51 protein-coding genes and 2 pseudogenes (1 of these 53 cut by a window edge) are annotated in these 57,054 nt (G+C 75.9%); 15 read left to right on the top strand and 38 right to left on the bottom strand.

Going from position 1 to position 57,054, the window contains the following annotated elements; genetic code table 11:
- Positions 1-57, bottom strand: partial view of an RNase adapter RapZ gene (gene rapZ, locus WJX68_RS02320; protein ID WP_340285868.1) — the beginning only. The gene continues 837 nt to the left of window position 1, outside the view; 57 of the gene's 894 nt are visible here — the first part of the coding sequence; it begins with the start codon at positions 55-57; its stop codon lies beyond the left edge, outside the window.
- The gene (gene uvrC, locus WJX68_RS02315; protein ID WP_340285867.1) at positions 54-2,027 is read right to left on the bottom strand and encodes an excinuclease ABC subunit UvrC; all 1,974 of its coding nucleotides are present in this window, start codon (positions 2,025-2,027) and stop codon (positions 54-56) included. The genes rapZ and uvrC overlap by 4 nt, the downstream gene beginning before the upstream one ends.
- Before the next feature lie 192 nt (positions 2,028-2,219).
- Between uvrC and WJX68_RS02310 the strand changes: the two genes are divergently transcribed.
- Complete coding sequence (locus WJX68_RS02310) at positions 2,220-3,023, top strand: DUF2786 domain-containing protein (RefSeq protein ID WP_340285866.1); 804 nt, start codon at positions 2,220-2,222, stop codon at positions 3,021-3,023.
- A gap of 13 nt (positions 3,024-3,036) precedes the next feature.
- Here WJX68_RS02310 and WJX68_RS02305 read toward each other — a convergent pair whose 3' ends face one another.
- From WJX68_RS02305 to metK, 11 genes and pseudogenes are all read right to left on the bottom strand, one after another.
- Positions 3,037-3,465 carry a PH domain-containing protein gene (locus WJX68_RS02305; RefSeq protein ID WP_422785637.1) on the bottom strand — a complete coding sequence of 143 codons (429 nt, stop codon included), beginning with the start codon at positions 3,463-3,465 and terminating at the stop codon, positions 3,037-3,039.
- Positions 3,466-3,572: 107 nt separating this feature from the next.
- Positions 3,573-4,064: a 6,7-dimethyl-8-ribityllumazine synthase gene (gene ribH, locus WJX68_RS02300; protein ID WP_340285864.1), complete on the bottom strand. Its 492-nt coding sequence runs from the start codon at positions 4,062-4,064 to the stop codon at positions 3,573-3,575.
- 104 nt (positions 4,065-4,168) lie between these two features.
- Positions 4,169-5,446: a bifunctional 3,4-dihydroxy-2-butanone-4-phosphate synthase/GTP cyclohydrolase II gene (locus WJX68_RS02295; RefSeq protein ID WP_340285885.1), complete on the bottom strand. Its 1,278-nt coding sequence runs from the start codon at positions 5,444-5,446 to the stop codon at positions 4,169-4,171.
- Between the two features lie 68 nt (positions 5,447-5,514).
- Positions 5,515-6,147, bottom strand: coding sequence for a riboflavin synthase (locus tag WJX68_RS02290; RefSeq protein WP_340285863.1), 633 nt, complete (start codon positions 6,145-6,147; stop codon positions 5,515-5,517).
- Positions 6,148-6,160: 13 nt separating this feature from the next.
- Complete coding sequence (gene ribD / locus WJX68_RS02285; protein WP_340285862.1) at positions 6,161-7,213, bottom strand: bifunctional diaminohydroxyphosphoribosylaminopyrimidine deaminase/5-amino-6-(5-phosphoribosylamino)uracil reductase RibD; 1,053 nt, start codon at positions 7,211-7,213, stop codon at positions 6,161-6,163.
- A gap of 23 nt (positions 7,214-7,236) precedes the next feature.
- Positions 7,237-7,926: a ribulose-phosphate 3-epimerase gene (rpe, locus tag WJX68_RS02280; protein WP_340285884.1), complete on the bottom strand. Its 690-nt coding sequence runs from the start codon at positions 7,924-7,926 to the stop codon at positions 7,237-7,239.
- A gap of 83 nt (positions 7,927-8,009) precedes the next feature.
- Positions 8,010-9,461, bottom strand: a pseudogene (locus WJX68_RS02275) (RsmB/NOP family class I SAM-dependent RNA methyltransferase); the annotation flags it as partial.
- Positions 9,462-10,160: 699 nt separating this feature from the next.
- On the bottom strand, positions 10,161-11,093 hold the full coding sequence (gene fmt / locus WJX68_RS02270) for a methionyl-tRNA formyltransferase (protein WP_340285861.1): 933 nt from the start codon (positions 11,091-11,093) through the stop codon (positions 10,161-10,163).
- Positions 11,090-11,638 carry a peptide deformylase gene (gene def, locus WJX68_RS02265; RefSeq protein WP_340285860.1) on the bottom strand — a complete coding sequence of 183 codons (549 nt, stop codon included), beginning with the start codon at positions 11,636-11,638 and terminating at the stop codon, positions 11,090-11,092. Before def ends, fmt begins: the two co-directional genes overlap by 4 nt.
- Before the next feature lie 78 nt (positions 11,639-11,716).
- Positions 11,717-13,807, bottom strand: a complete 2,091-nt coding sequence (locus WJX68_RS02260; protein ID WP_340285859.1) for a primosomal protein N' — start codon at positions 13,805-13,807, stop codon at positions 11,717-11,719.
- A gap of 94 nt (positions 13,808-13,901) precedes the next feature.
- On the bottom strand, positions 13,902-15,104 hold the full coding sequence (metK, locus tag WJX68_RS02255; protein WP_422785631.1) for a methionine adenosyltransferase: 1,203 nt from the start codon (positions 15,102-15,104) through the stop codon (positions 13,902-13,904).
- Positions 15,105-15,446: 342 nt separating this feature from the next.
- Between metK and WJX68_RS02250 the strand changes: the two genes are divergently transcribed.
- The gene (locus WJX68_RS02250; protein WP_340285857.1) at positions 15,447-15,971 is read left to right on the top strand and encodes an SH3 domain-containing protein; all 525 of its coding nucleotides are present in this window, start codon (positions 15,447-15,449) and stop codon (positions 15,969-15,971) included.
- Between the two features lie 78 nt (positions 15,972-16,049).
- On the opposite strand, the gene coaBC is transcribed toward WJX68_RS02250, so the two are convergent.
- From coaBC to pyrR, 10 genes and pseudogenes are all read right to left on the bottom strand, one after another.
- A complete protein-coding gene (coaBC, locus tag WJX68_RS02245; protein WP_340285856.1) occupies positions 16,050-17,267 on the bottom strand; it encodes a bifunctional phosphopantothenoylcysteine decarboxylase/phosphopantothenate--cysteine ligase CoaBC in 1,218 nt (405 codons plus the stop codon).
- Positions 17,268-17,277: 10 nt separating this feature from the next.
- Positions 17,278-17,547 (bottom strand): DNA-directed RNA polymerase subunit omega, encoded by a 270-nt coding sequence (gene rpoZ, locus WJX68_RS02240; RefSeq protein WP_340285855.1) that lies wholly within the window; start codon positions 17,545-17,547, stop codon positions 17,278-17,280.
- Positions 17,548-17,585: 38 nt separating this feature from the next.
- Positions 17,586-18,197 carry a guanylate kinase gene (gene gmk / locus WJX68_RS02235; RefSeq protein ID WP_479692286.1) on the bottom strand — a complete coding sequence of 204 codons (612 nt, stop codon included), beginning with the start codon at positions 18,195-18,197 and terminating at the stop codon, positions 17,586-17,588.
- A gap of 16 nt (positions 18,198-18,213) precedes the next feature.
- A complete protein-coding gene (gene mihF / locus WJX68_RS02230; RefSeq protein WP_340285854.1) occupies positions 18,214-18,528 on the bottom strand; it encodes an integration host factor, actinobacterial type in 315 nt (104 codons plus the stop codon).
- A 505-nt stretch (positions 18,529-19,033) separates the two neighbouring features.
- Complete coding sequence (gene pyrF, locus WJX68_RS02225; RefSeq protein ID WP_340285853.1) at positions 19,034-19,867, bottom strand: orotidine-5'-phosphate decarboxylase; 834 nt, start codon at positions 19,865-19,867, stop codon at positions 19,034-19,036.
- Positions 19,864-23,160, bottom strand: a complete 3,297-nt coding sequence (gene carB / locus WJX68_RS02220) for a carbamoyl-phosphate synthase large subunit (RefSeq protein WP_340285852.1) — start codon at positions 23,158-23,160, stop codon at positions 19,864-19,866. The genes pyrF and carB overlap by 4 nt, the downstream gene beginning before the upstream one ends.
- Before the next feature lie 719 nt (positions 23,161-23,879).
- Positions 23,880-24,974, bottom strand: a pseudogene (gene carA, locus WJX68_RS02215) (glutamine-hydrolyzing carbamoyl-phosphate synthase small subunit); the annotation flags it as partial.
- Positions 24,971-26,260, bottom strand: a complete 1,290-nt coding sequence (locus WJX68_RS02210; RefSeq protein WP_340285851.1) for a dihydroorotase — start codon at positions 26,258-26,260, stop codon at positions 24,971-24,973. The pseudogene carA and the gene WJX68_RS02210, both read right to left, overlap by 4 nt.
- The gene (locus WJX68_RS02205; protein WP_340285850.1) at positions 26,257-27,201 is read right to left on the bottom strand and encodes an aspartate carbamoyltransferase catalytic subunit; all 945 of its coding nucleotides are present in this window, start codon (positions 27,199-27,201) and stop codon (positions 26,257-26,259) included. Before WJX68_RS02205 ends, WJX68_RS02210 begins: the two co-directional genes overlap by 4 nt.
- Positions 27,198-27,788, bottom strand: a complete 591-nt coding sequence (gene pyrR, locus WJX68_RS02200; protein WP_340285849.1) for a bifunctional pyr operon transcriptional regulator/uracil phosphoribosyltransferase PyrR — start codon at positions 27,786-27,788, stop codon at positions 27,198-27,200. Before pyrR ends, WJX68_RS02205 begins: the two co-directional genes overlap by 4 nt.
- Before the next feature lie 581 nt (positions 27,789-28,369).
- On the opposite strand from pyrR, the gene bldD reads away from it, so the two are divergent.
- Entirely contained in the window at positions 28,370-28,861 is a 492-nt protein-coding gene (bldD, locus tag WJX68_RS02195; RefSeq protein ID WP_020625790.1) for a transcriptional regulator BldD, read from the top strand.
- A 205-nt stretch (positions 28,862-29,066) separates the two neighbouring features.
- Here bldD and nusB read toward each other — a convergent pair whose 3' ends face one another.
- Entirely contained in the window at positions 29,067-29,486 is a 420-nt protein-coding gene (gene nusB / locus WJX68_RS02190) for a transcription antitermination factor NusB (RefSeq protein WP_340285844.1), read from the bottom strand.
- 1 nt (position 29,487) lies between these two features.
- Positions 29,488-30,048 (bottom strand): elongation factor P, encoded by a 561-nt coding sequence (gene efp / locus WJX68_RS02185; protein ID WP_340285843.1) that lies wholly within the window; start codon positions 30,046-30,048, stop codon positions 29,488-29,490.
- Positions 30,049-30,185: 137 nt separating this feature from the next.
- On the opposite strand from efp, the gene WJX68_RS02180 reads away from it, so the two are divergent.
- Genes WJX68_RS02180 through WJX68_RS02165 form a run of 4 tightly spaced genes read left to right on the top strand, consistent with a single transcriptional unit; the run spans position 30,186 to position 35,094 of the window.
- Entirely contained in the window at positions 30,186-30,851 is a 666-nt protein-coding gene (locus WJX68_RS02180) for a response regulator (protein WP_340285841.1), read from the top strand.
- Positions 30,838-32,937 carry a sensor histidine kinase gene (locus WJX68_RS02175; RefSeq protein WP_340285840.1) on the top strand — a complete coding sequence of 700 codons (2,100 nt, stop codon included), beginning with the start codon at positions 30,838-30,840 and terminating at the stop codon, positions 32,935-32,937. The genes WJX68_RS02180 and WJX68_RS02175 overlap by 14 nt, the downstream gene beginning before the upstream one ends.
- A gap of 46 nt (positions 32,938-32,983) precedes the next feature.
- Positions 32,984-33,883, top strand: coding sequence for an ABC transporter ATP-binding protein (locus tag WJX68_RS02170; RefSeq protein WP_340285839.1), 900 nt, complete (start codon positions 32,984-32,986; stop codon positions 33,881-33,883).
- Positions 33,880-35,094: an ABC transporter permease gene (locus WJX68_RS02165; RefSeq protein WP_340285838.1), complete on the top strand. Its 1,215-nt coding sequence runs from the start codon at positions 33,880-33,882 to the stop codon at positions 35,092-35,094. Before WJX68_RS02170 ends, WJX68_RS02165 begins: the two co-directional genes overlap by 4 nt.
- Positions 35,095-35,097: 3 nt before the next feature.
- Here WJX68_RS02165 and WJX68_RS02160 read toward each other — a convergent pair whose 3' ends face one another.
- A complete protein-coding gene (locus WJX68_RS02160) occupies positions 35,098-36,177 on the bottom strand; it encodes a M24 family metallopeptidase (protein ID WP_340285837.1) in 1,080 nt (359 codons plus the stop codon).
- Between the two features lie 30 nt (positions 36,178-36,207).
- Here WJX68_RS02160 and WJX68_RS02155 point away from each other — a divergent pair, with 30 nt between their 5' ends.
- Positions 36,208-36,924: an MBL fold metallo-hydrolase gene (locus WJX68_RS02155; RefSeq protein ID WP_340285836.1), complete on the top strand. Its 717-nt coding sequence runs from the start codon at positions 36,208-36,210 to the stop codon at positions 36,922-36,924.
- On the top strand, positions 36,921-37,466 hold the full coding sequence (locus tag WJX68_RS02150) for a hypothetical protein (protein WP_340285835.1): 546 nt from the start codon (positions 36,921-36,923) through the stop codon (positions 37,464-37,466). Before WJX68_RS02155 ends, WJX68_RS02150 begins: the two co-directional genes overlap by 4 nt.
- Here the strand turns inward: WJX68_RS02150 and WJX68_RS02145 are convergent.
- Positions 37,422-38,372 (bottom strand): YihY/virulence factor BrkB family protein, encoded by a 951-nt coding sequence (locus WJX68_RS02145; RefSeq protein ID WP_340285834.1) that lies wholly within the window; start codon positions 38,370-38,372, stop codon positions 37,422-37,424. The two genes, WJX68_RS02150 and WJX68_RS02145, sit on opposite strands and share 45 nt — an antisense overlap.
- Before the next feature lie 180 nt (positions 38,373-38,552).
- Between WJX68_RS02145 and WJX68_RS02140 the strand changes: the two genes are divergently transcribed.
- Positions 38,553-39,134 carry an HdeD family acid-resistance protein gene (locus tag WJX68_RS02140; RefSeq protein WP_340285833.1) on the top strand — a complete coding sequence of 194 codons (582 nt, stop codon included), beginning with the start codon at positions 38,553-38,555 and terminating at the stop codon, positions 39,132-39,134.
- 5 nt (positions 39,135-39,139) lie between these two features.
- Here WJX68_RS02140 and aroB read toward each other — a convergent pair whose 3' ends face one another.
- The 4 genes from aroB to WJX68_RS02120 all read right to left on the bottom strand — a co-directional run bounded on the left by aroB (position 39,140) and on the right by WJX68_RS02120 (position 42,906).
- Positions 39,140-40,261: a 3-dehydroquinate synthase gene (aroB, locus tag WJX68_RS02135; protein WP_340285832.1), complete on the bottom strand. Its 1,122-nt coding sequence runs from the start codon at positions 40,259-40,261 to the stop codon at positions 39,140-39,142.
- Entirely contained in the window at positions 40,258-40,926 is a 669-nt protein-coding gene (locus WJX68_RS02130) for a shikimate kinase (RefSeq protein WP_340285831.1), read from the bottom strand. Before WJX68_RS02130 ends, aroB begins: the two co-directional genes overlap by 4 nt.
- Positions 40,923-42,125, bottom strand: a complete 1,203-nt coding sequence (gene aroC, locus WJX68_RS02125) for a chorismate synthase (protein WP_340285830.1) — start codon at positions 42,123-42,125, stop codon at positions 40,923-40,925. Before aroC ends, WJX68_RS02130 begins: the two co-directional genes overlap by 4 nt.
- Positions 42,126-42,189: 64 nt before the next feature.
- The gene (locus WJX68_RS02120) at positions 42,190-42,906 is read right to left on the bottom strand and encodes a prepilin peptidase (protein WP_340285828.1); all 717 of its coding nucleotides are present in this window, start codon (positions 42,904-42,906) and stop codon (positions 42,190-42,192) included.
- 133 nt (positions 42,907-43,039) lie between these two features.
- Between WJX68_RS02120 and WJX68_RS02115 the strand changes: the two genes are divergently transcribed.
- Complete coding sequence (locus tag WJX68_RS02115; protein WP_340285827.1) at positions 43,040-43,912, top strand: spermidine synthase; 873 nt, start codon at positions 43,040-43,042, stop codon at positions 43,910-43,912.
- Positions 43,913-43,926: 14 nt separating this feature from the next.
- On the opposite strand, the gene WJX68_RS02110 is transcribed toward WJX68_RS02115, so the two are convergent.
- The 5 genes from WJX68_RS02110 to shbA form a co-directional block, all read right to left on the bottom strand.
- Positions 43,927-44,979: a 2,3-butanediol dehydrogenase gene (locus WJX68_RS02110; protein ID WP_340285826.1), complete on the bottom strand. Its 1,053-nt coding sequence runs from the start codon at positions 44,977-44,979 to the stop codon at positions 43,927-43,929.
- A 113-nt stretch (positions 44,980-45,092) separates the two neighbouring features.
- Entirely contained in the window at positions 45,093-46,223 is a 1,131-nt protein-coding gene (locus tag WJX68_RS02105) for an endolytic transglycosylase MltG (RefSeq protein ID WP_340285825.1), read from the bottom strand.
- 117 nt (positions 46,224-46,340) lie between these two features.
- Positions 46,341-46,775 carry a Holliday junction resolvase RuvX gene (gene ruvX, locus WJX68_RS02100; RefSeq protein WP_340285823.1) on the bottom strand — a complete coding sequence of 145 codons (435 nt, stop codon included), beginning with the start codon at positions 46,773-46,775 and terminating at the stop codon, positions 46,341-46,343.
- On the bottom strand, positions 46,772-49,432 hold the full coding sequence (gene alaS / locus WJX68_RS02095) for an alanine--tRNA ligase (RefSeq protein WP_340285821.1): 2,661 nt from the start codon (positions 49,430-49,432) through the stop codon (positions 46,772-46,774). The genes ruvX and alaS overlap by 4 nt, the downstream gene beginning before the upstream one ends.
- A 277-nt stretch (positions 49,433-49,709) precedes the next feature.
- Positions 49,710-50,513 (bottom strand): RNA polymerase sigma factor ShbA, encoded by an 804-nt coding sequence (gene shbA, locus WJX68_RS02090; protein WP_340285820.1) that lies wholly within the window; start codon positions 50,511-50,513, stop codon positions 49,710-49,712.
- A 373-nt stretch (positions 50,514-50,886) separates the two neighbouring features.
- Here shbA and WJX68_RS02085 point away from each other — a divergent pair, with 373 nt between their 5' ends.
- The gene (locus tag WJX68_RS02085) at positions 50,887-51,936 is read left to right on the top strand and encodes a S1 family peptidase (RefSeq protein WP_340285819.1); all 1,050 of its coding nucleotides are present in this window, start codon (positions 50,887-50,889) and stop codon (positions 51,934-51,936) included.
- 22 nt (positions 51,937-51,958) lie between these two features.
- Here the strand turns inward: WJX68_RS02085 and WJX68_RS02080 are convergent, their stop codons facing one another.
- Together WJX68_RS02080 and WJX68_RS02075 are read right to left on the bottom strand one after the other, a co-directional pair.
- On the bottom strand, positions 51,959-53,326 hold the full coding sequence (locus WJX68_RS02080; RefSeq protein ID WP_340285818.1) for a replication-associated recombination protein A: 1,368 nt from the start codon (positions 53,324-53,326) through the stop codon (positions 51,959-51,961).
- A gap of 43 nt (positions 53,327-53,369) precedes the next feature.
- Positions 53,370-54,908 (bottom strand): proline-rich domain-containing protein, encoded by a 1,539-nt coding sequence (locus tag WJX68_RS02075; protein ID WP_340285817.1) that lies wholly within the window; start codon positions 54,906-54,908, stop codon positions 53,370-53,372.
- Positions 54,909-55,088: 180 nt separating this feature from the next.
- Here WJX68_RS02075 and WJX68_RS02070 point away from each other — a divergent pair, with 180 nt between their 5' ends.
- The 3 genes from WJX68_RS02070 to WJX68_RS02060 all read left to right on the top strand — a co-directional run bounded on the left by WJX68_RS02070 (position 55,089) and on the right by WJX68_RS02060 (position 57,043).
- On the top strand, positions 55,089-55,313 hold the full coding sequence (locus WJX68_RS02070) for a hypothetical protein (protein WP_340285816.1): 225 nt from the start codon (positions 55,089-55,091) through the stop codon (positions 55,311-55,313).
- Between the two features lie 63 nt (positions 55,314-55,376).
- Positions 55,377-55,892, top strand: coding sequence for an Lrp/AsnC family transcriptional regulator (locus WJX68_RS02065; RefSeq protein WP_340285815.1), 516 nt, complete (start codon positions 55,377-55,379; stop codon positions 55,890-55,892).
- Complete coding sequence (locus WJX68_RS02060) at positions 55,889-57,043, top strand: aminotransferase class I/II-fold pyridoxal phosphate-dependent enzyme (RefSeq protein WP_340285814.1); 1,155 nt, start codon at positions 55,889-55,891, stop codon at positions 57,041-57,043. Before WJX68_RS02065 ends, WJX68_RS02060 begins: the two co-directional genes overlap by 4 nt.
- The last annotated feature ends 11 nt before the right edge of the window (positions 57,044-57,054 follow it).

Here is a 57,054-nt window from a genome sequence, read left to right as displayed (position 1 = left end):
GCCGCTGACCACCGCGACCTCGATGCCCGGTCCGGCGCCGGGTGCGTCCTCGCTCATGGCTTCTCCCCCTCGCTGTGCAGGGCCGCGACCACCGACTCGGCGGTACGACGGCCGAAGCCGGGCAGGCCGGCGATCTCCTCGACGTCGGCGGCGCGCAGCTTGCGCACCGACCCGAAGTGCTTGAGCAGCGTCTGCCTGCGGGCCGGGCCGAGGCCCGGGACCCCGTCGAGCGCGGACGCCGTCATGCCCTGGGAACGACGCTGGCGGTGGTAGGTGATGGCGAAGCGGTGCGCCTCGTCGCGGACCCGCTGCAGGAGGTACAGACCTTCACTCGTCCGGGACAGGATCACCGGGTCGGTGTCGTGGGGCAGCCACACCTCCTCCAGGCGCTTGGCGAGCCCGCAGACGGCGACGTCGGTGATCCCCAGCCCGGCCAGCTCCGCGGCGGCCGCGTCGACCTGCGGCTTGGCCCCGTCGACGACGAGCAGGTTCGGCGGGTAGGCGAACTTGCGGGGCCGCCCGGTCTCGGGGTCGATGCCGGTGCGCACGCCCTCCCCCGGCGCGACCTCGCCCGACCCGGTCGACGGCGCCGGGTCGTCGGCGGTCTCGGCGAGGTAGCGGCGGAACCGCCGCCGCACGACCTCGGCGATGGAGGCGACGTCGCCCTGCTCGGCGGCGTCGCGGATCTCGAAGCGGCGGTACTCGGACTTGCGGGGCAGGCCGTCCTCGAACACCACCAGCGACGCGACGACGTTCGTGCCCTGGACGTGGCTGATGTCGATGCACTCGATGCGCAGCGGGGCCTGGTCGAGCTCCAGGTTCTCCTGGATCTCCTGCAGGGCGGCCGAGCGGGCGGTGAGGTCGCCGGCCCGGCGCAGCTTGTGCTGGGCGAAGGCCTCCTTGGCGTTGCGCGCGACGGTCTCGGCGAGGTTGCGCTTGTCGCCGCGCTGCGGCACCCGCAGCGAGACCCGCGACCCGCGCAGGCCGGTCAGCCAGCGCTCCAGCGCGGGCGCCTCGGCGGGCAGGACGGGGACCAGGATCTCCTTCGGGACCGGCTGGGCCGCGTCGTCGGCGGCACCGGCCAGTGCGTGCTGCTCGCCGTAGAACTGGGAGACGAACCGCTCGACGAGCTGCTCGGTGTCGGTGGGCTCGACCTTGTCGATGACCCACCCCCGCTGGCCGCGGACCCGGCCGCCGCGGACGTGGAAGACCTGGACGGCGGCCTCCAGCTCGTCCTCGGCGAAGGCGACGACGTCGGCGTCGGTCCCGTCGCCGAGCACGACGGCCTGCTTCTCCAGTGCCCGGCGCAGCGCGCCGAGGTCGTCGCGCAGCCGGGCGGCGCGCTCGAACTCCAGGCCCTCCGAGGCCCGGGCCATCTCCCGTTCGAGCTGCGTGACCATCCGGTCGGTGCGCCCGGACAGGAAGTCGGAGAAGTCCTCGACGATGTCGCGGTGCTCGGCCGCGCTGACCTTGCCCACGCACGGCGCGGAGCACTTGTCGATGTAGCCGAGCAGGCAGGGCCGCCCGATCTGGCCGTGCCGCTTGAACACCCCGGCCGAGCAGGTGCGGGCCGGGAAGACCCGCAGCAGCAGGTCGAGGGTCTCGCGGATCGCCCAGGCGTGGGCGTAGGGACCGAAGTAGCGCACGCCCTTGCGGCGCGGGCCGCGGTAGACGTGCAGCCGCGGGTACTCCTCGTGCATCGTCACCGCGAGCACGGGATAGCTCTTGTCGTCGCGGTAGCGGACGTTGAACCGCGGGTCGTACTCCTTGATCCAGTTGTACTCGAGCTGGAGCGCCTCGACCTCGGTCCCGACGACGGTCCACTCGACCTTCGACGCCGTGGTCACCATCTGCCGGGTGCGCGGGTGCAGCCCGGACAGGTCGGCGAAGTAGGAGTTGAGCCGCTGGCGCAGGCTCTTGGCCTTCCCGACGTAGATCACCCGGCCACGGGGGTCGGAGAAGCGGTACACCCCGGGCGACTCGGGGATGGTCCCGGTCGCCGGTCGGTAGGTGCTGGGGTCGGCCATGGTGACTCCCAGGGTAGAGGCGCGCACCGCCGGTTCCGGCCCGCCCCCGCCGTCCGTGCCACGCCCGGACGGGGTGTAGGGACGCGTGTCGGCGCCGGGCGTCCGCGCGGCGGCCCCGGAACTGTCGGTAGGGTCCGGTACACCTCGTCCTCGAACACGAGTTCGACACCTTCCGAGCCCGAGGAGACCGCCGTGAGCACCGCGCAGGACACCGGCCGCCGGATCGACGTCGGCACCGCGCCCGGCGAGCACGTCCCCGGGGCCCGCCTCGACCGGATCCGCAAGCTGCTGGCGAAGGCGGAGCGGGCCGGCACGCCGGACGAGGCCGAGATCTACACCGACAAGGCGTTCGCGCTGATGGCGCGGCACGGGATCGACGAGGCGCTGCTGGCCGGGCGGGCCGGGCCCGCCCGGGCGGACCCGATCGGGCGCACCCGGGTCGTCGTCGACAACCCCTACAGCGGGGCGAAGGCGCGGCTGCTGGGGTGGACGGCGTCGGCGCTGCGCTGCCGCTGGGTGATGCACGACCAGCGCGGCGGCTCGGTCGCCGCGGTCACGGTGTTCGGGTTCGCCTCGGACCGCGAGCGGGTGGAGCTGCTCTACACCTCGCTGCTGCTGCAGGCCACGGCCGCACTGGCGGCGGTGCGCCCGCCGGACCCGCGCGAGTCGGTCGCGGCCTACCGCCGGTCGTGGATCTACGGGTTCGCCGGGCGGGTCCACGAGCGGCTGCTCGAGGCCGAACGGACCGCCCTGGGCGACGACGAGGCCGAGACCGGGCGGGCCGCCGCGTCGACCGAGCTGGTGCTCGCCGACCGGGGCGCCGAGGTCGACCGGGCCTACGACGCGGAGTTCGGCCGGCTGCGCCGGGCACGCCGCCCGCAGGTGTCGGGCACCGGGTTCCGGCACGGCGCCGCGGCCGCGGACCGCGCCGACCTGGGCGGGTCCCGTCTCGGCGCGCCGACCGGCGTGCCCGGGATCGGGGGCCGGGCCGGCTGAGCCGGCCCGGGGCTCACTCCCCCAGGACGGCGGCGCGGTGCAGCGTGCGCAGGGTGCGGACGTGGCGCACGGCGAGCCCGCGGTCGACGGCCTGGACGGCGAGCACCGACTGGTACTCGTCGTCGGCCAGCTCCAGGCGGGCCGACGCGGCACCGTCGGGGAAGGACACGCCGTACACGTCGGCCCAGTCGTACCAGCGGGCGACGAACACGTTGCGGACCTCGACGCCGCGGGCGTCGGCCCGGACCCGGGGCCGGGCCATGAGCAGCAGGCCGCCGGCGACGAAGGCGCCGATGACCATCATCGCGACCTGGTCGGCGGGCTGGAAGTACACGCCGGTGTTCTCGGCGGGCATGAGGTAGGCGACGATCACGAAGAACACCATCACCGCGGTGGCGGTGACCCAGGCGGTCCAGAGGATCACCCGGGGGCGCAGGGTCACCGCGTCCGGGCCGGGGCCGGCGGGTGCGCCGGGGGCCGCTCCGGACGGGGTCTGCGGCGTCGGCGGGGTCGGCTCGGTCACTGCGGTCTCCCTGTGCTCGCCCGGGGTCACGGGCGGGTCGGCGCGCCGGCGCGCAGGTCGCGCAGCGCCAGCGCCGATTCGAGTGCGGCGGTGCAGGCCTCGGCGCCCTTGTCCTCCGCGGCGCCCGGCGCCCCGGAGCGGTCCACGGCCTGCTGCACGGTGTCGGTGGTGAGCACGCCGTTGCCGACCGGGGTGGACTCGTCGAGCGCGACCCGGGTCAGGCCCGCGGTGACGGCGTCGCAGACGTACTCGAAGTGCGGGGTGCCGCCGCGGACGACGACCCCGAGCGCGACGACGGCGTCGTGGCCGCGGGCCAGCTCCTGGGCGATCACCGGGAGCTCGACCGTGCCGGGCACCCGCACGACGGTGGGCTCCACACCCGCCTCGCGGGCGGTGGCGACGGCACGCTCCAGCAGCCGGTCGACGATCTCGGCGTGCCAGCGGGCCGCCACCACCCCGACCCGCAGTCCGCTCGCGTCCAGCTGCGTGGCCCCGGTGGGCCGGCCCTCACCGCTCATGGCACCGATTCTCGCCGGTCGGCCCCCGCGCCGCGGCACGGGGGTCGGCCGGTGTCCGGTGCCCGACACAACGGTCGCGACGTCCGTTCCCGCCCGGCCACCGGTCAGCGCGCCGGCTCGGAGGCTCCGCCGGTGGCGCCGAGGTCGGGCAGGTCGTGGCCCATCCGGTCGCGCTTGGTGCGCAGGTAGCGCAGGTTCTGCGGGGTGGGTCGCACCGGCATCGGCTCGCGGCCGATCACGCGCAGCCCGTAGCCCTCCAGCCCGGCGCGCTTGTCCGGGTTGTTGGTGAGCAGCCGCATCGACTTCACGCCGAGGTCGGACAGGATCTGGGCGCCGATGCCGTAGTCGCGGGCGTCGGCGGGCAGGCCCATCGCGAGGTTGGCGTCGACGGTGTCCGCGCCCGCCTCCTGCAGCTGGTAGGCCTGCAGCTTGTGCAGCAGGCCGATCCCGCGGCCCTCGTGCCCGCGCATGTAGAGGACCACGCCGCGGCCCTCCTTCGCGACCGCCTCGAGCGCCGCGTCGAGCTGGGGCCCGCAGTCGCAGCGCAGCGAGCCGAGTACGTCACCGGTCAGGCACTCGGAGTGCACCCGGACCAGGACGTTCTCGCCGTCGTCGGCCGGGGTGGCGACGTCGCCCATCACCATCGCGATGTGCTCGGTGCCGTCGAGGACGGAGTCGTAGCCGTAGGCGAGGAAGTCGCCGTGGGCGGTGGGGATGCGCGCGGTCGCGACCCGCTCGACGTGCTTCTCGTAGCGGCGCCGGTAGGCGATGAGGTCGGCGATGGTGATCAGGGCGAGGTCGTGGTCGGCGGCGAACACGCCGAGCTCCTCGCCGCGGGCCATCTCGCCGGTGTTCTTCTCCGAGACGATCTCGCAGAGCGCGCCGGCCGCGGGCAGGCCGGCCATCCGGGCCAGGTCGACGGCGGCCTCGGTGTGCCCGGGGCGGCGCAGCACCCCGCCCTCGCGGGCCTGCAGCGGCACGACGTGCCCGGGCCGCACGAGGTCCCCGCGCTCGGAGGCGGGGTCGGCGAGGGTGCGGATGGTGTGCGCCCGGTCCTGCGCCGAGATCCCGGTGGTGATGCCCTCCTTCGCGTCCACGGTGACCGTGTACGCGGTGCGGTAGGAGTCCCGGTTGGTGTGGTGCATCGGCGGGAGGTCGAGGCGCTCGCAGGTGTCCCCGGTGAGCGCGACGCAGACGTAGCCCGAGGTGTAGCGGACGGTGAACGCCAGCAGCTCCGGGGTCGCCTTCGCCGCGGCGAAGATGAGGTCGCCCTCGTTCTCGCGGTCCTCGTCGTCCATCACGACGACGGGCTTGCCCTCGGCGATGTCGGCGATCGCCTTCTCGATCTGGGCGAAGCGCTCCGCGCGCTCCGACGGCGACATGGCGGTGTGCGGGGCGTCGGGCAGCTTCCCCGACACCTGCCCGCCCGGGGTGGACTCGATCGGCTCGCTCACCGGGCGGCCCCTTCCTGTCCGGACCCGGGTCCCTGCAGGTACCCCGCGGTCATGCGTTCCACGTACTTGGCGATCACGTCGACCTCCAGGTTGACCGGATCACCGGGGGCGCGCGACCCCAGGGTCGTCTCGGCCAGGGTGGTCGGGATCAGCGCGACGCCGAACCCGTCCGGGTCGACGGCGGCGACGGTGAGGGACACGCCGTCCACGGCGATGGAGCCCTTCTCCACGACGTAGCGGGAGAGCTCGGCGGGCAGGGCGAAGCGGACCTCGTCGCTGCGTTCGCCCGGGGTGCGCGAGACCACGGTCCCGACGCCGTCGACGTGGCCCTGCACGATGTGGCCGTCGAGCCGCCCGCCGGCGGGCACGGCCCGCTCCAGGTTGACCCCCGACCCCGCACCGACCGCGCCGAGCGAGGTCCGCTTGAGCGTCTCGGGGACCAGCTCCAGGGTGAGCGTCGCCGCGCCCGGGCGGTCGACGACCGCGGTCAGGCAGCAGCCGTTCACCGCGACCGACTCCCCGTGCCCGACCTCGGCCGCGAGCGCGGCGCGCACGGTCAGCACGACGACGTCGTCGTCGGTGCGGACGTCGACGACCTCGCCGACCTCCTCCACGATCCCGGTGAACATCGGTCCGTCCCTCCTACTGCGGCGGCCCGGTGGGCCCGGGTGCCGGTCGTGCGTCGATGACCACGTCGTCACCGGCGCGGTGCACCTCGTCCACGTGCAACCGCACGATGTCGGCGATCGTTCCCACGCCCACGTCACCGAGGGCGTGCGGTCCCGCGCCGAGCAGGGCCGGGGCGAGGTGCACGAGCACCCGGTCGACGAGCCCGGCGGCGACGAACGCCCCGGCGAGGGTCGGCCCGCCCTCGAGCAGCACGTCCACCACGGTGCGGCGGGTGAGCTCGGTCAGCACCTCACCCGGGTCACGGGTGCGCAGGTGCAGGACGTCGGTCCGGTCCAGCCGGGCGCCGGACGGGACGTCGCGGTGTCCGACCACCACCGGGAGGGGCTGGTGGTCGAGCAGCGTGCCGTCGGGCCGGCGGGCGGTCAGTGCCGGGTCGTCGGCCAGGACGGTACCCGTCCCGGCGACGATCGCGTCCATCCTGCGGCGCAGGTCATGCACCTGTGCGCGGGCGCCGGGGCCGGTGATCCAGCGGCTGGTGCCGTCGGCGGCGGCGACGCGGCCGTCGAGGGTGGTGGCGACCTTCCAGGTGACGTGCGGGCGGCCGGTGCGCTGGCGGTGCAGCCAGCCGCGCAGCGGCCCGCGGGCGACCTCCTCGGCGAGGGTGCCGAGCGTCACCTCGACGCCGGCGGCGCGCAGGCGCTCCAGCCCGCCCGCGGCGACCGGGTTCGGGTCGGCGAGCGCGGCGTGCACCCGGGCGACGCCGGCGTCGAGCAGCGCGTCGACGCACGGCGGGGTGCGCCCGGTGTGGTTGCAGGGCTCCAGGGTGACCACGGCCGTGCCGCCCCGGGCACGGTCGCCTGCCTCGGCGAGCGCGGCGCGCTCGGCGTGCGGCCCGCCGGGCGGGGCGGTCGCGCCCACCCCGGCGACGGCGCCGTCGCGGTCCAGGATCACGCAGCCGACCGCGGGGTTCGGGCTGGTGCTGCCGTGCACCTCCCCGGACGCGGCCAGGGCGCGGCGCATCGCCGCGGTCACCGTGGTGACCCCGGGTGCCGTCGCGCCGTCCATCGCCGCGTGCCCGTCGGTGCTGCTCAGCCGGCCCAGCGGTGCGGGTTCGCCCGCTGCACGCTCGCGCGCAGGGCGGCGACGGCGCGGCCCGGGTCCTCGGCGCCGTAGACGGCCGAGCCCGCGACGAAGCAGTCGACGCCGGCCTCGGCGGCCTGCTCGATCGTGTCGGCGTTGATGCCGCCGTCGATCTCGACGATCAGCTTCAGGTGACCGGTGTCGACCAGGCGGCGCGCCGTGCGGACCTTGTCGAGGACCTCGGGGATGAAGCTCTGCCCGCCGAAGCCGGGCTCGACGCTCATCACCAGCAGCGTGTCGTAGTGGCGCAGCACCTCGACGTAGGGATCCAGCGGGGTGCCCGGCTTGATCGACAGCCCGGCGAGGGCGCCCGCGGCCCGCAGGTTCCCGGCGAGCTTCACCGGGTCGCGCGCGGCCTCGACGTGCACGGTCACGTTCGCCGCGCCGGCCTCGGCGTAGCCGGGGGCCCACCGGTCCGGGTCGTCGATCATGAGGTGGCAGTCGAGCGGGATGTCGGTCGCGGCGCGCAGGCTCTGCACGACGGGCAGGCCGAGGGTCAGGTTCGGCACGAAGTGCGCGTCCATGACGTCGACGTGCAGCCAGTCCGCGCCGGGCTCGTCGGTGCCGCGGGCGCCGACGGCGGCGGCCTCCTCCGCGAGCCGGGCGAAGTCGGCCGAGAGGATGCTGGGCGCGATCATCGGGTGCACGCCGAGCAGGCTACTTCCCGGGCCATGCGTGACCCCGCACGCGTCCGCGAGGGACGGCTCACACCCCGCCGCGCTCACCCGAGCGGGCGGCGCAGCAGGGTGAGGAACATCGCGTCGGTGCCGTGCCGGTGCGGCCAGAGCTGCACGGTGGGGCCGTCGCCCAGGTGGGGCATCCCCTCGGGCAGGTGGGCGCGGGCGTCGAGCTGCTCGACCGGGCCGGCGGGTCCGGGCCGTCCCTCGCGGCCGACGATGCGCCCGACGACGCCCGCGGTCTCCGACAGGTGCGGCGAGCAGGTGACGTAGGCGACGACGCCGCCGGGGCGGACGTGGCGCAGTGCCGCGAGCAGCAGCTCGCGCTGGAGCCGGGTCAGCGTGGCGATGTCCTCGGGGCGGCGGCGCCAGCGGGCCTCGGGACGACGGCGCAGCGCGCCGAGCCCGGTGCAGGGCGCGTCGACCAGGACGCGGTCGTAGACCCCGTCGGGCAGCGGCGCCTCGCGGCCGTCGGCGACGTGGACGGTCACCGGCAGCTCACCGGTGACGCGGCGGACGAGCTCGGCGCGGTGCTCGCTGGGCTCGACGGCGTCGAGCGTGCCGCCCCGGGCGGCGACGAGCCCGCCGAGCAGCGACGCCTTGCCGCCGGGCCCGGAGCACAGGTCGAGCCAGCGGCCGGTGTCCTCGCCCTCCGGCTCGGCGCGGGCCAGCGCGGCGGCGACGAGCTGGCTGCCCTCGTCCTGCACGATCGCGAGCCCCTCGGCGACGGCGTCGAGCTCGGCGACGTCGCCGCTGCCGGGCTCGAGGTGCACCCCGTAGGGCGAGTACGGCGCCTGCTCGCCCCCGGTGGCCAGGGCCAGCTCCTCGGCCGAGATCTCCCCGGGGCGGGCGAGCAGGTGGACGCGCGGCCGGGCGTCGTCGGCGGCGAGGGCGGCGGTGAGCTCCTCGCCGGTCTCGCCGAGTGCGTCGGCGAAGGCCTGGGCGATCCAGCGCGGGTGGGCGTGGCGCAGCGCGGCGTCGCCGACGGGGTCCTGCGCCGGGTCCGGGGCGAGCCGGTCGAGCCACTCGGCCTCGGTGTGCTCGCCGATGCGGCGCAGCACGGCGTTGACGAACCCGGCCGACTGCGAGCCGTGATCGCCGCGGACCAGCTCGACGCAGGTCGTGACGGCGGCGTGGTCGGGCACCCGGGTGCGCAGCAGCTGGTAGGTGCCCAGGCGCAGCGCGTCGAGCAGCGGGTGCTCGATCTTGGACAGCGGCCGGTCGGTGCAGGCGTCGATGACGGCGTCGAGCAGGCCCTGCGCGCGCAGGGTGCCGTAGCCGAGCTCGGTGGCCAGCGCGGCGTCGCGGTCGCGCAGGCGGTGGCGGCGCAGGATGCCGGGCAGGGCGAGGTTGGCGTAGGCGTCGCGCTCGCGGACGGCGGTCAGCAGGTCGTAGGCGGCCTGCCGGGCCGGGTCGACGGCCGGCGGCCTGCCGGGTCCGACGCGGCCGCGGGGCGGGCCGGAGTGGCGGGGGCCGGAGGTCCGCTCGCGGCGCGGGCCGCGGTCGGTCCGGTCGCGCCGGTCGCCCCCGCGCGGACCCCGGTCGTCACGGGGCCGGTCGTCACGGGGCCGGTCGTCTCGCGGGCGGTCGTCACGCGGGCGGTCGTCGCGGCGGGGGCGGTCGCGGAACGGGCGCTCCTCGCGTGTCCGTCCGGAACGGTCGTCGCGGTCGCGGTGGGGACGGTCGCCGCGGGGGCGGTCGTCGCGCCGGGGGCGGTCGTCGCGCCGGGGGCGGTCGTCGCGCCGGGGGCGGTCCCCGCGGTCCGCGCCGTCGCGGCGGCGGTCGGGGCGGGCGACGTCGCCGCCGGAGCGCGAGTGGCTGGGCCGGTCGGCGCCGGGCCGGCCGCCCCCGCCCCGGTCGTCGGAGCGCCGGTCGTCGGAGCGGGCGCCCCAGCCGGATCCGGTGCGGTCCCGGTGCGGCCGGTCCCCACCCGAGCGGTCCCGGAACGGCCGGTCCCCGCCGCGTCGCTCACCGCGGTCCGCGCCGCGCGGCGCGCCGCCCCGGTCGCGTCCACGGTCGTCGCGGCCCCGGGAGTCCCGGGAGTCGCGGTCGCGGTTCCCGCGGCCGCGGTCGTCGCGGTCCCGGTCGGGTCGGGGGTCCTGCTCGCTCACGTGGTTCTCCTCGGCGGTCGGCCGCCGCGGCCGGGGTGCGGCCGTCGTCAGGGGTGGGAGGTCGGGGTGGCGCGGGGCGCCGGGTCAGGTCAGGTGCTCCCCGGCCCCGATCCGGGCGCCGCGGGCCCAGTCGGGCGCGGGCATGAGCCGCTTGCCCTTGGGCTGCACCTGCCCGAGCTCGACGGGCACCGTCGCCGTCCCGGCCAGCACCCGGCGGCGCTCGACGCGCAGCTCCCCCGGCGCGAGGTCGACCTCGCCGGTGCGCAGCGGGCGGACCGGGCCGAGGCCGAGGCGCTCGTCGCGGAACACGCACCACGCCCCCGGCTCGGGCGTCACCGAGCGGACCAGCCGGTCCAGCGCGGCGGCGGGACCGGTGACGTCGGCGCGGGCGTCGGCGGTGGTGACCTTCGGGGCGAGCGAGACGCCCTCGGCGGGCTGCGGCACGGCGGTGACGGTGCCCTCGGCGATGCCGTCGAGGGTCGCGGCCAGCAGCCGCGCGCCGGACTCGGCGAGGCGGCCCAGCAGGTCGCCCGCGGTGTCGGTCGCGCCGACGGCCTCGGTCACCACGCCGTAGGTGGGGCCGGTGTCCATGCCCTCCTCGAGGCGGAACGTGGTCGCGCCGGTGACGTCGTCGCCGTGCCGGAGCGCGGCCTGGACCGGGGCGGCCCCGCGCCAGGCGGGCAGCAGCGAGAAGTGCAGGTTGACCCAGCCGTGGACGGGCACGTCCAGCACCGGCCGCGGCAGCAGCGCCCCGTAGGCGACGACCGGGGCGCAGTCCGGCGCGAGCTCGCGCAGCGCCGCCAGGAACTCCGGGTCCGACGCCCGCGCCGGGGTCAGCACCGGGACGCCTGCGGCGTCGGCGAGCTCCCCGACCGGGGACCGGGTCAGCTTCCGCCCCCGCCCGGCGGGGGCGTCGGGCCGGGTCACGACGGCGACGACCTCGTGCTGCGGGTGCTCGAGCAGCACCCGCAGCGACGGCACCGCGGGCTGCGGGGTGCCCGCGAACAGCAGCCTCATCGGGCCTTGCCGAACATCGGGTGCGGGCTGACCTTGACCACCGGATCGGCGTCGCCGAACCAGGTCGCCTCGCGGATCTCGCGCATCGCGAGCTTGCGGGTCTCGGCGTCGAGCCGGTCGATGAACAGCACGCCGTCGAGGTGGTCGGTCTCGTGCTGGATGGCCCGCGCGAGCAGCGCGGACCCCTCGACGACCTGCGGCTCGCCGTGCACGTCCCACCCGCGGGCGACGACGTGCAGCTTGCGCCGGCAGTCCCAGCCCAGCCCGGGGATGGACAGGCAGCCCTCCATGCCGAACTGCTCGTCCTCGCCGACGGCCTCCCAGGTGGGGTTCACCAGGTGCCCGGAGAAGCCGTCGCAGTCGAAGACGAACACCCGCTTGCCGACGCCGATCTGCGGCGCGGCCAGGCCGGCGCCGCCCTCGTCGTGCATGGTGTCGGTCAGGTCGGTGACGAGCTTGCGCAGCTCCGCGTCGAAGTCGGTGACCTCGGTGGCGCGGGTGCGCAGGACGGGGTCGCCGAACAGCCGGACGGGCTGGATGGGCACGGGGGTTCCCCTCACGGCGGTGGTCGGATGATCGGCGCTCCATTGTGCCACTGGGCACCGCCGCGGCCCCGGGGCGGTTCAGTCGATCTCGTCGGGGTCCAGGCGCACCCGCACCGTCTCCGGCGCCTTGCGGGCGGTGCGCACGGCCTGGGCGTCGTGCAGGGCGCGGGCCAGGTCGCGCCCGGCGCGGCGGGGGACGCGCAGCAGCGCGCGCTCGCGGACCTCGTCCGGGGCGCCGGGGCGGTCCGGGGGGTCGATCTCGACCGGGCCGAGCAGCTCGACGCCCTCGGGCGGGGCCGGGTCGGCCCGGCCGTCGCCGAGCACGGCGTCGCAGATCTCGGCGACGGCCGCGGGCGGGCCCTCCACCGCGGCCATCCGGACCGCGGGCGGGAACCCGACCTCGGCGCGTTCGGCGAGCTCGGACTCCGCGTGCCCGGCCGGGTCCCAGCGCACCAGTGCCTGCACCGTGGGCACTCCGGAGTCGGCGACGACCACGACCCGCCCGCCGTCGGTGTGCGGCACGACCCCGGCGGCCGCGGCGAACCAGCGGCGCAGCGTCTCCTCGGCGACGCGCAGGTCGGGCCGGGCGAGCATGGCCCAGCCGTCGAGCAGCAGCGCGGCCCCGTACCCGGCGCCGCCGCCGGTGACGGCCGGCTCGGCGCCGGGGGTCGCGACGACCAGTGCCGGCCCGGCCGGGACCTCGTCGAGGACCTCGGTGCCGCCGCCGGAGCTGCGCACGGCCACCCCGGGGAACGCCCGGCCCAGCTCCTCGGCGGTGCGCCCGGCGCCGATCACCCCGGCCCGCAGCCGCCGCGAGCCGCAGTGCCCGCAGCGGAACGCGGGCTCCGCGCGCCCGCACCAGCGGCAGGCGGGCAGCGCGCCGCCCTCGCGGTCGTCGCCACCCGAGCGCGGCAGCCCCAGCGGTCCGGCGCAGTGCCGGCAGCGGGCCGCGTCGCGGCAGGACGCGCACGCCAGGAACGGCAGGTACCCCGAGCGGGGCACCTGCACCAGCACCGGCCGCCCCGCGGCGAGCGCGGCGCGGGCGGCCTCGAACGCGACGCCGGGGACGCGGGCGGCGCGGGCCACCGGGTCGCGCACGAGCTGGGTGTCGGACTCCCCGATCGCGGTGACCCGCGGCATCCGGGCCCGCACGGTCGCGCGGTCGGCGACGATCGGGCTGGCCCACCGGCTCTCCAGCAGCACCTGGGCCTCCGCGGTGCGGGCGAACCCGGCGACGAGCAGCGCCGCGCCCTCGCGGTGCGCGCGCAGCACCAGCACGTCACGGACCTGCGGGTAGGGCGCGCGGGGCTCGGAGTGGGAGTCGTCCCCGTCGTCCCAGACGGCGAGCAGCCCCAGCTCGTCCAGCGGGGCGAAGGCCGCCGAGCGGGTGCCGACGACGACCCGCACGCTCCCCCGCCGTACGGCCAGCCAGCGCCGGTAGCGCTCGGCCGGGCCGAGCTCGGCGGTCAGCGCGACGACGCCGTCCTCCCCGAGCAGCGCCGCGCAGGCCGCGTGCAGGCGGGTGACGTCGCGCTGGTCGGGCACCACGAGCAGCGCCGAGCGGCCCGCGGCCCGGGTGGTCGCGGCGGCCTCGGCGAGCCGGGCGGCCCAGTCCTCGCCGGGCAGCGCCTGCCAGACGGCGTGCGCGGCCCGCCCGCCCCCGAGCGCGTCGAGGAACGCGCCGCCGCGCGGGTAGGTCTCCCAGCCGGCGCGGTCCGGCGCGACGGGGTCGGGTGCGGTGCGCTCGCGGGGCGTCTCGGACTCGACGCGGGCGTGCCGGGCGGGCACGGCCAGGCGCAGGACGTCGGCGAGCACGCCGGCGTAGCGGTCGGCGACGGCACGGGCGAGCCCGGCGACCCGGTCGGTGAGCACCGGCTCGGGCGAGACGACCTTGTCGACCCAGGCCAGCTTCCCGCCGTGCGCGGTGTCGCCGGCGCGCTCGAGCAGGAAGCCGTCGACCATCCGGCCGGCGAAGCGGACCCGCACCCGCACGCCGGGTGCGGCGGCGTCGTCGAGGTGGGTGGGGATCCGGTAGTCGAAGGTGCGGTCCAGGTGCGGCAGCGCGACGTCGACCACCACCCGTGCGACCGGCAGCGCCGCGGCCGGCTGCCACTCCCCCCGGTTGCGCCCGGGACGGCGGGCGCGGGCCGGGGTACGCGGAGTGCTCACGCCGAGGGTCTACCACGCGGGCCCGACGGCCCCCGGAGACGGCCGTGGCCGGGACCGCGGTGCGGTCCCGGCCACGATCGGTGGACGTGCGCGCTCAGCCGCCGGCGACGGACTTGAGCGCGTCGGCGCGGGAGGTGTCCTCCCAGGGCAGCTCGACGTCGGTGCGGCCGAAGTGGCCGTACGCGGCGGTCGGGCCGTAGATCGGGCGGAGCAGCTTCAGGTCGCGGATGATCGCGGCCGGGCGCAGGTCGAAGACCTCCTCGATGGCGGCCTGGATCCGCGCCGGGTCGACGTTCTCGGTGCCGAAGGTCTCGACGAACAGCCCGACCGGGGCGGCCTTGCCGATCGCGTAGGCGACCTGGACCTCGATGCGCCCGGCGAGCCCGGCGGCCACGGCGTTCTTCGCGACCCAGCGCATGGCGTAGGCGGCGGAGCGGTCGACCTTCGACGGGTCCTTGCCGGAGAAGGCGCCGCCGCCGTGGCGGGCCATGCCGCCGTAGGTGTCGACGATGATCTTGCGGCCGGTGAGGCCCGCGTCGCCCATCGGGCCGCCGAGCACGAAGCGGCCGGTCGGGTTGACCAGCAGCCGCGGCTGCGACGGGTCCCAGCCCAGCGCCTCGACCTCGGGGGTCACGACGTGGCGGAGGATGTCCGGGGTGAGCATGCCGTCGAGGTCGACGTCGGCGGCGTGCTGCGAGGACAGGACGACGGTGTCGAGGCGGACCGGCTTGTCGCCGTCGTACTCGATGGTGACCTGGGTCTTCCCGTCGGCACGCAGGTAGGGCAGCGTGCCGTTCTTGCGGACCTCGGTCAGCCGGCGCGACAGGCGGTGCGCCAGCGCGATCGGCAGCGGCATCAGCTCGGGGGTGTCCTCGCAGGCGTAGCCGAACATCAGGCCCTGGTCGCCGGCGCCCTGCTTGGCGATCTCGTCCTCGGCGGACTCGACGCGCTTCTCGTAAGCGGTGTCGACGCCCTGCGCGATGTCCGGGGACTGCGCGCCGATCGCGATGTTGACCCCGCAGGACGCGCCGTCGAAGCCCTTCGCGGAGGAGTCGTAGCCGATCTCGAGGATCTTGTCCCGGACCAGCTGCGGGATCTCGACGTAGGCGCCCGTGGTGACCTCGCCGGCGACGTGCACCTGGCCGGTGGTCACCATCGTCTCGACGGCGACGCGGCTGCTCGGGTCCTGCGCCAGCATCGCGTCGAGGATCGTGTCGCTGATGGCGTCACAGATCTTGTCCGGGTGGCCCTCGGTGACCGACTCGCTGGTGAACAGACGGCGGCTCGTGTTGGACACGCGCTGAATCTCCATCCCGTTGGTACTTCTCCGCTCCGGCGCGGCGACCCCGCCACGCTCGCTCGGGCGCCCGGTCACGATCGCAGGCGCCCCTCGGCGAGCACACTAGTCGAACCCCGACGCCCGTACGGGACCGCACAGGACGGAACTCACACACGGAGCGTAGTCGTCGCCGGATCAGTAGCTACGCAGTGTCGCCGGATGGGGTGATTGACCCTCCGCTCACGAATCGAAAGGGCGGCTGCTCGTTGGTCGGGACAACGCCCCGCACGCCCCGCGGGGTCGCCCACGAACTGATCCGCACGGCGGTGTGACCGCCCGCGGCACGGAGGTTGTTCCACCATGAAGCCGAACTCGCGACGCGTCGCCGCCGGCATCGGCGCACTGGCCGTGGCCGGCGTCGCCATCACCGGGATCGTCGCCGGCACCGCGTCGGCCGCCGGCACCGGCACCTGCACCCAGAGCGTGAACGTGCGCTCCGAGCCCGAGACGGACGCGCCGATCGTCGGCGTGTGCGAGCGCGGCGAGTCCACCTCGACCGGCGGGACCGAGAACGGTTTCGTCGAGCTGCCCGAGTACGGCGGCTGGGCGATGTCGGACTACGTCTCCACCTCGGGCAGCGAGTCGTCGGACTCCTCGGAGGACTCGCTCACCCCGAGCAGCTCGGAGCGTTCGGCGCCGTCGACCTCGAGCCCGTCGACGTCCTCGCCGTCCACCTCGGGCAGCCGGTCCGCGACGCCGTCGACCTCGTCGCCGCGCTCGACCGGCTCGTCGGACGAGGGCTCGGACGAGGGATCGCGCGAGGGCTCCGGCTCGGAGCGCTCGGCCGAGCCGACCTCGGCCACCGACTCGTTCTTCGACGACTGAGCGGTCCCGGTCCGCGACGAGGGGCCCGCACCGGATCACCGGTGCGGGCCCCTCGTCGTGTGCGGGAGCGGCGTGTCCTCAGCCCAGCCGCGGGGTGACGGCGTCCCAGATGCGGGACGCGAGCAGCGCCTTCGAGCCGAACGGCAGCTCGGTCTCACCGCCGTCGCGGGCGAGCAGCCAGCCGGCGTTGTCCGCGGTCTCGAACGCCTTGCCGTCCCCGACCGCGTTGACGACCAGCAGGTCGCAGCCCTTGCGGGCGAGCTTGGCCCGGCCGTGGTGCAGGACGTCGCCGTCGGCGTCCCCGGTCTCGGCGGCGAACCCGACGACGACCTGGCCGGGCCGCGGCGGGTCGGCGACCAGCCCGGCGAGGATGTCGGGGTTCTGCACCAGGCGCAGCGCTGCCGGCTCCGCGCTGCCCCGCTTGATCTTGTCGACGGCCGTGTCGACCGGCCGGAAGTCGGCGACGGCCGCGGCCATGACGACGGCGTCGGCGTCGGCGGCCGCGTCCCGTACCGCGGCCTCCATCGCGACGGCCGTGCCCGCGGGCACGACGTGCACCCCGGCCGGAGCGCTCAGGTCGGCGGTGTGCCCGGCGACGAGCGTCACCCGCGCGCCGCGCTGCGCGGCGACCCGGGCCAGCGCCCAGCCCTGCCGGCCCGACGAGCGGTTGCCGAGGAAGCGCACCGGGTCGAGGTCCTCCCGCGTCCCGCCCGCACTGACGACGACGTGGCGGCCCTGCAGGTCGCGCGGCAGCGCGTCGGGGCGCTCCAGCAGCAGCCGGGCCAGGTCGACGATCTCGGCGGGGTCGGGCAGCCGCCCCTTGCCGGTGTCGGCGCCGGTGAGCCGCCCGGAGGCGGGCTCCAGGACGACGGTCCCGCGCGAGCGCAGCAGCGCGACGTTGTCGACGGTCGCGGGGTGCTCCCACATCTCGGTGTGCATCGCGGGGGCGAGCACGACCGGGCAGCGCGCGGTCAGCAGCGCGGCGGTGAGCAGGTCGTCGGATCGGCCGTGCGCGAGACGGGCCATGAGGTCCGCCGTCGCAGGGGCCACGACGACCAGGTCCGCGCCCTGGCCGAGGGCCACGTGCGGCACCTCGTGGACGTCGGAGAACACGCCGGTGGCGACCGGGCGGCCGGACAGCGCCTCGAACGTCGCGGCGCCCACGAACCGCAGTGCGGCCTCGGTGGGGATCACCCGGACCGCGTGGCCGGACTCGGTGAGGCGGCGCAGCACCTCGGCACTCTTGTAGGCGGCGATGCCGCCGGAGACGCCGAGGAGCACCTCGGGTGCAGCCATCGGCGGGGTCTTACTCGCCCTCGGTGTGCTCGAGCATCCCGGACTGGATCTCGCGCATCGCGATCGAGAGCGGCTTCTCGCGCGGGCCCGGCTCGACGAGCGGGCCGACGTACTCCAGCAGGCCCTCGCCGAGCTGGGAGTAGTAGTCGTTGATCTGCCGGGCGCGCTTGGCCGCGTAGATGACCAGCGCGTACTTCGAGCTGACCTGACCGAGCAGGTCGTCGATCGGCGGGTAGGTGATGCCCTCGGGGGCGGTGGAGGTGCCGGTGGGCGTGCTCACGTACTGATCTCCTGAACGACGAGGGGGACCGGGCGCGGTCACACGGGGCCGCGGTCGACCGCCAATGCTACCAACCGGCCGATCACGGCCTGCAGGTCGTCGTTCACGACGACCTCGTCGAACTCGTCGCGGGCGTCCATCTCCTCGATGGCGGTGCGCAGCCGGCGCTGCCGCTGCTCGGGGGTGTCGGTGCCGCGGTCGGTGAGCCGGCGGGCCAGCTCCTCCATCGACGGCGGCGCGACGAACACCGTCACGGCCTCGGGGAGCACCCGCTTCACCGAGCGGGCGCCCTGCAGGTCGACCTCGACGAGGACCGGGCGGCCGTCGCCGAGCGCCTGCTCGACGGGCCGGGCCGGCGTGCCGGAGCGCTGCAGCCCGCCGTGCACCTCGGCCCACTCGAGCAGCTCGCCGCGCTCGATGAGCGCGTCGAACTCCTCGCGGGACACGAAGCGGTAGTCACGGCCGTCCACCTCCCCCGGCCGGGCGGGCCGGGTGGTGGCGGACACGCTGAACAGCAGCTCCGGCAGCGCTTCGCGCAGTCCCGCGACGACGCTGCTCTTGCCCACCCCGGAGGGCCCGGCCAGCACGAGCAGCCGCCCGCGGGCGGGGCCGGTCCGGCCGGAGGACATGACGGAGGAGGTGTCGGTCACGGGAACGCGCTCGGGGTCAGCTCGGGTAGCGCTCGAGCAGCGCCTTGCGCTGGCGGTCGCCGAGGCCGCGCAGGCGGCGGCTGGTGGCGATCTCCAGATCCTCCATGATCTGCTGCGCGCGCACCTTGCCGACGTTCGGCAGGGCCTCGAGCAGCGCGGAGACCTTCATCTTGCCGAGGACCTCGTCGGTCTCGGCCTGCTTCAGCACCTCCTCGAGGGTGGTGCCGCCGCGCTTGAGGCGGTCCTTCAGCTCGGCCCGGGCCCGGCGCGCGGCCGCAGCCTTCTCCAGCGCGGCGGCGCGCTGTTCCTCGGTCAGCTGGGGAAGGGCCACGGTGGTTCCTCCGTACTTCCTGTGTCGTTCACGTCGTTCTCGCCGCCGTGATCCCGGCTCGCGCCGGGGGCGTCGCGTCAGCGATCGGGTGGTGGGTCGCACCGACCCGTCCGGGGGACGTCCCCGGCTCCGTATTCGAACGTACCCACGCCGTCCACGGGGGCGTCAATGGGGGTCCCACCTCCGGTTTCGGCGATCGGGAGGTGATCAACGGCACGCTGTTCGAACCGCCGCGCGGGTGCCGTCCGGCTACCCCGTACGGCGGGTCGCCGCACTACCGGGTGGCGCAGGGCCCGGTCGGGGCGCCGGTGGGCACGCCGGATCGGCCTCCCGGTGCGCCGGGTGCCGCACGGGTGCACCCGGCGCCCCCGGCGGACCGCCCGACGCACCCCGCCGGCTCGCTCCCAGGGGAACCCTCGGGGCTTAGAGGGCAACGAGAGTGCCCCTGGGAGCACCCCGGAGGGCGCTCCTTCGGGGCGAGGTCCCCCCGGGGGACGGGGCCGGGTCAGTGCGAGCCCGCGGCGGCCGAGGCCAGCTCCCCGCTCAGGGCCAGGGCCGCGTCGCGCAGCGCGCCGGCGTCGGGGCCGGCCCGCAGCACCCCGCGCGCGGACACCGGGAGCACGTGCCCCGCGGTCCCGGCGAAGCGCGAGACGACCTCGGCCGGCGTCGCGCCCTGCGCCCCCAGCCCGGGCACGAGGACCGGGCCGTGCAGCGCGGACAGGTCGAGCCCGTGGTCGTGCGTACCGCCGACGACCACCCCCACCGCACCCGACAGCGTCGCGGCGTTACGGGCGGCGGCGTCGTCCACGACGGACTGCGCCACGCTGCCCGCACCGCCGGGGGCGGTCGCGAGCTGCACCGTCGCACCCTCCGGGTTGGAGGTGCGGGCCAGCACGAACACCCCGCGGCCGGCCTCGTCGGCCGCGGTGAGCGCGGGCTCCAGCGACCCGAACCCCAGGTAGGGCGACAGGGTCAGCGCGTCCGCACCCAGCGGGGCACCGACGCGCAGGTAGGCGTCGGCGTAGCCGTCCATCGTGGACCCGATGTCACCGCGCTTGGCGTCGAGCAGGGTCAGCGTGCCGCTGCCCTCGTAGCCGGCGAGCAGCGACTCCAGCACCGCGACGCCGCGCGCGCCGTGCCGCTCGAAGAACGCCGACTGCGGCTTGACCACCGACACCGTCCCGGCGAACGCGGCGTGGCAGCGCTCGGCGAAGGCGGCGAGACCGTCGGCGTCGTCGGTCAGCCCCCACCCGGCGAGCAGTGCCGGGTGGGGGTCGATGCCGACGCACAGCGGTCCGTGCGCGGCGACGGCGGCGTCGAGCCGCTCGCCGAAGCTCACGCCTTCGCCCGCAGCGCCGCGTGGGCCTGCTGCAGCGACCGCACGCCGAGCCCGCCCGAGGCCAGCGCCTCGATGCCCTGCACCGCGGCCGCGGCGCCCTGCACCGTGGTGATGCACGGCACCCCGCGCGAGACGGCGGCGGCGCGGATCTCGTAGCCGTCGACGCGCGGGCCGGGGTTGCCGACCGGGGTGTTGACGATGAGGTCGACGTCACCGGCGAGGATCGTGTCAACGACCGTGGGCGTGTCCGGACCGGAGCCCTCGCTGTGCTTGCGCACCACGGTGACGTCGATCCCGTTGCGGCGCAGCATCTCCGCCGTTCCCTCGGTGGCGAGGACCTGGAACCCGATGTCGGCGAGGCGGCGGATCGGGAACACCATCGCCCGCTTGTCGCGGTCGGCGATCGAGACGAACACCGTCCCCGACGTCGGCAGCGAGCCGTAGGCGGCGGACTGGGACTTGGCGAAGGCCGGGCCGAACGCGGCGTCGAAGCCCATGACCTCGCCGGTCGACTTCATCTCCGGGCCGAGCAGCGGGTCGACGCCCTGGCCTGCGGTGTTGCGGAACCGGTTGAACGGCAGCACCGCCTCCTTGACCGCGACCGGGGAGTCGGCCGGCAGCGCGCCGCCGTCGCCCTGCGCCGGGAGCAGTCCCTCGGCGCGCAGGTCGGCGATCGTGGCGCCGAGCATGATCCGGGCCGCGGCCTTGGCCAGCGGGACCGAGGTGGCCTTGGACACGAACGGCACCGTCCGCGACGCCCGCGGGTTGGCCTCCAGCACGTAGAGCACGTCGCCGTGCAGCGCGTACTGCACGTTGAGCAGCCCGCGGACGCCGACGCCGTGCGCGATGGCGGCGGTGGCCTCGCGGACCTTCGCCAGCACCGAGGAGCCCAGCGTGATCGGCGGCAGGGTGCACGAGGAGTCCCCGGAGTGCACCCCGGCCTCCTCGATGTGCTCCATGACCCCGCCGAGGTAGACCTGCTCGCCGTCGCACAGGGCGTCGACGTCGATCTCGATGGCGTCGTCGAGGAACTTGTCGACCAGCACCGGGCGGTCCGGCGAGATCGTGGTGGCGCGGGCGATGTAGCCGGCCAGCGTCGCCTCGTCGTAGACGATCTCCATGCCGCGCCCGCCGAGCACGTAGGACGGGCGGACCAGGACCGGGTAGCCGATCCGCGTCGCGATCTCGCGGGCGCCCTCGAACGAGGTGGCGGTGCCGAACTCCGGCGCGGGCAGCCCGGCCTTGCGCAGCACCTCCCCGAACGCACCGCGGTCCTCGGCCAGGTCGATCGCCGCGGCCGAGGTCCCGACCACGGGCACGCCGGCGTCGGTCAGGCGCTGCGCGAGCCCCAGCGGGGTCTGCCCGCCGAGCTGCACGACGACGCCGGCGACCGTGCCGGACTGCTGCTCGGCGTGCACGACCTCGAGGACGTCCTCGAAGGTCAGCGGCTCGAAGTACAGCCGGTCCGCGGTGTCGTAGTCAGTGGAGACGGTCTCGGGGTTGCAGTTGACCATCACGGTCTCGAACCCGGCGGCGCGCAGCGCCATGACCGCGTGCACGCACGAGTAGTCGAACTCGATGCCCTGCCCGATGCGGTTCGGGCCGGAGCCGAGGATGAGCACCTTCGGCTTCTCGGTCTGCGGGGCGATCTCCGACTCCGCCGCGGGGTCGGTCTCGTAGGCCGAGTAGTGGTAGGGCGTCTTCGCGGCGAACTCGGCGGCGCAGGTGTCGACGGTCTTGTAGACCGGCCGGATGCCGAGCCGGTGGCGCAGCGCGCGCACCCCGTCCTCGCCGGCGAACTCGGGCCGGACGGCGGCGAGCTGGCGGTCGGACAGGCCGTGCCGCTTGGCCTTGCGCAGCAGGTCGGCGTCGAGGACCGGGGCGGCCTCGAGCTCGGCGCGGATCTCGCCGAGCAGCGCGATCTGGTCGACGAACCACGGGTCGATGCCGGAGGCCTTGGCGACGTCGTCGACCGACTGGCCCGTGCGCAGCGCGCGCTCGACCTCGTAGATGCGCCCGTCGACGGGCACGGTGTAGGTGGGCTCGCCCTCGGGGTCCGGTGCGGTCCAGAACCCGGCGCGCGCCCGCTCCATCGAGCGCAGCGCCTTGCCCAGCGCCTCCGGGAACGACCGGCCCAGCGCCATGGCCTCGCCGACGGACTTCATGGTCGTCGTCAGCTCGGGGTCGGCGCCGGGGAACTTCTCGAAGGCGAAGCGCGGGATCTTCACCGCGACGTAGTCCAGCGACGGCTCGAACGCGGCGATGGTCTCGCCGGTGATGTCGTTGCGGATCTCGTCGAGGGTGTAGCCGACGGCCAGGCGCGCCGCGATCTTGGCGATCGGGAAGCCGGTGGCCTTCGACGCGAGCGCCGAGGAGCGCGACACGCGCGGGTTCATCTCGATCACGACCAGGCGCCCGGTCTCGGGGTGGATCGCGAACTGGATGTTGCAGCCGCCGGTGTCGACCCCGACCGCGCGCAGCACGGCGATGCCGACGTCGCGCATGTGCTGGTACTCGCGGTCGGTCAGCGTCATCGCCGGGGCGACGGTGATCGAGTCACCGGTGTGCACGCCCATCGGGTCGATGTTCTCGATGGAGCAGATGACGACCACGTTGTCGTGGTGGTCGCGCATGAGCTCCAGCTCGTACTCCTTCCAGCCCAGCACCGACTCCTCGATGAGGACCTCGGTCACCGGGGAGGCGGCGAGCCCGGCGCCGGCGAGGCGCTCCAGGTCCTCGGCCGAGTGCGCCATGCCCGAGCCGAGCCCGCCCATGGTGAACGACGGCCGGATCACCACCGGCAGCCCGAGCTCGCCGGCGGCCTCGCGGACCTCCTCCATGGAGTGGCAGACCCGCGAGCGGGGCACGTCGCCGCCCACGCCGATGACGATGTCCTTGAACTTGAGCCGGTCCTCGCCGCGCTCGATGGCGTCGACGTCGGCGCCGATCAACTCGACGCCGTAGCGCTCCAGGACGCCGTTCTCGTGCAGGGCGATGGCGGTGTTCAGCGCGGTCTGCCCGCCCAGCGTCGCGAGGATCGCGTCCGGGCGCTCGGCGGCGATGACCTTCTCGACGAACTCCGGGGTGATCGGCTCGACGTAGGTCGCGTCGGCGAACTCCGGGTCGGTCATGATCGTCGCCGGGTTGGAGTTCACCAGCGAGACGCGGATGCCCTCGGCCTGCAGGACGCGGCAGGCCTGGGTGCCGGAGTAGTCGAACTCGCAGGCCTGGCCGATGACGATCGGGCCGGAGCCGATCACCATCACGTGGGAGATGTCGTCGCGGCGGGGCATCAGTGGTCCTCCTGCCGGGCCTGGTCGTGGTGGTCCGGGTGCTGCGTGGTGGGTGGGGTTCCGGGCGGCGGCGGCCAGGGCCGGTCGTCGACCGGGCGGGCGCGGCCGGTGACCGGGTCGGCCCCGCGGTCGTCGCCGTCGGGGTCGGCGTCCGGGTCGGCGGTGGCGCCGGGGTGCGCGGCGACGCCGCCGTCGCGGCGCAGGGCGTTCTCGACGTCAGAGAACGGCGCGGTCAGCGGGTCCGGGACGCCCGGCCGGGCGACGGCGGGCATCCGCCCGGTCGGCGGCTCGGTCGCGTCACCGGCCCGCGTCGCCGGGCTCCCCGCGGGCGGGGTCACCGGCAGGCGGGTGGTGTGCTCGTCGGCCGGGACGTGCGGGCCCTCCGGGCTGCCCGGCTCGAACGGCGCCGTCCGTGCCGGCGACGGCGACGGCGCCTGCTGCGGGGAGGCGGAGGGCGCCGGGGACGGGGCGGGCGGCGTGGGCCGCAGGTCCACCGAGGGCGCGGCGGTCGCGGTCGGCGGGGTGGCCGGGGCGGGCTGATCCGTCATCGCCGGGGCCGTGCCGTCGCCGCGGCCGGTGGCCGCGTCCGGGGTGTCGGTGCCGGAGACGTCGGAGGCGTCAGAGGCGTCGGGCAGGTCCTCGGGCTGCGGGTAGGCGGCCGCCTGCGCGCCGTCCGGCCGCTGTCCGGCGACGCCCGCGTAGCCCACCGGGTGGTCGGTCATGAGCTGCACGAACCGGTCGAACAGGTCGGCGGCGTCGTGCGGGCCGGCCGCGGCCTCGGGGTGGTACTGCACCGAGAACGCCGGGAAGTCCAGCCCGGCCATGCCCTCGACGGTGCCGTCGTTGGGGCAGGTGTGGGTGACCTGCGCGCGGCCGTAGGGGGTGCCGAACTCCTCGCCCGCCTGCCCGGCGACGGCGAAGCCGTGGTTCTGCGAGGTGATCGCGATCCGGCCGGTGGCGTGCTCGACGACCGGGATGTTCACGCCGCGGTGGCCGTAGCGCAGCTTGTAGGTGTCGCGGCCCAGCGCGCGGCCGAGGATCTGGTTGCCGAAGCAGATCCCGAACAGCGGGATGCGCCGCTCCAGGACCTGACGGGCCAGCGCGACCGGGCCGTCGGCGGTGGCCGGGTCACCCGGGCCGTTGGCCAGGAAGAAGCCGTCCGGGCGCAGCGACTCGACGGTCTCGATGGTGCTCGACGCGGGCAGCACGTGGACCTCGATGCCGCGCGCGGCCATCATCCGCGGGGTGTTGAACTTGATGCCGACGTCCAGCGCGGCGACCACGAAGCGCCGCTCCCCCACCGCGGGGACGACGTAGGTCTCGGCCGTGGTGACGGCGCCGTAGAGGTCGGCGCCCTCCATCTGCGGGGACTGCGTCACCCGCTCGACGAGCTCGTCGTCGGGGGCCAGCGCGTCGCCGGAGAAGATCCCGGCGCGCATCGCGCCGCGCTCGCGCAGGTGGCGAACCGCGGCGCGGGTGTCGATCCCCGCGACGCCGACGACGCCCTGGGCGCGCAGCGCGTCCTCCAGCGTGCCGGTGGCCCGCCAGTTCGACGGACGCCGGGCCGGGTCGCGCACGACGTAGCCGGCGACCTGGATGCCGGAGGACTCGTCGTCCTCGTCGTTCCAGCCGGTGTTGCCGATCTGCGGCGCGGTCTGCAGCACGATCTGGCGGTGGTACGACGGGTCGGTGAGGGTCTCCTGGTAGCCGGTCATCGCCGTGGTGAACACGGCCTCGCCCAGGGTCTGCCCGGTGGCGCCGTAGGCCTCACCGCGGAAGATCCGCCCGTCCTCGAGAACCAAAAGCGCGGTCACTGCACAACCTTCCCGTCCTGCGCGGTGATGCGTCCCCGCAACACCGTCGCGACCACCGTTGCGGGCAGCCGCATTCCCTCGTACGGCGTGTTCGCCGCCTTGCTCGCCAGCTCCGCACCGCGGACCGTCCAGACCCCGTCCGGGTCGACCAGCGCGAACGTCGCCGGCTCCCCCTCCGCGATCGGACGGCCCTGGTCGGGCAGGTTCCCGATCTCCGCGGGGCGCTCGGAGAGCACCCGCGCGACGCCGTGCCAGTCCAGCAGGCCCGGCTCGACCATGGTCTCGACCAGCACCGACAGTGCGGTCTGCAACCCCAGCATGCCCGGCTTCGCCGCCTGCCACTCGGTGTCCTTGTACTGCGCGGCGTGCGGGGCGTGGTCGGTCGCGACGGCGTCGATCACGCCCTCGGCCAGCGCCTCGCGCATCGCCCGGGTGTCCTCGGCGGTGCGCAGCGGCGGGTTGACCTTGTTCACCGGGTCGTAGCTCGACAGCCGCGAGTCGGTGAGCAGCAGGTGGTGCGGGGTGACCTCGGCCGAGACGCGCACGCCCTGGGCCTTCGCGGCGCGCAGCACGTCGATGGTGCGGGCGCTGGAGATGTGGCAGACGTGCAGCCGGGCACCGGCCTCGCGGGCCAGCGCGCAGTCGCGGGCGACGATCGTCTCCTCCGCGGTGGCGGGCCACCCGGCGAGCCCGAGCCGCGCGGCGGCGGCCCCCTCGTGGGCCTGCGCGCCGCCGGTGAGGCGGTGGTCCTCGGCGTGCTGGGCGATGACGACGTCCAGCGCGGAGGCGTACTCCAGCGCGCGGCGCATGATGAGCGGGTCGTTCACGCAGCGGCCGTCGTCGGAGAACATCCGCACGCCCGCGCGGGAGGCGGCCATCGTGCCGAGCTCGGCGAGCTGGGTGCCCTCCAGGCCGACCGTGACGGCGCCGACCGGGTGGACGTCGACCAGGCCGACCTCCTCGGCGCGGCGCCGGACGTGCTCGACGACGACGTCGGAGTCGGCGACCGGGCTCGTGTTCGGCATCGCGAAGACGGCGGTGAACCCGCCCAGCGCGGCCGCGCGCGAGCCGGTCTCGATCGTCTCGGACTCCTCGCCGCCGGGCTCGCGCAGGTGCACGTGCAGGTCGACGAAACCGGGCAGCAGGACCGCGCCGCGCGCGTCGAGCACCTCGGTGCCCTCGGGCGCGGTCAGGCCGGTCCCGATCGAGCGCACGACACCGTCGGCGACGAGCACGTCGACCGGGTCCCCGCCGTAGGGCCGTACGTCGGTGATCAGCAGGTTCACTGTGAGGCTCCCGCGAGCAGGTGGTAGAGGACGGCCATCCGCACGTGCACACCGTTGCGCACCTGGGCCAGGACGGCGGAGTTCGGGGCGTCGGCGACCGCGGGGGCGATCTCCATGCCGCGGATCATCGGGCCGGGGTGCAGGACCACGGCGTGCTCGCCGAGCAGCCGCGCGCGGTCCTCCGAGAGCCCGTAGCGCACGGCGTACTCCCGGGCGGAGGGGAAGAAGCCGCCGTGCATGCGCTCGGCCTGCACGCGCAGCATCATCACCGCGTCCAGGCCGGGCAGCTCGGCGTCGAGCTCGTGGGACACCCGGCACGGCCAGGACTCGACGCCGGTCGGCAGCAGGGTCGGCGGCGCGACGAGCACGACCTCGGCGCCGAGCGTGGCGAGCAGCAGCACGTTGGAGCGGGCGACGCGCGAGTGCAGGACGTCGCCGACGATCCCGATCCGGCGCCCGGCGATCCCGCCGAGCCGGTCGCGCAGGGTCGCCGCGTCGAGCAGCGCCTGGGTGGGGTGCTCGTGGGTGCCGTCGCCGGCGTTGACGATCGCGGTCGCGGTGCCGGTGGCCGCGCGGTCGGCGTCCACCCAGTGCGCCAGCCGGTGCGCCGACCCCGAGGCGGGATGGCGCACGACCACGCAGTCCGCGCCCATCGAGGACAGCGTCAGCGCGGTGTCGCGCAGCGACTCGCCCTTGGACACCGACGACCCGGACGCGGACACGTTGACGGTGTCCGCGCTCATCCACTTGCCGGCGATCTCGAACGACACCCGGGTGCGGGTGGAGTTCTCGTAGAACATCGTGATGACGGTGCGCCCGCGCAGCGTCGGGAGCTTGCGGACCTCGCGGCCCAGCAGCGCCTCGCGCAGCCGGTCGGAGGTGTCGAGCAGCGCGGTGGCCTCGCTCGCGTCGAGGTCGGCGACCGAGAGCAGGTGCCTCACGAACCCTCCCCCTGGGTGATCCACACGCCGTCCCCGCCGTCGATCTCGGTGAGCGAGACGAGGATCTGCTCCGAGCGCGAGGTCGGGACGTTCTTGCCGACGTAGTCCGCCCGGATCGGCAGCTCGCGGTGCCCGCGGTCGACCAGGACGGCGAGCTGCACCGCCCGCGGGCGGCCCTCGTCGCGCAGGGCGTCGAGCGCGGCGCGGGTGGTGCGGCCGGACATCAGGACGTCGTCGACGAGCACGACCAGCCGGTCGTCGACGCCGCCCTCGGGCATCGCGGTGGACTCCAGCGCGCGGGCCGGGCCGCGGCGCAGGTCGTCGCGATAGAGGGTGGCGTCGACCGAGCCGACCGCCGGGGCGGCACCGGCGAACTCGGTGATTGCGGCGGCGAGCCGGTGGGCGAGGTGCACGCCGCGGGTCGGGACGCCCAGCAGCACGAGCCCGGACGGGTCCTCGGCGCTGAAGGCGGTCTTCTCGATGATCTGGTGCGCGATGCGCGCGACGGTGCGGGTGACGTCGGCGGCGGACAGCAGCTCCCGTGCGGGCTGCTGCGCGTCGGCGTCCCCGCGGCGGTTCTGCGCCACGAGGTGGTCTCCTTCCCCGCCTCACCGGACGGGTTTTAAAGGACGGTCGTGCAGGTGCTGCGCGCCAACCTAGCAACTCCGCCGCTGCGGGCGCCGCCCGACCGCGCCGCGTCACACGCGAGCCGCGCCACAGCGTCGTCACCCGATCGAGGTCACGCTTACGTCACGATGCGCAGTGGCCGGCGTGCGCCGCGCAACGCCCCATGCGATACCCGGTTCTGCCCATGCGCACCCACAGGAGCGGGTGGTGGGGTGGCCGTCCCGCACCCTGCGCTACCGCTGACGAGGGACGCGCACTGCCCCGTTCGTGTGGGAAACCGCTCGTCAACCCCCCGAGCAGGGGGTGGAACTTGACCGCGCCGGACCGGACCCGGAAGATTACTCTCCGTATCAATCAGCAAGCGTGCAGCAGCGCCGCGACTCGCGGGACGGCCGGGACACCGGCTCCGCGCGGGAGCTGCCGCCCCGAACGGGACCACCCACAGGGGCGACGACGCGGCAGGCGCGACGACGGACCGGACCACCGCCGGTGACCGGCCGCTCCGGCCACCGGCACGGACCGTGGAGGGACGAGGGGATCGATGGGCGACTACGCCAAGGCGCTCGGGGGCAAGCTCCGGGCGATCAGGCAGCAACAGGGGCTGTCGCTGCACGGCGTCGAGCAGAAGTCGGGCGGGCGCTGGAAGGCGGTCGTCGTCGGCTCCTACGAGCGCGGTGACCGCGCCGTCACCGTGCAGAAGCTGGCCGAGCTGGCCGACTTCTACGGCGTCCCGGTGGCCGAGCTGCTCCCCGAGGGGCGCATCCCGTCGGGCAGCGAGCCCGCCACCAAGATTGTGATCAACCTGGAGCGGCTGCAGCAGCTCCCCGCGGACAAGGTGGGCCCGCTGGCCCGCTACGCCGCGGCCATCCAGAGCCAGCGCGGCGACTACAACGGCAAGGTGCTCTCCATCCGTGCCGAGGACCTGCGCTCGCTCGCGATCATCTACGACATGTCCCCCGGCGAGCTGACCGACCAGCTCATCGACTGGGGAGTGCTCCCGCCCGAGGCCCGTCCCGGGCAGCACGTGGGATGATCCGACCCGCCGGCCGCGTCCCAGGGGAAGGGTGACGCGACCGGCACGGTGGCGGCCGGGGTTCGCACAGTCCCCCGGCCGCCGCCCCCACCCCGCGGGCAGGGCGGCGCCGTCGCGCACGCCGGGTACGGCCGTCCGGGGATCGGTCCGGTGCCGCGGCCCGGGCCGGGGCGTCACCGCCCCACCGGCCCGGTGGGCACGTCCGCTACAGCGTGGCGCGCAGGTGCTCGGCGATGTCGGAGATCTGCCCCAGCACGCCGTTGACGTAGCGCGGGGAGTCGTCGGTCGACAGCGTCCGGGCCAGCTCGACGGCCTCGGTGATCGCCACCGGGTCGTCGACGTCGTCGACCCACAGCAGCTCGTACACCCCGATCCGCAGCAGGCCGCGGTCCACGGCCGGCATGCGGTCGACGTCCCACCCCTCGGCGTGCTCGGCGATCAGCTGGTCGATGCGCTCGCGGTGGGTGGCGACACCCTCGACGAGCCGGACCGCGTAGTCCTGCACGGGCGGCGCGTCGTCGGTCTCGCGCCGGGCCGTGAGCATCTCGAGTGCCGGGACCTCACGGGCCTCGGCCTCGAACAGGATGTCCAGGGCCCGCTTGCGGGCCTTGGTGCGTGCGCGCACCTCAGCTCACGCGGCCGAGGTAACGGCCGTCCCGGGTGTCGACCTTGACCTTGGTGCCGCTCTCCAGGAACAGCGGGACCTGGATCTCGGCGCCGGTCTCCAGCGTGGCGGGCTTGGTGCCGCCGGTGGAGCGGTCGCCCTGCAGGCCCGGGTCGGTGTGGGAGATGACGAGCTCGACCGAGGTCGGGAGCTCGATGAACAGCGGCTCGCCCTCGTGCAGCGACACCTGGGCGCCGGCGTTCTCCAGCAGGTACTTCGCGGCGTCGCCGACGGCCTTCTCCGAGATCGGGATCTGCTCGTAGGTGTCGCCGTCCATGAACACGAAGTCGGCGCCGTCGCGGTAGAGGTAGGTCATGTCGCGACGGTCGACCGTCGCGGTGTCGACCTTGGTGCCCGCGTTGAAGGTCCTGTCGACGACCTTGCCGGACATGACGTTCTTCAGCGTGGTGCGGACGAACGCCCCGCCCTTGCCGGGCTTGACGTGCTGGAACGCCGTCACGGTCCACAGCTGGCCCTCGATGTTGAGGACCAGGCCGTTCTTCAGGTCGTTCGTGGTCGCCACGTGCGCGCTCTCCTGCTCGGTTCCCGGGATTCGTGCCCTGACAGGGTACCGGGACCGCCTCGACCAGCCTGTTCCGGGCCGTCGCCGGCGGGGGTGACTGTCAGGATGGGCACGTGACGACAGGGGGGACCGGGAGCGTGGCGGTACGAGTGGTGGTGGCCGACGACCAGGCCGTGGTGCGCGCCGGGCTGCGCGCGGTGCTGGCCGCGGCACCGGACATCGAGGTGGTCGGCGAGGCGGGCGACGGCGCCGTGGCCGCCGAGCTGGCCGAGTCGCTGCGGCCCGACGTGGTGCTGATGGACGTGCGGATGCCCGGCACCGACGGGATCGAGGGGACCCGCCGGATCCGGGCGCTGCGCGAGCCCGGCATCCGGGTGCTGGTCGTGACCACCTTCGACCTCGACCGCCACGTCTACGACGCGCTGCGCGCGGGCGCCTCGGGGTTCGTCCTGAAGGACGTCGAGCCCGAGGACCTGCAGGTCGCGGTGCGCACGGTGCACGCCGGCCACGAGCTGTTCGCGCCGTCGGTCACCCGGCGGCTGGTCGGGTCGTTCGTCCCCGCCGACCCGGCACCGGACGCCGGGCCGACGGGCACGCTGACCGAGCGCGAGCGCGAGGTGCTGGGCCTGGTCGCGGCCGGGCTGTCGAACGCGGAGATCGCCGCCCGGCTGGTGCTGGGCGGCACCACGGTCAAGACGCACGTGTCCAACCTGCTGACCAAGCTCGACCTGCGCGACCGGGTGCAGCTCGTCGTGTTCGCCTACGAGCACGGACTGGTGGGGGCGGCCGGTGGCGAGGGCTGAGCCCGCCCCGGCCGCGCCGCCGGTCCCGCTGCCCGGCACCCGCGCCGGGGACCTGGCGCTGGCCGCGTTCGCGCTGCTGCTGGTCGCGCAGGAGAACGCGACGGCGCTGACGATCGCCGGCTCGGTCGCCGGGCTCGACCCGCTGCTGCGCGGCCCCGCGGCGTGGGTCGTGGGCGGGGCGCTGGCCCTGGCGATGGCCGCCGTCGTGCTGTGGCGCCGGTTCCACCCGCGCCGGGTGCTCGTCGCCGTCGCCGTCCTCGCGGCGCTGTCGGTGCTGCTGGTCGGCGGGTTCGCGAGCCTGCTGTGGCCGATCGCGGCGTTCGCGGTGGCCCGCGCGCCGCAGCGCCGGGCCGCCGCGGCGATCGGCTGGATCGCCGTCACCTACCTGCTGGCGGCCGCGGTCGCCGCGACACCGCGAGCCGTCGGCGCGGAGGCCGTCGGGACGCGGGTCGGCGCCCTGGTCGGGATGTCGCTGACCGTCGTCCCGCTGCTGGTCGTCGCGACCGTCGCCGGGCGCTGGAGCCGCGCGGCCGCGCTGCGGGCGGACGCGGAGCGGGCCGAGACCGACCGGCTGCGCCGCGCCGCCGCGCTCGACTCGGAGCGGGCGCGCATCGCCGAGGAGATCGGCGGCGGGGTGCTCGCGGGCCTGCGCGAGCTCGTCGGCCGCGCCGGGGCGCTGCCCGCGGCCGGCGCCGCCGTCACCGAGTCCGAGCTGCGCGCGGTCCGCGACCGGGCCCGCTCGGTGCTCGCCGCGATGCGCCGGGTGCTGGGCGTGCTGCGCTCCCCCACCGGCGACGAGCACCGTCCCCCGCCGGACCCTCCGGTGCGCCGGGTGCCGCGCCGCGCCGGGCGGGTCCCGCTGCCCGACCGCGCCGGGCTGGCCGCGCTCGCCGCCTTCGTCGTCCCCGCGCTGGCCCTCGGCGTGCTCGTCGCCCCGCTGCGGGGCGAGGCGACCGGGCAGCCGGTCGTCGACGGGTACCTGGGCCTGCTGCAGCTGCCGGTCGGCTCGGCCGCCGCGGCGGCCGTCGTCGCCGTCCAGTTCGCCACCGTCGCCTGGTGGCGGACGGCCCCGGTGCCCGCGCTGCTGGTGTCGGGGCTCGGCTCGTGCGCGGCGTCGCTGCTCGGCGGGTCGAACATGTTCGCCGAGGGCGGCTGGACGCTGCTGGTGTGGGGCGCCGCGACGCACTCCCCGGTCGCGGTCTCGGCCGTCGCGGCGCTGCTGTCCACCGGCGCGGTCGTGACCGGCGGCCTGTTCAGCGGGATCTGGGTGCGCCTGGGCTACCCGCCGGGCGTCGCGGTCGTCAGCTTCCTGGCGATGCTCCCGCTGTGGGCGGCCGGGGTCGCGGTGCGCCGCCACCGCCTCGACACCGACCGCCGCCGTCGCGACCTCGCCGACGCCGGGGACCGCGACGCGCTCGCCCGCGAACGGCTGCGCGTGGCCCGCGAGCTGCACGACGTCGTCGCCCACCACGTCTCCGCGATCGCCGTGCAGGCCGGCGCCGCCCGGCTGGCCACCGACCCGGCCGCGCGCGCCGAGGCGCTCGGGCACATCGGCGACTCCGCCGAGCGGGTCGCCGGGGCGCTGCCGGAGCTGGCCTCGCTCACCCCGGACCCGCGCGGCACCGACCTGTCCCCCGCCGGGGTGGACGGGCTGGTCGCGCCCTCGCGCACGGCGGGGCTGCCGCTGGCGGTCCGGGTGACCGGCACGCCCGCGGCGAGCCCCGGGGAGGCGGAGCTGTTCGCGCGGCGCATCGTCACCGAGGCGCTGACCAACACGCTGCGCCACGCCGGGCCGACGCCGACCCGGGTGCACGTCGAGCACCGGCCCGACGCCGTCGCCGTCGAGGTCGCCGACGACGGTCCGGTCCCGGGCCACCGGGCGGACCCGGCCGGTTCCGGGCTGGGGCTGGTCGGGATGCGGGAACGGGTGGCGCTGCTGGGCGGGGACCTGCACACCGGCGGCGACGGCGGCGGCTGGACGGTGCGCGCCGTGCTGCCGCGCACGCCGCTCGTCCGCGAGGACGACCCGGCCGCCCCCGCGATCTCGTCCTGCGCGCCGATCCGCACACCCCCGCCCGGGACCTAGCGTCGTTCCCGCCCGCCGGGACGGGCAGGAACGGAGGACGGGTGCGATGGACGCCGGAGTCACGCTGGAGATCGACGGGCTGGTGAAACGCTACGGCCCGACCGTGGCCCTGGACGGCGTCTCCTTCGACGTCCGGCCCGGGGAGATCCTCGGGTTCGTCGGCTCCAACGGGGCCGGCAAGACCACGACCATGCGGATCGCGCTGGGGGTGCTCACCGCCGACGCCGGCGAGGTCCGCCTCGGCGGGCGCCCGGTCGACCTGCAGGTGCGCCGCACCGTGGGCTACATGCCCGAGGAGCGCGGGCTGTACCCGAAGATGAAGGTGGGCGAGCAGCTCGCCTACCTCGCCGAGCTGCACGGCGTCGGCCGGGCCGACGCCCGCCGGGCGGTGCTGCGCTGGACCGAGCGGCTCGGCGTCGACGGGCGCCTCGGCGACACCGTCGACGCGCTGAGCCTGGGCAACCAGCAGCGCGTCCAGCTGGCCGCGGCGCTGGTGCACGACCCGGCCGTGCTGGTGCTGGACGAGCCGTTCTCCGGGCTCGACCCGGTCGCGGTGGACGTGATGAGCGACGTGCTGCGCGAGAAGGCCCGCACGGGGGTGCCGGTGCTGTTCTCCAGCCACCAGCTCGACCTCGTGCAGCGGCTGTGCGACCGGGTCGGGATCATCGCCGGGGGCCGGATGCGCACCGTCGGCACCGTCGGCGAGGTCCGCCGCAGCGGCGGGAACCGCCTGGAGGTGCACGCCCCGGCCGCCCCGCCCGGCTGGGCCGACGGGCTCGCCGGGGTCACCGTCCTGCGCCACGACGGCGGCCGCACCCTGCTCGGGCTGGCCGCCGGCGCCGACGACCAGCGGGTGCTGGCCTCCGCGCTGGCCACCGGGCCGGTCCACGGCTTCACCGTCACCACGCCGTCGCTGACGGACCTGTACCGGGAGGTCGTGGCATGAGCGTCCCCGCACCGGCCACGCTGCCCGGTCCCCGCGCGGTCGCCCTCGTCGCGCGCCGCGAGTTCCGCGTCCAGGTGCACAAGCGCAGCTTCTGGATCTCCAACGCGATCGTGCTGCTGGTCGTCGTCGGCGGGATGGTCGGCTACGCGCTGTTCGGCGGGTCCGGCGACGACCGCCCCTCGGTCGGCGTGGCCGGCGACCCGTCGCTGGCCGCCGCGGTCGGCACCGCGTCGCAGCGGCTGGGCGTGCCCGTCGAGGTGCGGCCGCTGGCCTCGGCCGCGGCCGGGCGCGACGCCGTCGCCGCCGGCGACCTCGATGTCGCGCTGGGCCCGGCGCCCGGCGCCCCGGCCGGGGCCGTCGCCGTCGTCGACTCGCAGGTGGCGGCTCCGCTGCGGACGGTGCTCGACACCGCCCTCGCCGACCGCGCCACCGCCGCCGCGCTCGCCGCGGCCGGGGTGGACCCCGGGCTGCCGGGCGCCGCGGCCGCCTCGGCGACCCTGACCGTCGACGCCCTCGACCCCGCCGACCCGGAGGCCGGGCAGCGCACGGCGCTGTCGTTCGTCGTGCTGATCGTGATGTTCATGCAGATCGTGGGCTTCGGCGTCGCCGTCGCGATGGGGGTCGTCGAGGAGAAGTCCAGCCGGGTGGTGGAGCTGCTGCTGTCCACGATCCGCCCGCTGCACCTGCTGTGGGGCAAGGTGATCGGCATCGGCGCGGTCGGGCTGCTGCAGCTGCTGCTCTACGGCGTCGCCGGCATCGGCGCGGGGCTGGCGACCGGGCTGCTGACCGTCACCGGCACCGCGCTCGGGGTGTTCGCCGCGACGCTGGGCTGGTTCGTGCTGGGCTACGCGTTCTTCGCGGTGCTCTACGCCGCGGCCGGGTCGCTCGTGTCGCGCCAGGAGGACGTCAACTCCACGACCGGCCCGCTGATGATGATCATGTTCGCCCTCTACGGCGTGGCGTTCTGGTACCTGAGCTCGCCGGACGCGACGGCGGTGACCGTGCTGGCCTGGATCCCGCCGTTCCCGGCGATGCTGATGCCGCTCAAGGTCGCCGACGGCTCCGCGACCGCCGGGCAGGTCGCGGGCACCGCCGCGCTGATGCTCGTCGCCGTCGCCGCACTGGCCTGGGCGGGGGCCCGGGTCTACGAGCGGTCGGTGCTGCGGATCGGCGCGACGGTGCCGTGGCGCGAGGCGCTGTCGCGGTCCTAGCGCTCAGACCTCGACGAGCTCGCGGGGCAGCCCGGTCAGCGCGACGGCCGGGCCGCCCGCGACGACGTGCAGGGTGTCCTCGATCCGGACGCCGCCGCGGCCGTCGAGGTACACCCCGGGCTCGACGGTGACGACGTTGCCCGCCGCGATCCGGCCGTCCCCGGTGCGCGCCAGCCACGGCGGCTCGTGCACCGCGAGCCCGACGCCGTGGCCGAGCCCGTGCGGGAACCGCGGACCGTGCCCGGCGCCCTCGACGACGTCCCGGGCGGCGGCGTCGACGGCGGTCACCTCGGCGCCGTCGACGAGCGCGGCACGCCCCGCCGCGGCGGCGGCGTCGACCAGGGCGTGCAGCTCGCGCTGCCAGTCCGCGGCCGGGCCGAGGCAGAACGTGCGGGTGGTGTCGGAGTGGTAGCCCGCCAGCGCGGCCCCGAAGTCGATCTTGACGAGGTCGCCGCGGCGCAGCTCGGCCCCGGTGGGCCGGTGGTGCGGCACCGCGGAGTGCGCGCCGGCGGCGAGGATCGTGTCGAACGCGGGGCCGTCGGCGCCGAGGCGGCGCATCCGGTCGTCGAGGTCGCGGGCGACCTCGGCCTCGGTGCGGCCCGGGCGCAGGCCGCCGTCGCCGAGCAGCCCGCGCAGCGCGGTGTCGGCCAGCGCGCAGGCCGCGGCGACCGCGGCGACCTCGCCGTCGTCCTTGACCGCGCGCAGGGCGCCGACCAGGCCGGGTGCCCGGCGCAGCCGCCGGCCGGGGACGGCGTCGCGGATCGCGACGAGGCCGTCGACGGTGAGCGTCGCGGAGTCGTAGCCGAGTACCCGACCGGGCGCGACGCGGGCCGCGGCCGCCGGTGCGCTGGGCCGGGCGACGAGGACCTCCAGGTCGGGGCACTGCTCGGCGGCCTGGACGCGGTAGCGCCCGTCGGTGCAGAGCAGGTCGTCACCGGGCGCGGCGGCCACGACGAGCGCGGCGTTGGAGCCGGTGAACCCGGTGAGGTGGCGGACGTCGAGCAGGTCGGTGACCAGCAGCGCGTCCAGCCCGGAGGCCGGGAGCAGGGCGCGCAGGGTGTCGCGCCGGGCGGGGTGGGACATGCCCCGAACCCTATGTCTAGGGTCGCGGCCATGGGTCTCTACTTCCGCCAGCTGCTGTCGGGCCAGGACTACGCCGTGGGTGACCCGGTGGCCACCCAGATGGTCAACTTCTCCTACCTGATCGGCGACGACGAGACCCGCGAGGCGGTCGTCGTCGACCCGGCCTACTCCCCCGACGAGCTGCTCGCGGCGCTCGACGCGGACGGGATGCGGCTCACCGGCGTGCTCGCCACCCACCACCACCCCGACCACGTCGGCGGCTCGATGATGGGCTTCGACCTCGTCGGGGTCGCCCGGCTCGTCGGCTCGCACCCGGTGCCGATCCACGTGCAGCGCGCCGAGGCCGACTACGTGACGCGGGTGACCGGGCTGTCGGCGACCGACCTGACCCCGCACGACCACGACGACGTCGTCGAGGTCGGGAACGTCGCGATCCGGCTGCTGCACACCCCCGGCCACACCCCGGGCAGCCAGTGCTTCCTCGTGCCCGGCCCGGACGGCGACCGGCTCGTCGCCGGGGACACGCTGTTCCTGCAGGGCTGCGGGCGCACCGACTTCCCCGGCGGGGACACCGCGCAGATGTACCACTCCCTGCAGCAGCTCGCGTCGCTGAAGGGCAACCCGACGGTCTACCCCGGGCACCGCTACTCCGACGCCCCGAACGCCCCGCTCGACGACGTCCGCCGGACCAACACGGTCTACCGGGCGACGTCGGCCGAGCAGTTCGTCGCCGCGTTCGGGTCGTGACCCCGCGGGCGGTGGTGCTCGTCGAGGGGGCGAGCGACGCCGCCGTGCTGGAGACCCTGGCCCGGCGGCGGGCCACCCCGCCCCGGGACGCGGCGATCGTGGTGCTGCACGGCTACACCAACCTCGCGACCGCGCTGCGCGCGCTGGCCCCGGTCGCGCCCGCGCGGGCCGCGGTCCTCTGCGACGCGGGCGCGGCCGCGTACTGCCGCCGGGTCGCCCACGACGTCGGCGCGACGACCGGCGGGTTCGGCGCCGGACTGCCCGTGCGGGTGTGCGAGACCGACCTGGAGGACGAGCTGATCCGCGCGCTCGGCACCCGGCGGGTGCACGAGGTACTGGCCGCCACCGGGGAACTGGCGGCGCTGCACGCGCTGGCGGGCCAGCCCGGGCGGCGCGGCCGCACCGCCGGGGAGAACCTGCGGCGCTTCCTGTCGGCCCGCTCGGGGCGCAAGGCGCGCTACGGCGCGCTGTTCGCCGCCGAGCTGGACCTCGGTGCGCTACCGGAGCCGCTGCGCGCCGTCCTCGACGACGTCGGGCTCTGACGCGGCGTCCCCGCGCGCCGGCGGGGTGGCCGGGCCGGACGGGACGGTCGCGATCCACGCGGTCAGGATCAGGATCAGGCGCGAGAGCGCGAACAGGAAGAACAGCGTCGCCAGCCCCGCGCCGAACACCGCGCCGCCCGCGGTGTCGGAGAACGCCCGGACCGCGACCGCGACCCCCAGCTTGAGCAGCTCCAGCGCCACCGCGCCCACGGCGGCGGGGCCGCGGACCCGGCGCAGCGCCACCGGCCGGCGGGGCAGCCGGGCCAGCACGAAGCACAGCACCGCCCAGTCCAGCGCCAGCACCACGCCCAGCCCGACGACGCGCAGCGCGATCCGCCCGCCGAGCGCGTCCCGGATGCCGAGCAGGTCCAGGGTGAGCCCGGCCAGCCCGGTCACCGCGACCGTGACGAGCAGCGAGCCGAGCACGGCGAGTCCGAGCACCAGCAGCGCGCCGCAGTCCCACAGGAACCGGCGCGGGGACGCGATGCGCTCCGGCGGCAGCCGGTACAGCGCGGACAGCGCCTCGCGCAGGTAGGCGGTCCAGGTCGTCGACGCCCACAGCACGCCGAGCGCCCCGATGCCGACCAGGGACCCGGCCCGCAGCGCCGCGGCCTCCAGGACGGGGGCGATCGCCGTCGTCAGACCGGACGGCAGGGTCGAGGCGACGGCCGCGGCGAGGTCGTCGCGGGTCGGGGACCGCCAGAACAGCAGCACCCCGAGCCCGGCCAGGACGATCATCACCAGCGGCACCGAGGCGACCACCGTGTAGAACGCGACGGCCGCGGACAGGTGGTTGCCGCGCGCGAGCCGGTACCGCTCGACGGCGCGGCGGGCCCGGCCGATGCGGGGCACGTCCTGCGGGAGACGGCGCAGCCGCGCGACACCGGACCGGATCTGCGCACGCACGGCGCCATCCTCCCCGACCGCCCGGCGACGGCACAGTGCGTGCAGGGCCGAAGGACCGTGGTCCGGCCGCCGCGGGCGGGGCTCTACTGCACCCGCTGCCGCACAGCGGGTCCCGCCCGGGGCCCGGGACGCGCACGCCGGCGCGACCGCGCGGTCCGCCCGGGTCGGAGGAGGCACGCCATGGTCGGGACGACCGGGAGCACCGTCGGGACCGACGGGGCGGGCACGGTCCCGCGGCGGGTACGGGCGCTCGTCGTGCTGCGCGGGGTGCTCGTCCTGGTCTTCGGGCTGACCGTCCTGCTGACCCCGGGGCTGGCCCTGCTCGCCCTGGTCTACGTGTTCGCCGCCTACGCGCTCGTCGACGGCGTCGCGGCGGTCGTGCTGGGTGTGCGGCACCGCGGCGACCGGCCCGGCTGGGGCTGGGCCGTCGCCCAGGGCGCGGTGTCGGTGATCGCCGGTGTGGTCGCTTTCGCGCTGCCGGTGTCCGCCGCGCTGGCGATCCTGTTCGTGATCGCGTTCTGGGCGATCGCCGCCGGGGTCGTCACTGCGGTCTCGGCGGTCACCCTGCGCCGGCACGGCGGTCCCTGGGGCTGGGTGGCCGCACGCGCCGCGCTGGACGTGCTGTTCGGCGTGCTGCTGCTGGTGTGGCCGGCGACCGGGATCCTGGCCCTGCTGTGGATGGTCGGGGCGTTCGCCGTGGTCACCGGGGTGGTCCTGGTCGTGCAGGCGTTCGGGTCCCGGACCCACCCGGCGCTCGGCTGAGGGGCTCAGCCGACCAGCGCGGCGTAGGCCGTCTCCAGCAGCGCCGGATCCGGGCCCTCCAGGCGCCCGGGCTTCGCGAGCCCGTCGAGCACGACGAACCGCAGGGTCCCGGCGCGGGACTTCTTGTCCCCGCGCATCGACTCGGTCAGCTCGGGGAGCACGCCGGGCTCGTAGGAGGTCGGCAGCCCCACCAGCTCCAGCACCTCGCGGTGCAGGTCGGCGGTGGCGTCGTCCAGCCGTCCGGCCGCGCGGGCCAGCTCGGCGGCGAACACCAGCCCGACCGACACCGCGTTGCCGTGCCGCCAGCGGTAGCGCTCGCGGCGCTCGACGGCGTGGCCGAGGGTGTGGCCGTAGTTGAGGATCTCGCGCAGGTGCGACTCGCGCAGGTCGGCGCCGACGACGTCGGCCTTCACCCGGATCGAGCGCCGCACCAGCTCCGCGAGCACCGGGCCGGCGGGGTCGAGCGCGGCGGCGGGGTCGGCGCGGACGCGGTCGAGGATGACCGGGTCGGCGATGAACCCCGCCTTCCACACCTCGGCCGACCCGGCGACGAGCTCGGCGCGCGGCAGGGTGCGCAGCGTGTCGAGGTCGACGAGCACCGCGGCCGGCTCGTGGAAGGCGCCGACCAGGTTCTTCCCGGCGGCGGTGTTGATGCCGGTCTTGCCGCCGACGGCCGCGTCGACCATGGCCAGCAGGGTGGTCGGCACGTGCACGACCCGGATGCCGCGCATCCAGGTGGCGGCGACGAACCCGGCGAGGTCGGTGACCGCTCCCCCGCCGAACCCGACGACGACGTCGGCCCGGGTCAGCCCGGCGGCGGCGCAGGCGTCCCAGCAGGCGGCCAGCGAGTCCAGGGACTTGCCGTCCTCGGCGTCGGGCACCTCGTGGACGGCGGCGGCGAGCCCGGCGGCGGCGAGGCCGTCGCGGGCGGTCGCGGCCTGCGCGGACAGCGTCGGCGGGTGCAGCAGCAGCACCCGCCCGGCACCGGTGCCGGCGACGACACCGGGCAGGCGGGCGGCGACGCCGGCCCCGACGAGCACCGGGTAGGGGTGCTCGGCGTGGACCTCGATCCGCACCGAGCCGTCGGCCTCGACGGTGCCGGAGTCGTCCGGGAGGGTGGCGCTCATCGGGCCTCCGCCCGCTCGGAGTCGGGCTGCGGGGTGCCGAACCCGGGCGCCGGGAGCGCGGAGTCCTGGCGCGGGGTCGGCCGGTCGTGCGGGTCCTCGGCGTCCGGGGAGGCCTCGGGCAGCTCGTCCGGGCCGTGCCCGAACGCGGCGAGGATGGCGGCGACCACCTGGTTCGGGCTGCGCCGCACCGTCGTCACCTGCACGGTCGCGACCTCGGCGTAGAGCGGGGCGCGGTCGGCGAGCAGCGCGCGGAACGTGGCGCGCGGGTTCACCCCGGCCAGCAGCGGGCGCGCGGTCGACATGCCGGTGCGGCGCATCCCGTCGGCGAGGTCGACCTCCAGCGCCGCGACGCGGTGCTCCCCGAGCAGCGCGCGGGTCTCGGCGGCGAGCACCGAGCCGCCGCCGAGGGCGAGCACGCCGTGCCCGGCCCGCAGCTGCTCGGCGACGACCTCGCGCTCCAGCGCGCGGAAGGCGGGCTCGCCCTCCTGCACGAACATCTCCGCGATCGGCCTGCCGATCCGGGCGACGATCGCGGCGTCGGTGTCGGCGAAGCGCAGCCCGAGGCGCTCGGCGAGCAGCGCGCCGACCGTGGACTTGCCGGACCCGGGCGGGCCGACGAGCACCAGCCAGGGGCGGCCCTGCGCGTCCGGGGCGGGGGCGCTCACCGCCGACCCGCCAGGTACGACGCGACGTTGCGGCGGGTCTCGTCGAGCGAGTCGCCGCCGAACTTCTCCAGCGCGGCCTGCGCGAGCACCAGGGCGACCATGGTCTCGACGACGACCCCGGCCCGCGGGACGGCGCAGGCGTCGGACCGCTGGTGGATGGCGGTGGCCTCCTCGCCGGTGACGGTGTCGATCGTGCGCAGCGCCCGCGGCACGGTGGAGATCGGCTTCATCGCGACGCGGACCCGGACGGGCTCGCCGTTGGTCATGCCGCCCTCGATGCCGCCGGCGCGGTTGGACAGCCGGGTCACCGGCACGGTGCCCGCGGGCCCCTGCCCGGGCGAGCCGGCCGGGACCATCTCGTCGTGGGCGACCGAGCCGCGCCGGTGCGCGGTGCGGAAGCCGTCGCCGATCTCGACGCCCTTCATGGCCTGCACGCCCATCAGGGCGGCGGCGAGGCGCGCGTCGAGGCGGCGGTCGGCCTGCACGTAGGTGCCGACGCCGACCGGCATCCCGTAGGCGATGACCTCGATGACCCCGCCGAGGGTGTCGCCCGCCTCGTGCGCGGCGTCGATCTCGGCGGCCATCGCGGCGCCGGTGGCCTCGGTGAACGCGCGGACCGGGTTCGCGTCGATGCGGTCCAGGTCGCCGGGGCCGGGCAGCGGCTCGTCGTCGGGGGCGTCGACCGCGCCGATCCCGACCACGTGGGAGACGACCGTGACCCCGAGGGCCTGGGACAGGAACGCCTTCGCCACGGTGCCGAGGACGACGCGGGCCGCGGTCTCGCGGGCGCTGGCCCGCTCCAGGACCGGGCGCGCCTCGTCGAAGCCGTACTTGGTCATGCCGGCGAGGTCGGCGTGGCCGGGCCGGGGACGGGTCAGCGGGGCGTTGCGGGCGCGGTGGGCGATCAGCTCCGGGTCGACCGGGTCGGCCGCCATGACCGTCTCCCACTTGGGCCACTCGGTGTTGCCGATCCGGACCGCGACCGGCCCGCCCTGGGTGACGCCGTGCCGCAGGCCGCCGATGACCTCCAGCTCGTCGGCCTCGAACGCCATCCGCGGGCTGCGGCCGTAGCCGAGCTTGCGGCGGGCCAGCTCGGCCTGCAGCTCCTTGGTGGTGACCGAGACGCCGGCGACCATGCCCTCCAGCACGCCCACCAGGGCCGGACCGTGGGACTCCCCGGCGGTGATCCATCGCAGCACGGCACTCATCCTCTCACCCGGACCCCGCAGGCCTCGCCGCCCCCGGTCCCCGTCGCCCCGCGGGTCACGGCGACGCCCCGGACAGGGCCGCCGTGCCCGCGACGGCCAGTGCCGCGCCCAGCAGGACCGGGCCGTGCGGCAGCCGGTCGCCCGCCCCGACCCGCCCGCACACCAGCCCCGCGACGGCGACGGCCGCCGAGGCGAGCGCCGCGAGCACGGCCACCGCCGGAACGGCCGCCCACCCCGCGACCGCCGCCGCGGCCGCACCGGCCGGGACGGCCGCCTTGACGTCGCCCGCACCCATCCCGTGCGGCGACACGAGGTGCACCACGGCGTACGCCCCGCCGAGCAGCACCGCCCCACCGGCGGCGCGCAGCAGCGCCCCCGCACCGGCCGGGACCAGGGCGGGCAGCAGGGCGGCGGCCGCGGTCAGGGTGAGCGCGTCCGGCAGGCGCCGGTGGGTCAGGTCGGTCACCGACCCCGTGACGGCCAGCCACGCCAGCACCGCGAGCGGCGCCGCCCACCGCGGGTCGAGCCGCCCGGTCGCGACCAGCCCCGCCAGCGCAGCCCACCCCGCACCGACCCCGGCCTCGCACCACGGCGGCGCGACCGGAGCGGCCCGCGCGAGCCCGGCGAGCCGCCGCCGGGCGAGCAGACCGGCGAGCGCACCGGCGACGGCGGCGAGCACGGCAGCGGCCACGGCGGTGGTCACCTCGGTGGGCACCGCGGTGGGCACCGCGGTGGGCACGGCGGCCGGGACGACGAGCGGCAGGGGTTCCACGCCCTCGATCCTGCGCCCCGGCGGGGCCACCGCGGCGACGATCTCGCGCCCTGTGGACAACTCGGCACCGCCGGGTCCCGCGCCCGGGGCGTGGCGGGGCGCGGGAGCACGGCGCCCGGGGCAGGATGGCGGTGTGGGTCCACATGTGCCGCAGCGGCTCCGCCGGGCCGGTGCGGTCGTGCGCGCCGAGGTCGACCACGGCATCGCCGAGCTGGTGCAGGACCGGGGGCGGCCGTCGTCGTGGACGCTGCTGCTCGACGGGACCGCCCAGTCCCACGTCGACCTCGACGACCCCGGGCACCTGGAGTTCGAGTACGTGCGCCGGATCGCCCACCTCGTCGACCTCGCGGCGCCGCCCACGGTGCCGCTGCGGGTGCTGCACCTGGGCGGCGGGGCGTGGACGCTGGCCCGCTACGTGGCCGCGACCCGACCGGGGTCGGTGCAGACCGTCGTCGAGCTCGACGCCGCGCTGGCCGCGCTCGTCGCGCACCGGCTGCCCGGGCCCGGCGAGGACGACGGGCTGACCGTCGTCACCGGCGAGGCCCGCGAGAGCCTGGCCGGGTTCCGCGCCGCGGCGTTCGACCTCGTCGTGGCCGACGTGTTCGCGGGCGCACGCACCCCGGCCCAGGTGACCACCGCGGAGTTCCTCGCCGCCGTGCGCCGGGTGCTGGCCCCGTCGGGGGTGCACGTCGCGAACCTCGGCGACGGCGCGCCGTGGCCGTTCCTGCCCGGCCAGGTCGCGACGGCCGGGGCTGCGTTCGCGCAGCTCGCGCTCGTCGCCGCCCCGGACGTGCTGCGCGGGCGACGGTTCGGCAACCTCGTGCTTGCCGCGTCGGACCGGGAGCTGCCGGTGCCGGGCGTGACCCGGCGCGCGGCCGGCGACCCGTTCCCGGCCCGGGTGCTCGACGACGCCGCCACCCGCGCGCTCGCCGGTGGCGCCGCCGTCGTCACCGACGCGACCGCCGCGCCCTCACCCCGCCCGCCGGCGGGGCTCTGGGGCCAGTAGCCCCGGCCGGTGGCTCAGGCCAGGGACGGGTCGACCAGCACCTTCATCTTCCGGCCCGCGTGCAGCGCCTCGAAGCCCTCCTCGACGACGTCGCGCATCGCGATCTTCTCCATCCAGCCGGTGGTGTCGTAGTGGCCCGTCGACATCAGCTCGATGACCGCGCGGTAGTCCTCGGCGGTGTAGCAGAGCGAGCCCTGGATGCGGGACTCGCCGAGGACCAGGTTGAGCAGCGGCGTCTCCAGCGGCGTCTCGTAGATCGCGACGCTGACCATGGGGCGGCCCGCGCCGAGCGCGTCGAGCGCGGTCTGCACGGCGGGCGCGACACCGGCGGCGTCGTAGCAGGCGTCGGCGCCGCGGCCGCCCGTCAGGTCCTGCACGATCGCGGGGACGTCGTCGGAGGTCGGGTCGAGGGTCTGCGCGCCCAGGCGCTCGACCGCGCCGCGCCGGGTCGGTGACGGCTCGACGACGCGGACGTTCTCCACGCCCATGCCGCGCAGCGCGAACCACAGCCCGATCCCGATCGGGCCGGCGCCGAACACCAGGGCGGTCGAGCCCGGGTTCACGTCGCCGAGCTTGGCGGCGTGGTAGGCCACCGACATCGGCTCGACGAGCGCGCCCATCTCCAGCGACACCTCGTCGGGCAGCCGGTGCAGCATGTGCTGGGGCACGACGGTCGTCTCGGCCATGCCGCCGTCGGCCATCAGGCCGTGGAAGCCGATCTGGGCGCAGGCGTTGTAGCGGCCCTCGGTGCAGCGGGAGCACCTGCCGCAGAAGTAGAGCGGCATGACCGCGACGCGGTCGCCCTCGGTGACGCCCTCGACCCCGGAGCCGATCTCGACGACGGTGCCGGAGAACTCGTGGCCCAGGGTCAGCGGCAGCTCCCGCCCGGTCAGCGGGTGCTTCTCCCCGTTCGGGATGAAGATCGGGCCCGCGTAGTACTCGTGCAGGTCCGAGCCGCAGATCCCGTTGAACCCGACCTTCAGCCGGACCTCGCCGGGACCGACCTCGCCCTCCGGCACGTCGGTGATGTCGAGGTTGCCGGGGCCCCGGTAGACGACCGCACGCATCGCTTGATCCTCTCGCCAGACGTCGCTGTCGGTGTCGATGTCTACGCGAGCAGGTGACGCCTGTCACGGGTTGGAGCAGGGTTGCATGCGCACCCGGCGATGGCTCCGGGCCCTCAGAACGCCCCGGCGGCGCGGGCACGGTCGACGTTGGCCAGGTGCTCGGGGTAGGTCGCGGCGAAGCACGAGGCGCCCTCGGTGGTGCAGCGCACGAAGAACAGCCACGGGCCGTCCGGCGGGTTCTCCGCGGCGGCCAGCGCCGCGGTCGACACCGAGGCGACCGGCGTCGGCGGCAGGCCGGTGTTGAGATAGGTGTTGTAGGGCCCCGGCGTGCCCCGGGCCTCCGCGGTCGTGCGCAGCGCCTGCACGTCGAGCGGGTAGTTGACGGTGGAGTCCATCTCCAGGCGCTGGTTCACCGCGAGCCGGTTCTCGATCACGCGGGCCACCCGCGGCATGTCCGGGACCAGCGCCTCCTTCTCCACGACCGAGGCCAGCACCAGGGTGCGGTAGGCGCCGTCGCCGGCCAGCCCGGCCGCGGACAGGCGCTCGCCCGACGCGGCGAGGACCTGGCGCAGGACCTCCTCGGGGGTGGCACGCGGGTCGACGTCGTAGGGGCCGGGGGCGACGAGGCCCTCCATCCGGCGCCCGGGCGCGGCGGCGCGGTAGCCCGCCCGTGCCCACTGCGGGACGCCGATCGCCGCCGGGTCCGCGTCGGCCATGGCCGTGCGCAGCGCGTCGACGCCGGTGCAGCGCGGCTCGCCGTCGGCCTCGCCCATGCAGGTGGCCTGCGAGATCTGGGAGAGCACGCCGGGGCTGACCGTGCCGTCGGGCGCGCGGGTGTCGTCGAGCTGGACGCCACCCTTGACGTCGAGGAACCCGACCCGGCGCTGCGGGTCGAGCAGCCCGTCGACCGCGGCGCCGCCGGACATCTGGGAGCGCAGCTCGTAGTAGCCGGGCTGGATGCGCTGCATCGCGGGCTCGTCGGCGGCGGCGTCGACGAACGCGGCCCGGGACCGGACGACGTCGAGCCCGACCAGGGTCTGCCCGATCGCGCTGGTGCTGTCGCCGGACTCGATCCGCACGACGACCGAACCGGTGCCCGACCCCGGGTAGTCGTCGGCCCCGAGCAGGAACAGCGAGGCCGCGACCAGCACGGCCCCGGCCAGCAGCGCGGAGGCGAGCAGCGCGAGGCGGCGGCGCCGGAAGTCCGCCGACGTGGGACGGTGCCGTACCGGGGGCGCGGTCACGCTCACTCCCGGCCCGCCGACCGCGGACCGTGGGTCACGTCGTTCTCGCCGGCGCCGGTCACGCGGTCGAGGGTAACGGCCGTGCGGCCCCCGGGCGGTCACCCCCGGTGGTCGTGATCAGCTCCCGCGGGTGGTATCCAGCCACCCCTGCAGGATGGCGACGGCCGCCTGCTGGTCGACGACCGAGCGCTGCCGGCGCCCGCGCACGCCGCGCCCGGCGAGCTGCCGGGTCGCGACGACGGTGGTCATCCGCTCGTCGGTCAGCTCCACGGGCACGTCCAGGCCCGCCTCGAGCGCCGCGGCGAACTCCCGGGCCGCGACGGCGGCCGGGCCGTCCTCCCCGCGCAGGTTGCGGGGCAGCCCGAGCACGACGCCGACGACGTCGTGCTCGGCCACCAGCTCGGCGATCCGGCGCACGTCGGCGCCCCCGTCGGCGTCGCGGGGGACGGTCTCGACGGGGGTGGCCAGGATGCCGTCGGGGTCGCACATCGCGACCCCGACCCGGACGGCGCCCACGTCGATGCCGAGGCGCCGCCCGCGGGTGCGGGTCACCGGCGCAGGGCCGCGCGCAGCTGCTGCACCGCCGCGTCGATCCCGCCCGGCTCGGTGCCGCCGCCCTGGGCCAGGTCCGGCTTGCCGCCGCCCCGCCCGCCGACGGCCCCGGCGAACTCGGGGATCAGCTTCCCGGCGGCGAGGCCGGCGTCGCGGGCGGCCTTCGTGGTGGCGACGACGAAGGACACCTTGCCCTCGGCGACGGCGAACAGCGCCACGACGCCCGGCCGGTCCCCCAGCTTGCCGCGCACGTCGGCGGCCAGGGTGCGCAGGTCGTTGCCGGACACCCCGTCCGGCGCGGTGACGGCGACGAGCGCGGTCCCGTCGAGGTCCTCGGCCTGCCCGGCGAGCGCCCCGGCCGAGGACAGGACCGCGTCGGCGCGGTGCTTCTCGAGGTCCCGCTCGGCGGTGCGCAGCCGCTCGACGATGCCGTTGATCCGCTCCGGGAGCTCCTCGGGACGGGCCTTGAGCTGCTCGGCGAGCTGGTTGACCAGCAGGTGCTCGGTAGTGGCGTGCTTGAAGGCGTCCAGCCCGACCAGCGCCTCGACGCGGCGCACCCCGGAGCCGATGGAGGACTCCGAGAGCACCCGGACCAGGCCGAGCTCGCCGGTGCGCCCGACGTGGGTGCCACCGCACAGCTCGCGCGAGTAGTCGCCCATGTCGACGACGCGCACGCGGTCGCCGTACTTCTCGCCGAACAGCATCATCGCGCCGAGCGTGCGGGCCTCGTCGATGCTCGTCTCGTAGGTCTGGATCTCCCGGTCCTCCTGCAGGACCGAGTTCACCTCCTCCTCGATCTCCACCAGCGCCGCCGGCGGGACCGCGCCGGTCGGGGAGGTGAAGTCGAAGCGCAGCCGGCCCGGCGCGTTGAGCGACCCGGCCTGGGCGGCGGCGGAACCGAGCGCACCGCGGACACCGGCGTGCACGAGGTGGGTGGCGGTGTGCGCGCGCGAGATCGCCGCGCGGCGGGTCCGGTCGACGTCGGCGACGACCTCGGCGTCGAGGGTGACGGTGCCCGCGGTGACGACGCCGCGGTGCACCCGCAGCCCCGCGACCGGGGACTGGACGTCGTCGACGCGCACCTCGAAGGAGGCACCGCGCAGCACACCGGTGTCGGCCTGCTGGCCGCCGGACTCGGCGTAGAACGGGGTGCGGTCGAGCAGCACCTCGACCTGCTCGCCCTCGTGCGCGGCGGGCACGGTGGCGCCGTCGCGCAGCAGCCCGACGACCCGGGCCTCCGAGCTCAGGGCCTGGTAGCCGGTGAAGTCGGTGGCGCCGTGGGTGTCGAGGACGGCGCGGTAGACCGACGCGTCGACGAAGCCGACCTTGCGCCCGGCCGCGTCCGCCTTGGCCCGCGCGCGCTGGGAGTCCATCAGCGTCGTGAACCGGTCGCGGTCGACGGTCAGCCCGGCCTCGGCGGCCATCTCCAGGGTGAGGTCGATCGGGAAGCCGTAGGTGTCGTGCAGGGCGAACGCCTCGTCACCGGGCAGCACGCTCGCGCCGCGGGCCCGGGCGGACTCGACGGCGCCGGAGAAGATCCGCTCGCCCGCGGTCAGCGTCGCACGGAAGGTGTCCTCCTCCGCGCGGATGACCGCGGAGATCCGCTCGAAGTCGGCGGTGAGCTCCGGGTAGGTCGGCGACATCGTCTCGCGCACGACCTCGGCGAACTCGCCGAGGCACGGGCCGGTGACGCCGAGCAGCCGCGCGGAGCGCACGATGCGGCGCAGCAGGCGGCGCAGCACGTAGCCGCGGCCCTCGTTGCCGGGGGTCACGCCGTCGCCGACGATCATCATCGAGCTGCGGGCGTGGTCGGCGATGACGCGGAAGCGGACGTCGTCCTCGGCGTCGTCTCCGTAGCGCCGGCCCGAGAGCTCCTCGGCCTTCGCGATCACCGGGCGGACCAGGTCGGTCTCGTAGACGTTGTTGACGCCCTGCAGCAGGAACGCCACACGCTCGACGCCCATGCCGGTGTCGATGTTCTTGTGCGGCAGCGTGCCGATCGGCGGGTGGCCCTTCTTCGGGGACAGCTCGCCGCGCTCGTCCTGCATGAAGACGAGGTTCCAGATCTCGAGGTAGCGGTCCTCGTCGGCCTCCGGGCCGCCCTCGGCGCCGAACTCGGGGCCGCGGTCGACATAGATCTCCGAGCACGGGCCGCCGGGACCGGGCACGCCCATGTCCCAGTAGTTGTCGTCGCCGCCGCGGCGCTGGATGCGCTCCTCGGGCAGGCCCGCGATCTCCTTCCAGAGCGCGATGGCCTCGTCGTCGTCGTGGTAGACGGTGACCCAGATGATCTCGGGGTCGAAGCCGTAGCCGCCCTCGTCCTGGCTGCGGGTGATCAGCGACCAGGCGAACTCGATGGCGCCGCGCTTGAAGTAGTCGCCGAAGGAGAAGTTCCCGGCCATCTGGAAGAACGTGGTGTGCCGGGTGGTCTTGCCGACCTCGTCGATGTCCGGCGTGCGCACGCACTTCTGGATCGAGGTGGCCCGCGGGTACGGCGCGGGGACGTCGCCGAGGAAGTACGGCTTGAACTGCACCATGCCCGCGTTGACGAACAGCAGCTGCGGGTCCTCGAGGATCAGCGACGCGCTGGGTACGGGCGTGTGGCCGTTGTTCTCGAAGTGGGCGGTGAAACGACGGACGATCTCGTGGGTCTGCACCGGTGGGTCTCTCGTGACGGGTACGGCTGGCGACGGGTCGGCGACGGTGCGCGGGCGCGCTGGCGACACCGTACGGCCGAGCGGCGCGGGGACGCTCGCGAGGCCGGTCGTGCCAGGTTACTCCGGCACACGATCGGGTTCCGCCGGCCCGGACCCGCGGCGAAGGTCGGTGGCGGTGCGCGCCCGAGCGCACCGCCACCGACCGTCTGCGGGTCCGCCCGCCCGGGTCCGGGGGGACGACCGGGGCGGGCGGCCCGCCGTCGCGGGGCCGCGGGGTTCAGACCGCGATCGCGAGGTCCCGGTCGGCGAGGGGGCTGCGCGGCGCGGGGACGACCGCGGCGGGGACGACGGCCGGGCGCACGGCGGCGGCCGCCGCACCCGCGACGGCGGCCGGGCGGCGGCGGCGCGGGGCCGGCGCGGCCGGGCGGGTGCCGGCCCGGCGGGCGGCGCGGTCGTCGAGCTCGCGGCGCAGCCGCTGCAGGGCGCGGTGCTGGGCGACCCGCACGGCGCCGGGGGTCGAGCCGAGCGTCTCCGCGGTCTCCTCGGCGGTCAGCCCGACGGCGATGCGCAGGGTGAGGATCTCGACCTGGCGGGGGCCGAGCAGGCCCATGAGGTCGCCGAGGCGGTCGTTGCGCTCGGCGTCGAGCACGACCTGCACCGGGTCCTCCTCGCGGCTGACGCGCTCGGGGACCTCCTCGACCGCGTCGCAGCGGTTGCGGGCCATCGCCCGGAACGCGTCGGCGATCTTGTGCCGGGCGATGCCGAACACGAACGCCCGGAACGACATGTGCGACGGCTGGTAGTCGGGCAGCACGGCGAGCACCGCCATGCAGACGTCCTGCGCGACGTCGTCGGCCGACCCGAGGATCGTCTCGCGGCGGCCGAGGCGCGCCCGGCAGAACCGCTCCACCTGCGGGTGGACCTTCGACAGCAGCAGCGCCACGGCCCGGCCGTCACCGGCGACGGCGGCCGCGAGCATCTCCGGCGGGAGCAGGTCGGCGGCCGGGCGGGCCGGCGCGTGGGCGGCCTCCGGGGCGGTGTCCTCGGATGCGGGTGCGGTGACCGCGGTTCCGTCGTGCATCTGTCCAGCTCTCCTCAGTCGCGGCCACTCGCCGCGTGCAGGCGCCGGCACCCCCGCACCGGGCCCGGTCGCCCGGCACGACGACTGTCGCGCACGTCCTGGGCCGGGAGGTGTGCTCGCGTCGGCAGCTCCGCTCGGCGGTGCCCCGGCCTGCGATCAACCCTGTCGGTGCCCCCGTTCGGGGTCAATCAACATGCACAATTTGCGGTATACGTCGACGGACAGTAGGGCCGATGGGCCCGTCCGGGGCAACCTGCGCCCCGGTCGGGCGTCGGGGGCCACCGGAGCGTGGGACCGACGTTCCGGGGCGTGACCCGGACGGAGCAGCGTCGTTGGGCCGGGTGTCACGCTCCGCTCGTCCGAAGGACTGCTCGTGCCCCTGCGCCGCCCGCACCGTCTCCTGCTCGCCGCTCTCGGCACCGTCGCGATCGGTGTCGGGCTGACCGTGCCGGCCACCGCGGCGCCCGTGCTGCCGGTGCCGCTCGACGAGGGCGCCGCGGCGGCGCTCGTCCCCGCGGTGACCGAGGCGGCCGGTCCGGCGCTGGCCGGGATCTGGGTCGCCGACGGGCGGCTGATGGTCGGGACGTGGGACGCCGCCGCGGCCCCCGCCCTCAGCGCGCTGGGCGCGACGCCCGTCGTGCGCGACGAGCCGCGCCGCGACCCGGCCGCGACGCTGGCGGAGCTGGCGGCGCGCACCGCGCAGGGGATGCCCGCCGGGATCGTCGCCTACGGCGTCGACCCGCGCACCGAGCAGGTCGTGCTCGACGTCGTGGACGGGCCCGGTGCCGGCGCGGCGGCCGCGTCGCTGACCGGCGGGCTGGACCCGGCCGTGGTGCGGGTGGAGCGCGTCGCGGCGGCCCCGCACCGGCAGGCCGCCGTCGGCGGGGGCGACACCATCACCGACGGCTCGCGGCGCTGCACCGCCGGGTTCGCCGCCTCCGACGGCAGCACGGACTGGCTGATCACCGCCGGGCACTGCACCCGGGGCTCGTCGTCCTGGTACACCTCCGACGGCTCGACGATCGGGTCGGACGTCGAGACCGCGGCCCGCGGCGTGGACGTCGGCGCGATCGCGGTCGACCCCGGCGCCGTCTCCCCCACCGTGTCCGGCGTGCGGGTCACCGGCAGCCGCACCGCCCCGGTCGGCTCGACGGTCTGCCTCTACGGCTCCACCAGCGGCCGCTCCTGCGGGACGGTGGAGCGCACCGACATGACCGTGGACTTCGACGGCCAGACCCAGTCGGGCCTCACCTCGGTCTCGGCGTGCGCCCAGGAGGGCGACTCGGGCGCGCCCTACATCACCGCGAGCGGTCAGGCCCAGGGCGTGCACACCGGCGCGGGCGGGCAGAACAACTGCACCAGCTACTTCACCCCGATCGGCACCGCGACCGACGCGCTGGGCCTGAGCCTGACCACGGGCTGAGCCGGGTCGCTCCGTCCGGTCGTCAGTCCCGGGTGCCGCGCACGACCCGGCGCAGCTTCGGCAGCCGCTCGGCCAGGGTGCGCTCGTGCCCGCGCCCGGACGGCGCGTAGTAGTCGACGCCGACGACGTCGTCGGGCGGGTACTGCTGGCGCAGCACGCCGTCCGGGTCGTCGTGCGGGTAGCGGTAGCCGACGGCGTTGCCGAGCTTCTGCGCACCCGCGTAGTGGCCGTCGCGCAGGTGCGGCGGCACCCCGCCGACCCGGCCGGAGCGCACGTCGGCCATCGCCGCGTCGATCGCGGTGATCACCGCGTTGGACTTCGGCGCGGTCGCGAGGTGCACCGTGACCTGGGCGAGCGCGATCCGCGCCTCCGGCATCCCGACGAGCTGGACGACCTGCGCGGCGGCCGTCGCGGCCGGCAGGGCGGTGGGGTCGGCCAGCCCGATGTCCTCCGAGGCGTGCACCATCAGCCGCCGGGCGATGAACCGGGCGTCCTCCCCGGCGACGATCATGCGGGCCAGGTAGTGCAGCGCGGCGTCGGGGTCGGAGCCGCGGATGGACTTGATGAACGCGCTGATGACGTCGTAGTGCTGGTCGCCGGCGCGGTCGTAGCGCACGGCGACCTCGGTGACCGCCCGCTCGACGGCCGCCAGGTCGATCACCGGGTCGCCACCGGCGCCGAGCACCCCGTCGGCGGCGGCCTCCAGCGCGGTCAGGGCGCGGCGGCCGTCGCCCGCGGACAGCCGGACCAGGGCGTCCTCGCCGCCGGGGTCGAGCACGACGGTGTCGTGCAGGCCCCGCTCGGAGGCGACGGCGCGGCGCAGCAGGGTGCGGACGTCGTCCTCGCCGAGGGACTGCAGCTGCAGCACCAGCGAGCGCGACAGCAGCGGGGACACCACGGAGAACGACGGGTTCTCGGTGGTGGCCGCGACGAGCAGCACCAGCCGGTCCTCGACCGCGCCGAGCAGGGCGTCCTGCTGGGTGCGGGAGAAGCGGTGCACCTCGTCGATGAACAGCACGGTGCCCGTGCCGCTGCGGTCGCGGCGGCGCCGCGCGTCCTCGATGACCGCGCGCAGCTCCTTCACCCCGGCCGAGAGCGCGGACAGCGCGACGAAGTGGCGGTCCCCGCCACCGGCGCCCGCCATGAGCCGGGCCAGGGTGGTCTTGCCGGTGCCGGGCGGGCCGTAGAGCAGCACCGAGGCGGCGGCGCCGCCGTCGAGCAGGCGGCGCAGCGGGGCACCGGGCGTGAGCAGGTCGGCCTGCCCGACGACCTCGTCGAGGCTGCGCGGGCGCATCCGCGCGGCGAGCGGCGCGTCCGGGCGCGGGGTGTCCGCGTCGTCCGGGCCGTCGCCGCCCCCGGGGTCGATGTCGAACAGGCCGTCGGTGCTCATCCGTCCCAGCCTGCCAGGACACCGGCCCCGGGGGTCCGGGCGGTCAGGCCCGGTCGATCTCGTCGGCGAGGACGGGCGTGTGCACCGGGTTGTGCTCCTGGAAGCGGCACTCGGCGTAGGTGACGACCGAGGCGACCGTGCTGACCAGCGAGATCGCGATGATCACCGCGAGGTAGAGCAGGCCGCCGATCACCGCCAGCACCGCGCTCTCGGAGGAGAACAGCGCGACGACGATCCCCACCGCGACCAGCACGACGAGCCCGAGCACCACGGTCAGCGTCGCCATCCGGCCCAGCACCGGCAGGAACCGGGGGTTGACCAGGGCGAACATCCGCCCGATGCCACCGCGCTCGATGACGACGGTGCCGCCGAACGCGGCGAAGGTGACGGTGCCGAAGTACAGGAACACCGCCAGCACCACGAGCACGCCGAGGATCGTCAGGATCGCCGACTCCGAGGCGACCATGGCGATGCCGACCAGGTAGACGACCCCGAACAGCAGCCCCAGCAGCAGCGACCAGCCGATCAGCGGCAGCGCCCGGCTGCGTGCGAACAGGAACGCCTGACGGGCGGTGTAGGGGCGCCCGGCCGCGTCGCGGACCACGACGAACTGCGAGGCGGCCTGCGCGGTCGCGCCGAGCACCACGGCGGCGATCAGGAACACGATGTAGGCGATGACGACGCCGACGATCGAGCCGAACCCGAACCGGCCGTTGACGACCGAGCCGATGATGTTCAGGACCGCCGCCCCGACGACGGCGCCCATCACCAGGCCGAGCACGACCAGGACGCCGAAGAGGATCCCCTGGATCGCGAGCAGCGGCTTCCAGCTGCGCCGGGTGCCCGCGAGGACCTTGGAGAACCAGTCGCCGAAGGAGAACGGCACCAGCGGGTCGGGCGAGGTGCCGCCCGGCGGCGGGGCGCCGCCGCCGGGGTAGGCGGGCGCACCGTAGGCGCCCTGGGGGGCGCCGCCGTAGGGCTGGCCCGGGTACTGCTGGGCGCCGTACTGCTGGGCGCCGTACTGCGGGCCCCCCTGCGGTGCCCCGTACTGCGGGCCCCCGTACTGCTGGTCCCCGTACTGCTGGTCCCCGTACTGCTGGTCCCCGTACTGCTGGTCCCCGTACTGCTGGTCCCCGTACTGCTGACCGCCCGGCTGCTGCGCGCCGTACTGCGGACCGCCGTACTGCTGGCCGCCGTACTGCGGGCCCCCGTACTGCTGACCGCCCGGCTGCTGGCCGCCGTACTGCGGACCGCCGTACTGCTGGCCGCCGTACTGCGGACCGCCGTACTGCTGGCCGCCGTACTGCTGACCGCCCTGCTGTCCCGCGCCGGGCTGCGAGCCGTACTGCTGGTCCTGGCCGTACTGCCGGCGGCCCGGGTCCTGGGCTCCCGCCTCGAACTGGTGGGTCGCCTCGGACGACGTCGGGGTGCCGCCGGGTGACGGCGTCCCGGTGTCGCCGGCCCGTTCGACGTCCCCGGTCCGCCGGGTCGCGTCGTCGGGGGCCCCAGCGTCGCCGGACGCCGGGTGCTGCCCGGTCCCGCCCTGCGGATCGTCCCCCCGCGGCGGTTCGTTGCTGCTCATGCGCGCGGACCCTAGTCACGGCCGGGGGCCGGTGGTGGCGAATTCACCGGCTCGGCGCCCATTCGTGACCGGGTGGGGCCACACCGTGATCGCCGGTGACCCCGGATCGTCGCCGGAACGCAACGCCGCCGACGCGCGGAGTCATCGGCGCGCAACACCGGCACGGCACGCTCGTCGGGCATGGACACGATCCCCGCCTGCCCCCTCTGCGCCCGTCCCCGCACCCCGGCCGACGCCCGCGGGCTCGCCTGGAGCAGCCACCACGGACCCGCCGGCACCGTTCACGTGTGCGGACCGTGCACCCGGGCACACCTCGTCGACCTCGAGTGCGGCCTGCTCGACCCGGCCCGGCTCGGGGTCGTCGCCCGCGCCCCGGGCGCCGCACCGGTCCCCCGGGCGGCCTGACCCGGCCACGCCCGTCCGCGCGGCCCGCGGCGCGGCGGCGGAGGACCGACGTAGGGTCACGCCGTGCGCGAGATCCTCGAGTTGCTCGAACGCGACGCGTCGTTGAGCCACGACACCGTCGCCACCATGCTGGGTCTGCCCCGGGACGAGGTCGACGCCCGGATCGCGGAGTGGGAACGCTCCGGGGTGATCCGCCGGCACAAGGCCGTCGTGGACTGGGCCCGCTACGAGGACGGTGTCGGCGACCAGCCCGGCGCCGGCCGCGCCGGGGCGCAGGTCACGGCGTTCATCGACGTCGCCGTCGCACCCGCCCGCGGGGTCGGGTTCGACGACGTCGCCGCCCGGATCTCCCGCTTCGACGAGGTCCGCGACTGCTACCTCGTCTCCGGCGGGCACGACCTGCGCTGCACGGTCGTGGGGCCCGACATCCGCGCCGTCAGCGACTTCGTGTCCCAGAAGCTGTCCACGATCGACCGGGTGCGCTCCACCGCCACCCACTTCGTGCTCGCCACCCACAAGCGCGACGGCGACTCCTTCGCCGAGCCCGAGCCCGACCACCGCCTCCCGGTGACCCCGTGAAGCCGCTGAACGAGACGATCTCGGCGATCCCGCCGTCGGGGATCCGGCGGTTCTTCGACATCGCGGCCGAGATGGACGACGTCATCTCACTCGGCGTCGGCGAACCCGACTTCGTGACACCGTGGCGCATCCGCGAGGCCGGGATCTACGCCCTGGAGCACGGCTACACGACCTACACCGGCAACGCGGGTCTGCCGCGGCTGCGCGAGCTGGTGTGCGCGGACCTCGCGTCGCGCTACGACGCCCACTACGACCCCGCCACCGAGTGCCTGGTGACGACCGGGGTCTCCGAGGGGCTGGACCTCGCGTTCCGGGTGCTGCTCAACCCCGGCGAGGAGGTCATCGTCCCGGAGCCCTGCTACGTCGCCTACCAGCCGTGCGTGGCGTTCGCGGGCGGCGTGCCGGTCGGGGTGCCGACCCGTGCCGAGGACGGGTTCGCCATCGACATCGCCGCCGTCGAGGCCGCGGTGACCCCGCGGACGAAGGCGATCCTCATCGGCTCCCCGGCGAACCCCACCGGCGCGGTGCAGCCGCCGGAGGTGCTGCGCGAGCTCGTCGCGCTCGCCGAGCGGCACGACCTCTACCTGCTCTCCGACGAGATCTACGACCGGCTCACCTACACCGGCGCCCACACCTGCCTGGGCGCGGTCCCGGGCGCGCGGGAGCGGACCGTCGTGCTCGGCGGGTTCTCCAAGGCCCAGGCGATGACCGGCTGGCGGGTCGGCTGGCTCGCCGCGCCGCAGCCGATCGCCGAGCTGTGCCTGCGGGTGCACCAGTACACGATGCTGTGCGCCCCGCACGTGTCCCAGATCGCCGCGGTCGAGGCCCTGACCAGCGCCGAGGGCGACGTGGCCGAGATGGTCGCCGACTACGACCGTCGCCGCCGGGTGTTCGTGAAGGGCCTGCGCGAGGCCGGGCTGGACTGCCCGGAGCCGGCCGGGGCGTTCTACGCGTTCCCCTCGATCCGCGCCTCCGGGCTCGACGCGGAGACCTTCGCCGAGCGGCTGCTGCGCGAGGAGTCGGTCGCGGTCGTGCCGGGCAGCGTGTTCGGCCCGTCCGGCGAGGGGCACGTCCGCTGCTCCTACGCGACGGCCCTGCCGCAGCTGGAGCTGGCCGTGGAGCGGATCGGGAACTTCCTGCGACGGCTGTGACCCCGGGCGGG

The sequence above is a fragment of the Pseudonocardia spirodelae genome, assembly GCF_037727765.1.
Taxonomy (GTDB): domain Bacteria; phylum Actinomycetota; class Actinomycetes; order Mycobacteriales; family Pseudonocardiaceae; genus Pseudonocardia; species Pseudonocardia spirodelae.
Note: the sequence above shows the minus strand (reverse complement) of the source record. Positions and strands in the feature narration are given on the sequence as shown.

Excerpts from the sequence above, each read along its gene's own strand:
- uvrC (WP_340285867.1), bottom strand. The coding sequence starts at position 2,027 with ATGGCCGACCCCAGCACCTACCGACCGGCGACCGGGACCATCCCCGAG.
- ribH (WP_340285864.1), bottom strand. The coding sequence starts at position 4,064 with ATGAGCGGTGAGGGCCGGCCCACCGGGGCCACGCAGCTGGACGCGAGC.
- WJX68_RS02295 (WP_340285885.1), bottom strand. The coding sequence starts at position 5,446 with ATGTCGCCGTCGGAGCGCGCGGAGCGCTTCGCCCAGATCGAGAAGGCG.
- WJX68_RS02290 (WP_340285863.1), bottom strand. The coding sequence starts at position 6,147 with ATGTTCACCGGGATCGTGGAGGAGGTCGGCGAGGTCGTCGACGTCCGC.
- ribD (WP_340285862.1), bottom strand. The coding sequence starts at position 7,213 with ATGGACGGCGCGACGGCACCCGGGGTCACCACGGTGACCGCGGCGATG.
- rpe (WP_340285884.1), bottom strand. The coding sequence starts at position 7,926 with ATGATCGCGCCCAGCATCCTCTCGGCCGACTTCGCCCGGCTCGCGGAG.
- fmt (WP_340285861.1), bottom strand. The coding sequence starts at position 11,093 with ATGAGGCTGCTGTTCGCGGGCACCCCGCAGCCCGCGGTGCCGTCGCTG.
- WJX68_RS02250 (WP_340285857.1), top strand. The coding sequence starts at position 15,447 with ATGAAGCCGAACTCGCGACGCGTCGCCGCCGGCATCGGCGCACTGGCC.
- coaBC (WP_340285856.1), bottom strand. The coding sequence starts at position 17,267 with ATGGCTGCACCCGAGGTGCTCCTCGGCGTCTCCGGCGGCATCGCCGCC.
- carB (WP_340285852.1), bottom strand. The coding sequence starts at position 23,160 with ATGCCCCGCCGCGACGACATCTCCCACGTGATGGTGATCGGCTCCGGC.
- bldD (WP_020625790.1), top strand. The coding sequence starts at position 28,370 with ATGGGCGACTACGCCAAGGCGCTCGGGGGCAAGCTCCGGGCGATCAGG.
- WJX68_RS02170 (WP_340285839.1), top strand. The coding sequence starts at position 32,984 with ATGGACGCCGGAGTCACGCTGGAGATCGACGGGCTGGTGAAACGCTAC.
- WJX68_RS02165 (WP_340285838.1), top strand. The coding sequence starts at position 33,880 with ATGAGCGTCCCCGCACCGGCCACGCTGCCCGGTCCCCGCGCGGTCGCC.
- WJX68_RS02160 (WP_340285837.1), bottom strand. The coding sequence starts at position 36,177 with ATGTCCCACCCCGCCCGGCGCGACACCCTGCGCGCCCTGCTCCCGGCC.
- WJX68_RS02155 (WP_340285836.1), top strand. The coding sequence starts at position 36,208 with ATGGGTCTCTACTTCCGCCAGCTGCTGTCGGGCCAGGACTACGCCGTG.
- WJX68_RS02140 (WP_340285833.1), top strand. The coding sequence starts at position 38,553 with ATGGTCGGGACGACCGGGAGCACCGTCGGGACCGACGGGGCGGGCACG.
- aroB (WP_340285832.1), bottom strand. The coding sequence starts at position 40,261 with ATGAGCGCCACCCTCCCGGACGACTCCGGCACCGTCGAGGCCGACGGC.
- WJX68_RS02110 (WP_340285826.1), bottom strand. The coding sequence starts at position 44,979 with ATGCGTGCGGTCGTCTACCGGGGCCCCGGCAACCTCGACATCACCGAC.
- shbA (WP_340285820.1), bottom strand. The coding sequence starts at position 50,513 with ATGCACGACGGAACCGCGGTCACCGCACCCGCATCCGAGGACACCGCC.
- WJX68_RS02080 (WP_340285818.1), bottom strand. The coding sequence starts at position 53,326 with ATGAGCACCGACGGCCTGTTCGACATCGACCCCGGGGGCGGCGACGGC.
- WJX68_RS02075 (WP_340285817.1), bottom strand. The coding sequence starts at position 54,908 with ATGAGCAGCAACGAACCGCCGCGGGGGGACGATCCGCAGGGCGGGACC.
- WJX68_RS02070 (WP_340285816.1), top strand. The coding sequence starts at position 55,089 with ATGGACACGATCCCCGCCTGCCCCCTCTGCGCCCGTCCCCGCACCCCG.